Source organism: Acetivibrio ethanolgignens (assembly GCF_001461035.1).
Lineage (GTDB): Bacteria > Bacillota > Clostridia > Lachnospirales > Lachnospiraceae > Velocimicrobium > Velocimicrobium ethanolgignens.
In genome coordinates, this window is the sequence record NZ_LNAM01000147.1 from 2,344 (window position 1) to 47,428 (window position 45,085).

The window sequence follows — 45,085 nt, forward strand, 5'->3', positions numbered from 1 at the left end:
GCCTTTTTTCATTAGTGTATAAGCATAGCATCTCCAAAGCTAAAGAATCGATATTTTTCCTTTACCGCCTCGTCATAGGCTGCCAGAATGTTTTCTCTGCCTGCCAGAGCGGATACCAGCATTAAAAGCGTGGACTCGGGCAGATGAAAGTTCGTAATCAAAGCATCCAGTATCTTAAACGAATATCCCGGATAAATAAAGATTTCTGTGTTTCCGTTTCCTGCCCTTACAATACCATTCTCATCTGCGGCAGATTCAATGGTGCGGCAGCTGGTGGTTCCCACACAGATGACCCGATGCCCTGAAGCCTTTGCTGCATTGATTTTTTCAGCCTCTGCTTTTTCTACCTGATAAAACTCTGAGTGCATGTGGTGCTTTGTTACATCCTCAACCTTAACCGGCCGGAAGGTTCCAAGGCCTACATGCAGAGTTACATTGGCAATCACAATTCCTTTTTCCTCAATTTTCTGAAGCAGCTCCTTTGTAAAATGAAGTCCGGCTGTCGGTGCCGCTGCAGAACCCTCATATTTGGCATATACGGTCTGATAACGGTTCTTATCCTGAAGCTGGTGTGTGATATATGGAGGTAGCGGCATCTGACCCAGCTGGTCTAAAATCTCTTCAAAAATGCCCTCGTAGGTAAACTGAACCAGTCGGTTTCCTTCCTCTACTACATCTATAATCTCACCAGTCAAAAGGCCACCACCAAAGGAAATCCTTGTTCCTGGTTTTGCCTTTTTCCCTGGCTTTACTAAGGTTTCCCAGATATCCTTTTCTTTTCTTTTCAGCAAAAGAAGCTCTATATGAGCTCCCGTTCCTTCCTTCTCGCCGATTAATCTAGCTGGAATTACCTTTGTATTATTAATCACCAGACAGTCTCCCGGTTCAAGATACTCTACAATATCACGGAAAATCCGATGTGTTCTTTCTCCTGTTTTCTTATCTAATACCAAAAGCCGTGAGCTGGAACGATCCTCTAAGGGATCCTGTGCAATCAGCTCTTCCGGCAGATAAAAATCAAAATCCTTTGTCTGCATTTTAATCTCCTATCACAAATTTTTCAATGGCCGCCGCCACTCCATCCTCTTCGTTCGATAAGGTAATATAATCAGCGGCTTTTTTAACCTCAGGCATCGCATTTCCCATGGCCACTCCAAGCCCTGCTGCCTTTATCATTTCCATATCATTCTGGCTATCGCCACAAACCATGATTTCCTCTCGGGAAATTCCCAAAAGTTCTCCCAGTTTAAGGATAGCATTACCTTTTGTGGCCTGCTCATCTGTAATTTCTAAGTTTGTCGGTACTCCCTTTACCACAGCACAATCTGGAAATTCTTTTGAAAGCCGCTCACGAATCTCCTTTTCCCACAAAAGAGTACCATCCTTTTCCTTAAAATTCACAGTAATCTTCTCTACCATACAGTCATTTTCCCGAATGTATTCTGAAAGATTCTCCACCTGTTTTCTGGTTGCCTTGATATAAGCTCGTACAACCTCAGGCATCGCATATAAATCACTTTGCAGAAGCTTTTCCTTTTCGCCATAGCCGTGGCCATCCATAAAGCAATCCTCCATCACATCATATTCCTGAAGCATAGAAAGAATTGCTAATGCCTTTTCTCTAGGTATACCTGCCGCGTATATCCGCCTTTTTGTCGTAAGCTTATATACTGCAGCACCATTCGCTGTTAGTGCATACTTTACCGGAAGACTTAGCACCGGTGTCTGCAGTCCTACTAAAGGTCTTCCTGTCGCCGGTACAATAAAAACCCCCTGGGCAGCAGCTCTTTCAATAGCCTTCCGGTTACGCCCGGAAAGCTCCTTTTTATCATTTAATAGGGTGCCATCCAAATCAAGCCCAATTAATTTTATCTTACCCATCACAAAGCCTCTTTTCCTGCCAGGTAGTTAATAAACTGCTGGGCCGTTCTTCCTGAAATGCCACCATTGGAAAGCTCCCACTTATTGACCTCCATAGTCAGCTCCTCCTCTGACAGCGTAATATTCGGATGCTTTTTTGCCAGCTCTTTTACAATTTCAAAATACTCCTTCTGGCTTGGCTTAGAATAATGAATACTGATACCAAAACGGTTTACTAAGGAAAGCTTCTCCTGCATCGTATCTGACTGATGCATACCATCCTCATGCTTTACATCGCTTCTGTCGCTCCAGGTTTCGCGAATCAGATGTCTTCTGTTGGAGGTTGCATAAATCAGTACATTATCCGGCTTTGTCTCCAGACCGCCTTCAATAACCGCTTTCAGGTACTTATATTCAATCTCAAATTCCTCAAAGGACAAATCATCCATGTAAATAATAAACCGGTAATTTCGGTTTTTAACCTGGGCAATAACATTGGAAAGCTCCTGAAACTGGTGCTTATAAATTTCAATCATTCTAAGGCCTCTGTCATAATACTCATTTAAAATCGCCTTAATACTGGTTGATTTTCCGGTACCACTGTCACCAAACAATAGGACATTATTACAGCTTCTACCCTCTACAAAAGCCTCGGTATTCTCTATCAGCTTCCTTTTCTGAAGCTCATAGCCCACCAGGTCTGATAAATATACCTCTTCCGTATTAATAATCGGACGAATCAGCTCGCCCTCCTCTCCCGGAAACAGACGAAAGGCCTTATTCAAGCCAAATTTTCCAACACCGTAAGCCTTGTAAAAGGCTGTTACAATATCGTAAATCTCATTTTCATCCCTTGCTCCTTCAATCTGGTGGCTTAAGGTCTTTACCTTTTCACTGACATTTTTATTGTATCGTCCTTCAATCTTAGCAATAGCATGATAGTTTAATACAACAGTAAAGCAGTTGATACCCAGTGTCTTTTCCAGCTCTGAAAAATCATATTCAAATAATCTTTTAAAAATGCGGAAGTCATTTTTGGCAAATTCCATTGCCGAGCCCTCCGAAGGACCCACTTTTTCAGAAATCACACTGAATGGATTCTCATTGGTAGCCAAAATATAGGCCAGATAATTATGCCATAAATTGTTGTCAAAGGCGTACTCCGTGCTGATTTCCAGAAGCTTATGTATCTTTCGGTAAATTCGGGTAATCAGCTCCTCTTTTTCATACGCATGGCTGTAAAAATCCCGGCAGATATCCGAAAGTCCTAAAAGAATGCTGTCCTTCTCAAGCTTCCGGTACATTACCAGCTTTGACACTTCTCTATACATCACATATCCTCCAAATCCATCAGAATTACATTATCCATTCCCTTTGCTTTTACCTCCATACTGGATGCAAAGCCGTTCTGGGAAAACAGATAATAGTAGTCCGGCTCTACCTTTGCTTTTTCTGATAGATAAAGAATTTTCATAAAATCCTCCTCAGAAAAAGGCTCCGGACTCCACTTGCAGCCACCGGCAAAGAAGGAACCATTGGAAAACTGTCCTAAAAGGTCCAGCCTGCCTTCCTTTCCAAACCAGCTGCCCTGCTGCTCAATAGCAGAATCAAGCTTTTTATAATCACTTAGAAGCTGCATATATTCCTGACACACTTTTATAAAAGAAAGCTCCAGGTATTTTTCCAGCTCCTGCCTTATTTTCCTATCATAAACCTCCTCTATCTGCCGAAACTCAAGCTCAGACAGATTGGGGAACACAAAGCGGTACCAGAATAACAGAAAGGTATCCTTAATCCGGTACAAGCCCTTTTGGGTATTTTCCTTTCCCTTTGTATCATAAGAAAATACCTTTTCCACAATATCCATTTCAATTAGATTTTTGATATATACACTAATCTTGGCTCTGGAAAAACCAGTTTCCTCAAACAGCTCATTCAGCTGGTTTTTCCCAGCTGCCAGATAAGCAAGAATCGTATTATACAATGGAAGCTCCCGAAGCTCTGTTTTTAAAAAGTCTTCTGCTTCTCTATATAAACGGCCATCCTTATGTAGGAACAATGCCATAATATTTTCTTTTACACTTCGGTTTTTGTTCCAGTAATTTAAATACGCCGGAACACCACCCAGAATACCATAAGCTGTCACGCATTCCTTTACGGAATACTCTGGGAAACGTGTCATAATATCCATAAAATTCAGCTCTTTCAGCTTAAGAAGGGCAGAAATTGACAAGGCCGCCCTTCCAAGAGAGCGTACCATATCATTTTCTACCCAGCTGACCGAAGAAGACACGAGAATAACCAGGGTCCTGCCCCAGTCATTCTCTAAAGCCATGGCTGACAAAATACCTGTCATAAACTCCTGGCTCTGTCTCACTCCATTATTAAATTCATCAATAATAAGAACCGGTGCAGACTTTACCGCTACATAAAACAGCTCCTCATAAGAGTCCTCTTCCACTCCAAGGCAGTCTGCCAGTCTCTTTTTCTGCTCCTTCTCAGAGCATTCTGCTACACAATAATAGATGCACTGCTTATTTTTTGCAAACAACCGCAAAAGCTCCGTTTTTCCGATTCCCTGGCGGCCATAGAGCACAACCATGGAGCTTCCCTTTCTATTATAATAATTTTCCAGAAATTTCAGTTCATTTGCCCTTCCAACAAACAATGCTTTTCTCCTCCATTACATTCTATCCGGTGCTTCGATTGCCAACAGTTCAATGCACTGATTCAACATATCTAAGGTATAGCTGATTAATGCAATCCAGGATGCCTGTTTCTTTTCATCCTCTTCTGCAATAATTTTGTTTTCGTGATAGAAACGGTTAAATGCGTTTGCAAGATCATATACAAACTGGCACAGCTTATTTGGTGCATTTTCCTTAAAGGCTACATCAATCATATCACTGAACTTGGTAAGCTCAAGCATAAGTCCTGTTTCACTATCGCTGGATGCTGGCAGAAGCTCAAGCTCTTCCGGCCTAACATCACTGTGAAGCTCTTTATATTTATTCAGGATAGACTTGATACGAACGATAGTATATAAAATATATGGTCCTGTATTTCCTTCAAAGGCTGTGAAACGGTCTAAATCAAAGATATAGTCCTTAGAAGGCTGGTTAGAAAGGTCACCATACTTAATAGCAGCTACAGCTACCTTCTCAGCAGTATCTCTAGCTTCCTCCTCAGGAATCTCACGATTTGCCATAATCTTCTCGTATACGCTCTGGGTTACATCATTAATCATATATTCCAGACGCATAACTCCGCCATCTCTGGTTTTAAATGGCTTGCCATCCTTACCGTTCATGGTACCAAAGCCAAGGAATGTAAGCTCTACATCATCTCCTACAAGCTTAGCCTTTCTTGCACAGCGGAATACCTGCTGGAAATATAAATCCTGACGCTTATCGATAACATATTTCATTGCACCTGGATTATAAAGCTTCACACGCTCAATAATCGTACCAAGGTCTGTTGTATTATAAAGTGCAGAACCATCTGACTTAAGAATCATACAAGGAGGGATTTCCTTTGTATCGGTAGGCTCCTTAACATCTACAACCAGGGCACCATCGCTATAATGTGCATAACCGCCCTCCTTCAGATGCTCAACAAGTCCCGGAATATAGCTTTCTGCATCGCTTTCACCCTTCCAGAGTTCAAAGTGAACATTCAATCTGTCATAGTTCTTTTTCAAATCAGCAATAGAAACATTGCAGATATGCTTCCACAGTGCGGCATAGCCTCTCTCGCCCTTCTGCAGACGGAAGGTAGCATTACGAGCCTCCTCCAGATAATCCGGATGCTTCTTGGAATAAGCACTGGCATAAGGATAAATCTCCTCCAGCTCTGAAATAGTGAAAGGTGCTTCCTCTGGATATTCTCCGGTAAAGCTTTCGTCAAAATACGGAAGATCCGGCTGACGCTTTTTTAACTCAGTAATGATAAGCCCCATCTGAAGACCCCAGTCTCCTAAATGGATATCACCAATCATGTTGTAACCCACAAATTTACCAATACGCTTTACACTCTCACCAATAACTGCAGCCCTTAAATGGCCTACATGAAGAGGCTTTGCTACGTTTGGTCCGCCATAATCAACAACGATGGTATATGGATTCTTTGTCTTTTCATAACCAAAGTCACCAGCTTTTCTCATATCACTTACATAGCCAGAAATAAAGTTGTCACTCAAAACGATATTGATAAATCCTGGATTTACCGCTTCTATCTTCTTAAATGTCTCACTCTTCTCCAAAATAGCAACTACGTCATTCGCAATCATAATAGGAGCTTTTTTATACTCCTTTGCAGCCGCCATTGCACCGTTACATTGATACTGGCATAGGTCCGGTCGGTTTGATAAAGTAACCATTCCATATTTTTCATCGTAACCAGCTTGTACGAATGCATCGGTTACTTCCTGTTTCAGTACTTCAAGTATCTTTTTCATATTACTCCCTTCCGCCTGTGCCTTATTCACAGGGCTCCTTTAATATTTTTCATATATCCTTCATTATAATTATAAATCAAAGTAAATGCAACTAAAATTTCCTTAATAGCACTTAAAAAGGGAGCAGGCTAGTGCTCCTGTTCCCTTTTCATCTCTTTTACTATAAATTCAATTAAAATTACTTCTTGGCCAGATACTTTCTTAAGTCAAGAGCTACTGCGATGATAATAACCGCACCCTGTACAATGTACTGCCATGAAGTGTCAATCTTTAAGAACTGCATGGAAGACTTCAAAATCTCGAATACAAGTACACCGACTAAAATTCCGGATACCTTACCAACACCACCGTTTGTAGATACACCACCGATGGTACACTCTGCGATTGCTTCCAGCTCGTAGCTAAGACCGGTATTAACAGTAGCTCCACCAGCCTTTGCTCCTAAAAGGAAGCCGGCAATTGCAAATAATGCAGATGCTAAAACATAAATCTTAATCTTTGTCTTTGCAACGTTGATACCTGCAACCTCTGCTGCTGCCTCATTACCACCGATTGCATACATATATTTTCCATGACGGGTCTTATTGTAAAGGAACCACATAAAAATACCAATTACAGTTGCAATAATAAACAGGAAAGGAATTACTCCAAATAATTTACCCTTTGCAATATACAGATAGTCCTCACGATAACCACCCAGAGGAATGTTCTTGGTGTAAACCATACAGATACCATAAACGATGGTCTGCATACCTAAGGTTGCGATAAAAGGTGGTACCTGCCAGAAGGAAACCACGCAGCCGTTAATAAAACCAAAGATACAGCAGATAGCAATACAGATTAACAGTACTACCAGGATATTCATCTCTGGAAGATTTGGATAAAACTTTCCACTGTAATTAGCTTCCTGAAGCAGAGTACCTGCGATACAGGCACCTAAGCCTACGGTACGTCCTGCAGACAGGTCATTACCTTTAGTAATCAGACAGCCGGAAATACCGAGTGCGATAATAAAACGGCAGGCTGTGTTGATTGCAACGTTCTGGATATTACGGATACCCAGGAAGTTTGGACGGTAGATACCTACGCCAATAGCCATTACCAATACAATGATAATCAAAATATTTTCTGAAATTAATTTCTTAATGTCAATATTCTTTGTTGTGCTCATCTTAGCTCCTCCTTAATTAAACTGGGTTGCAAAGTGCATAATCTTTTCCTGAGTAGCCTCTTCACCACTTAATTCACCGGTCAGACGTCCATTACACATAACTAAAATTCTATCTGACATACCAAGCAGCTCAGACATTTCAGAAGAAATCATAATAATTGCCTTGCCCTGTTTTGCCAATTCGATCATAATCTGGTAAATCTCGTATTTTGCACCTACGTCAATACCACGAGTCGGCTCATCCATAATCAGGATATCCGGATTGTTTGCCAGCCAGCGGGAAATAATAACCTTCTGCTGATTACCGCCGGAGAGAGACTGAATCAGTGTCTTTGAGCTTGGCGTCTTAATACTCAGCTTCGCTACATTTTCCTGAACCAGTTCTTCTATTTTCTTGTCATTTAAAACAATTCCCATATCCACATATTGGTCAAGAGAAGCCACTGATACATTATCTGCAATAGATAACACACCAAAAATACCGGTTCCACGACGATCCTCTGTAATCAGACCAATACCATTTTTAATGGCGTCCTTCGGACTGCGAATCTTGATTGGCTTACCATCCAGAAGAATCTCTCCTGCTGCCAGATGACGAACACCAAAAAGTGCTTCCATAAGCTCAGAACGCTGGGCTCCTACCAGACCACCAAGTCCGAGAATTTCACCACGGCGAAGCTTAAAGCTTACATCCTTAAAGGACTTCGGTTGAATACTTGTAAGCCCCTTAACCTCCAAAAGCACCTCGCCAGGCACATTGTCCCTTGGTGGATACATATTGGAAAGCTCACGGCCTACCATCTTCGCAATAATAGTATCAATCGTTAAATCCTTTGCTTCCCAGGTTCCGATGTACTGGCCATCTCGCATGATAGAAACATCATCGGAAATCCGCAGGATTTCATCCATTTTATGAGAAATATAGATAATACCTACTCCTCTTTCTCTTAAATCATTTACAATTCTAAACAAAGCCTCTACCTCATTATCAGTTAGAGAAGAGGTTGGCTCATCCAGAATTACAACCTTTGCATTCATGGATACAGCCTTTGCTATTTCAACCGACTGCATCTGGGAAATTGATAAGGTTCCCAGCTTTGCCTTCGGATCGTATTCCATTCTAACATCCTTAAGAAGCTGATCTGCTTCCTCATACATTCTTTTATGGTCTACTACAGTAAGTGGACCAACCTTTTTCGTTGGATATCTTCCACAGAAGATATTTTCTGCAATACTTCGTTCCGGAATCGGCTGCAGCTCCTGATGAACCATTGCGATTCCTTTGTGCAGTGCATCATCGGCGTTTGCAATATGTACCTTTTCGCCTTCCAGATAAACTTCGCCTTCATCCATCTTATAAATACCAAAGAGGCATTTCATTAACGTAGATTTACCTGCACCATTCTCTCCCATTAACGCATGCACTGTTCCAGGCCTTACTTTGATTGTAACATTGTCAAGTGCTTTAACACCAGGAAAGCTTTTGGATATTCCACGCATCTCCAATAAATAGTCGCTCATGTCTTAACCTTCCTTTCATACAAACTTGGGTGTGCTTTGCACACCCAAGTCAATTCATCATTGCACAATTAATTATTTCAGAAGATCTAAGATTTCCTGTGCATTATCCTGTGTAACTTTGATGTAATCTACACCGATTAAGGTATCAAGAGTTTCGCCAGCTGCAAACTTAGATGCTGCTTCTGCTGCTGCATGAGACTGTCCAATGTGGTCATTGAATACAGTACCTGTAATAGTTCCGTCGATAACGCCTTCAAGAGCATCTGTTAAAGCGTCAACACCTAATAAGTAAATGTCTTTTCCAACTACTCTTCCAGCAGCCTCAATAGCCTGCTTAGCGCCAAGTGCCATAGCATCGTTGTTACAGAATACAACCTCTACAGCTTCGCCATAGTTTGTTAAAGCGTTAGCTACGATTTCCTGACCTCTTGCCTGATCCCAGTCACCACGCTGCTCATCGAGCTTTTCAACTTCCATATTAGCGTCGGTTAAAGCCTTGATAGAGAACTCTGTTCTATACTGAGCATCAATATTTTCCGGATCACCCATTACCATAACGTAGGAAATCTTTCCATCACCATTGATATCACCCTTGTTCTCGGTATTTAAAACGATTTCCCCCTGATAAGTTCCGGACTGTCTAGCATCTGCACCTACATAAGTAGCTTTAATACCATTTGCTGTCCATCTGTCTTTTTCAGCATCATCTGGCTCACGGTTGATATAAACAACTGGAATACCAGCTTCATTACAGATATCTGTGATGTTAGCTGCTGCTGTAGACTGTACCAGATTTACAATAAGAACATCAACACCTTCTGTGATGAAGTTCTGAATCTGGTTTGTCTGCTCTGCCTGGTCATTCTTACCATCCATTACAGTAACGGTAGCTCCGCCTGCCTCTAAGTACTTCTGAAGCTCTGTTCTGTAGAGTGTCATGAAGTTATCATCGAACTTGTAAATACATACACCGATGTTAAGTCCATCAACACCTGGGCATCCATCTGCTGGAGCCTCAGCCTGTGGCTCACCAGTCTCAGCTGGTGCTTCAGTTTCAACACTAGGTGTCTCAGCTGGAGCATCTGCTTCCTTGCTTCCGCATCCGGTCAGCATAGTAGCTGCCATAGCACCACAAAGTAATAATGCTAATACTTTCTTTTTCATATTTCTCATATCCTCCCTTGGTTATAAGTTTTTGTTACAGTTAAAATTATATCAGAGGATTTTTAAAATTAACATATAAAATATTTCTGAGAACCATGAAATTCTTTTTCTTTTTTATCTATTATTGTTATTTTTTCTCAATATTTTCTTCTTCATCTTGGTGCATTTCACGATAGTCCTTTTTCCAGAGTCCATATCCACCTGAAATAATGCACAACAGACAAAAGATACCTAAGACTATCATTGCAGCAAGAATTAAAGGCACATTAGACACATCCGGCTCTGAAAGTCCCTTACCAATATTTCCTATTATATAGATTAAATATAAGCCTACAAAGGCTCTTAATATATAGTTGCTTTTTGGCAGGCGTCTGTCAATCAGAAGCCATTTTTTCCATCCTGTATTTTTCATAACTTCTTCCTTTCTACTATCTTACCTTTCCTGCTCCTCAAGCCAGTTAAAATATTCCTCATCTAAATTAAAATCTGCAGCAGAATATTCTCCTTCCGGCTCTTCCTCCTCCGGCTGCTGCGGCAGTAGCTCTTCCAACGGCCTGTTTGCTCCCTCTAACATACCTTCCACTCGCTCCTTCCATTCATCTGCAATTTTAATTTCATACTGCCCCTTCTTAATAGGCTGTCGCCCTTCCTCCGTATGCTCTCGCAAAAGCTCCAAAAGCTCCTCCTTATGCCCTGATAAAAGATCTATTTTAGCATCAAATTCCTCCAGCATACTCTCCATCTGAAGACGCATCAGTTCCTTGCTCCGCAATACAATCAGGTTCACCTCTGAAAGCATGTCATCCACATATTCCAAGGAAGAGCCATAAATCTGTCTTGCCGTATCCTCAGCTTCCTTTACAATTCTAGCAGCTTCTTCCCTGGCTTCTTTTATGAGCTTTTCCTCTTCAGCTTCCCGTTTCTCCCTTTCATCCATGCTGATTCTCCTCGTATATTACTTTTGAAAAAGCAAAGCTTTTTGATATTATATCATATTTTTTCCTTCTTTTAAACTTTTTCAAAATTATTTTCATTTTTGAAGACATTTTTCATTCCAGTTCGTTATAATGGAAGAAGAACGTGATAAAGGTGGTGAGATAATTATATGGAAGAAACATTTTCCCGTCTGGTGGAGCAATACCAGAATTTGGTCTGGTCCCTCTGCTATAAAATGACAAACGATTATTTTGAAGCACAGGATTTAGCCCAGGAAACTTTTCTTTCCGTCTATAAAAATCTCACCAGCTTTGATGGCCAAAATGAGCGGGCCTGGATTTGTAAAATTGCCACCAACAAATGTCTTGACCACCTAAAGCGGGCTGCTTCCCGTTCCCAGCCTGCAGAAGAGTCCTTTTTCAATGAAATGGAAGGTTCTTTTCCATCACCAGAAGACTCCTGTATGGAGGTCTCCGAGCAGGAAAAACTGCTTTCCCTGTGCAAAAGTCTGAAGCAACCCTATGACCAGATTGCAATTGACTATTTCTATCACGAAATGACTGCAAAGGATATGGCGGAACACTACAATAAAAACCTCAAAACAGTCCAGACCCAGATTTACAGGGCTAAAAACATGTTAAAGAAATTATGGAGAAGGGAGTAAGACTATGGACACATTAAAATTACATATCTCCGAAGAAGAAATCAAAAAATTTCATGCCAGTCAGTTGTCGTCAGAGGATTTGATACAGCTGTTAAGCCATACCTCCCATTGCACCTGGTGTGCAGACCGTCTGGCAAGGGAAACAGACGAAGCGGGCCTTTACCGTGCTCCTAAGAATTTCAAGGAGGCTGTCCTTCAAAAAACAGATACCTTTTCCAAGGATTCTTTACTCTCTTTTGCAGCCCGCAAAAGGCAATGGCTTTTTTACAGCACCAAAATCTGTGCTGCAGCCTTTCTTGCTCTTTTACTTTTATTTTCTTTACCAACAGGAGATTTCTCAGCAGAGGTGTCACCTGTCGATATAGAATATCAAGAGCCTCCAAAGCTGGATTTTACAGAAAAATTAAATAATACCTTAAATTCAGCAGCAAGCAATCTAAATAAAAAAATGAACCAAATCTTTTTGAATCAACCAATAAAGGAGGAAACTTATTATGATTAAACGAAAAGGAAAATTCCTTACCCTCTGCTTTTCTTTAGTGCCGGGAGCCGGACACATGTACCTTGGCTTTATGAAACAGGGGATTTCTCTAATGTTTTGCTTCTGGGGAACTTTGTTCTTAGCCACCTACTTAAATATAGGAGCTCTTGCCTTTTTATTTCCGATTATGCTTTGCTACAGCCTTTTTGATGCGATTAATAAAAATTCTCTCTCCGATGAAGATTTTTATGCACTGGAGGATACCTATTTATTCAACCTTGACCTGGATGAATTAAAGGGAATCCTGCATGGGAAATTCCACCCTCTTATTGCTCTGATTTTTATTATTATCGGAGTTCAGCTGCTGTTAAGCAACTGTTATAGCCTGATTTTACCTGTTCTTCCACAGGCCCTTTCTTCTCTTCTTTTAAACACTCTGCGGCCATTCCTGATCCGGTTGCCACAGATATTAATAGCCATCGCAATTATTGCCGTAGGCCTTCATCTGATTCGTGGAAAGAAAACAGCACTCGGACTGGAAGAAAAGGAGGCTGATACTTATGAAAACCCGTAGAGTTGGGACTTTTACTCTGGGCCTTAGCCTGATTACCTTTGGCTGTATCTTTTTACTGCATATTTTTAATGCTGCTATTTCTTATGAGCTGATTCTTCGGCTCTGGCCGGTTATCTTTATTTTTCTGGGAATTGAAATTCTGGTAAGCCATTTTACTGAAAAAGGCAACCAATTCAAATACGATATCGGTGCCTTTTTCATCCTTGCCATGCTGACGTTGTTTGCCATGGGAATGGCCTGTATAGAAATGGCTATGAAATATGCCTATTATCATATGTAGCTTTAATTAAAAAAACTTTGGAAAAGGGATTGCGATAGCAGTCCCTTTTATGCTAAAATCAAAAATTAACAAAATATATTTATACAGGAGGAAGAATCTATGGGAATGACGATGACGCAAAAAATCCTTGCTGCCCATGCTAATCTTGCATCTGTAAAAGCGGGACAGCTGATTGAGGCCGACTTGGATTTGGTACTTGCCAATGATATTACCGGCCCGGTAGCCATACATGAGGTCGAAAAGCTAAATAAAAAAACTGTTTTTGATAAAGATAAAATAGCTCTGGTTCCGGATCATTTTGCCCCAAATAAAGATATCAAATCTGCAGAGCACTGTAAATGTGTCCGCGAATACGCTAAAAAGCATAATATTACTAATTACTTTGAAATTGGCGAAATGGGAATTGAGCATGCTCTTCTGCCGGAAAAAGGTCTGATTGTTGCCGGCGAAACCTGCATCGGTGCAGACTCCCACACCTGTACCTACGGTGCCCTTGGAGCCTTTTCTACAGGTGTAGGAAGTACAGATATGGGTGCTGGCATGATTACCGGAAAAGCCTGGTTTAAGGTTCCGTCCGCTATCCGCTTTGTCCTGACCGGAAAGCCTTCCAAATGGGTCAGCGGCAAGGATGTCATTCTTCACATCATTGGTACGATTGGTGTGGATGGTGCTCTTTATAAATCTATGGAATTTACTGGTGATGGTATCTCCCATCTTTCCATGGATGACCGTTTTACTATCGCCAATATGGCAATCGAAGCCGGTGCTAAAAATGGCATTTTCCCAGTAGATGAAAAAACCATTTCCTATATGAAGGAACATTCTCAAAAGGAATATACTATATACGAACCGGATGAGGATGCCGAATATGACGAAACCTATACTATTGATTTGTCTGCATTAAAGCCAACGGTAGCCTTTCCTCATCTTCCGGAAAATACAAAGACCGTAGCGGAAGCCGGTGATGTAAAAATTGATCAGGTTGTGATTGGTTCCTGCACCAATGGAAGAATTAGTGATTTAAGGACTGCTGCTGCTGTCCTCGAAGGCCGTCATATTGCTGAGGGTATCCGTGTTATTATCATTCCTGCTACCCAGGCTATTTACCTTAAGGCTATAGAGGAGGGACTTATTAAGACCTTTATTCAGGCCGGTGCTATTGTCAGCACTCCGACCTGCGGTCCTTGCCTTGGCGGATATATGGGTGTTCTGGCTGCCGGTGAACGTGCTATTTCTACCACGAACCGTAACTTTGTAGGACGCATGGGGCATATAGACTCTGAGGTCTATCTGGCAAGTCCTGCAGTAGCTGCTGCCAGTGCTGTTACGGGAAAAATCAGCCAGCCTTCAGATTTAGGCTTATAAAAAGGAGGAAACATACATGAAAGCACATGGAATTGTACATAAATACGGAGATAATGTAGATACCGATGTTATCATCCCGGCAAGATATTTAAATTCCTCTGACGGTGCAGAGCTTGCACGGCACTGCATGGAGGATATTGATAAGGATTTTGTTAATAAGGTAAATCCTGGCGATATTATCGTTGCAAACAAAAACTTCGGCTGTGGCTCCTCCAGAGAGCATGCACCACTGGCAATCAGGTGTGCCGGTGTCAGCTGTGTCATCGCAGAAACCTTTGCCCGCATCTTCTACCGCAATGCCATTAATATCGGCCTGCCAATTATTGAATGTCCTGAAGCAGCTAAAAGCATTGATGCAGGCGATGAGGTGGAAATCGACTTTGACAGTGGCATGATTTATAATAAAACTAAGGGAACTCAGTTCCAGGGCCAGGCCTTTCCTGCATTTATGCAGAAAATTATAGAAGCAGGCGGACTGATTCCGTATATCAATGAGAAGTAAATTTTGATTTATCGCATTGAATAATTTACTAATGCAACTTTTTATACCACAGACAGGTTTTGCAAAGTTTTCCTTACGATAGCTCGCTCCTTCTCAACTTCTCCTAAGATGTTCTATATAAAATCTCAGGAATGCCTTCGATTTTAAGAACATCTAAGGAGCGATTTTCAAACTCGCTTCCGCAATATCAAACATAAAATCTTTATAGAAATCTCTCTATTATTTACTATCTGCTTTATTTTTTTATTCAAAACATATTCTTTTAATAAGTCAAAATCTCCAATATGGCCTCATAATTCCCCGGCTTATGGGGAAAAGTACAATTTGTACAAACTTTAAGGCATTTTCCGTGCTTTTCTACAAATTCAGGATTTCCCGGGCAATCTTCACGGTTGTATAATGGGCAGTAGCAGAACAGACAGTTAAACTCCTCTAAGCCCTTATGACAAGGAAAATATTTACATTCCCGGTTTTCAAAAAAACGATATGAATTTTCCATATTCCCTATTTATCCTTTCTTTCATAATTTATGGCTTTTTCTACGAAGCTTCTGGCAAAGGCCGGATTTGAGGGATAATAAAGGTGAGGAAAGCCAAGCCAGTAAGTTTCGCCGGAGAACACGCAGGCATAATTTTTTTGCGTAGCAGGCTTTATTGCCAGGCAGTCGTTTCCATTATCTGTACTATCAAAATAATGAAATTCATGTCCTCGTATCCGTTCACCCTCCGGTAAAAAATGACTCTTTTTTTCCTCTAATTCAATATATCCAAAGCGTACCAGTCTCCCTGTATTCTGACAGGAGCCAGGAAGCACGCCTGCCAGAGCATATCTGCCATCCTTATTATCTATAATAGTAGAATGCAGATACATAAAACCACCACATTCTGCCACAACTGGCATACCTCCTGCTATTGCAGCCTTTATTTCTATTAAAAGCTCTGTATTCTCACTAAGCTGTTGTGCATACAGCTCCGGATAGCCGCCTCCCAACAAAATACCCCTTAACCCGTCTGGTAATTTTTTGTCATGAAGGGGAGAAAAATATTTTATTTTTGCTCCATTTTCCTCAAGCATTAAGAGATTTTCTTCATAGTAAAAGCAAAAGGCCTCATCTTTGGCTACTCCGATGACCGGGCATTTCTGGTTGAAAGCTTTTTCTCTACTTATGCCTGTATCTTTGTACTCCAGCTCCTCCGACTCTTCAGCAATTCGGATAATCTCTTTCAATGAAACTGTTCTTTGAAGCTCCTTTGCAGCTTCCTTAAGCTGTTCCTTGATATCCTCCAGCTCATCCGGCAGCAAAAGCCCCAGATGTCTGCTTTCGATAGTTCTTTTTTTACAGTCCGGGAAATATCCTGCTACACAAAGCTTTAGCTCCTCTTCTATCAGAGGCTTTATAATTTCATAATATGACTTTGACATCCGATTTAATATAACTCCCTTGATAAGTTTCTCCTTATCATAGCTTAGAAATCCGGCAAGCAGGGGGAGTATGGAACGCCCCATCCCTTTTGCATCTACCACCAGAATAATCGGCGTTCTGGTTAGCTTTGCCAGGTCATAGGATGAGCCTTCCTCCCGGATACCGCCAAGACCATCAAAAAGTCCCATAGCTCCTTCCAAAACAGCAAAATCTTCCTCTGTTCTGTTTTTTAGAAAAAGAGCCTTTGTTGTTTCCCTTCCTGTAAAAAAAGTATCCAGATTTTTGGATGGAATGTCAATTACTTTTTTGTGAAACATAGGGTCAATATAGTCTGGCCCGCATTTATAGGCAGCTACCCGTTGTCCTGTATCCTTCAATGCCCAAAGCAGAGCACAGGTAATTGTTGTTTTTCCGCTTCCGCTTTTTGGCGCAGCGAGCATAACTCGTTTTAGCTTCATTTTTCCCCCATTTCTGACATAAAAGTAAAGGCACATATCCAGACAGGATTTTCTGCCTGTAAAAGATGATGTTGCCCTGCCTTCCTTGTCCTGCTGACCTGTATTTGTACAAGCTCTTCCTCTTTGATGGAATACAATTCCAATATTTCCCTGATTTCACAAATTGTTTCCATACTGACTGCATTAATAACTACACGCATATTCGGATTGACCTGATATAGAGCTGATAATATTTCCTTTAGTCTGCCGCTGCTCCCTCCAATAAAGGCATGGGTTGGAGCCGGAAGCCTCAAAAAGCCTTCCGGTGCCATGGTGGCAACCACTGATATATTTTCAAGCAGAAGCTTCTTCCTATTCTTTTCGATTAGTGTAACCGCTTCTTTTTTCTGTTCAATCGCATATACCTGTATCTCGTCAGAGAGACCTGCTATCTCAACGGCAATAGAGCCTGTACCACTTCCAATGTCATATACAATAGCCTCCTTATGAAGCTGCAGCTTACAGATACTAACCTCCCGTACCTCTTCCTTAGTCATCGGAACCTTATCCCGAATAAGCTCTGCATCCTTTATTCCATGAGTTGCCATGCCGGATTCTGCATTCGGATTTTTAATACAGCAAATATAAAGACCTTCTTCTTTTATCTCACAGCATTCCTTTGGCGTCAATACTTTTATCTGCTGCTCTGGATAAGACAGCTGATAGCCCACCAGAATTTCGCACTCGTTCATCCCTGCTTCCAGCAATTGCTTTCCAAGCCTGTTTATATCCTCTGTACCAGACAATAATATAAAGCTTTTCTTTTCTCTTTTAATTTTACGGACCAAATTAGGCAGTTTTTTTCCATGTATACTGTATATAGAAGCATCCTGATAGCTTTCACCAATACAGGCTGCCAGATATGCAACTGAGGAAATTCCTGGTAGAATACGGATAGAAGCTTCTAAATCCCCTGTATCAATTTCAGCCTGCAATGCCTGGTGCAGAGACTGGCAGCCGCTATAGAATCCACTATCTCCAGAAAAAAGAACAACTACCCTTCCGGTTTCCAATGTAAATTCCTTCTGTTTTTCCTTTAAATACGGGATAATCTGCTCCGCTTTATAATAGGGCTTTTTTTCAAGTCTTGGCTGATATGGAACAAGCAGCCGTCTGGCACCCAATAAAATATCTGCATTTTCTATTGTCTGGCACACTCCCTTTGTCAGAGTGTTCTGGTCCCCCATTCCCACTCCAGCCAGTATGATTTCCAGCTTATCTGGCCGGTCAAGCCTTTTTCCACAAATCTCCTCCAGAATATGACAAATCTCTCCAAAGGAATAGCCCTCATCCTTCTGGAAATGTCCTATCACATAGACTGGAATTCCCACTCTCCTTGCCGCTTCTATTTTTTCGTAGTAGCCTCCGGCTCTGCCGCTTGCCTTAGTTACCAGACATTTTATCTGATACTGATAAAGCATAGCTTCATTCATCTGCATTGTAAAGGGTCCCTGCAGGGCAAGAATCTGCCTTCCTTTAACTCCCTGCTCCCTACAAGCTTCCAGACTCTCCATTCCAGGCAAAATCCTTACATAAAGCCTTTGTTTTAATGTTTCTGATATGCAATAGGCTGGCAGTTCCTTACTTCCAATTGTTAGTAAAATATTCCCCTCTACCGCCTCCAGTGCCTCTGCACAGGCCTTATGGCTTTCAAAGCAGCGAATTTTTCCATAGCCCGCTTCGACTCCATTTTCTCTCTTGAGACGGATATAGAGGACCTCCAGCTCCTTCACTGCCCCTTTTATGTTTTCTGTAATTCTATCTGCATAGGGGTGGGTAGCGTCTACTACTACTGCAAACCTTTGTTTCTCAATAAATTCCCGAATCTCCTCCTGATTCATTCTGCCACTGTGCACTCTTACCAGCGGATGCTCCTTTAGAACAATTTCTCCGTATTCTGTTGCTACACATACTGTGTGTCCTATCCCGGATGCCCCCAGGCACTCAGATAGTCTTCTTCCCTCTGTAGTTCCTGCAAATATTAGTATTTCCTTCAATTTGATAACCTCGCTTTGTAATCAGCCTTCCATTTATGATTTCCGAGCCGGAATTGCCTATAAATACAGTTGTAAACATATTTACCTCAGCCTTACTCAGCTCCTCCAGAGTACAGGTCACAGCCTTTGTTCCTTCTCTTCCTATATTTTCCACATAGCCACATGGCCTTTCCTTCTCTATTTTACGAAGCAGGATATCACAGGCCCTTTTCAAATAATCCTTTCTTTTATGACTGGATGGATTATAAATGGCAATGGAAAAATCTCCTTCTGCCGCTGCCTTCAGCCTTTTTTCAATGGTTTCCCAGGGTGTTAAAAGGTCACTCAGGCTAATCACACAAAAATCATGATTTAAGGGTGCTCCTAAGATTGCTGCACCACTGCTTGCTGCTGTAATCCCCGGAATCACAATAAGCTCCGTCTCCGGGTAATCCTTCCCTATTTCATACATCAGGGATGCCAGTCCATAGATTCCTGCATCACCACTGCATATCAAAGCGACCTGCTTTCCCTTGGCAGCTTCTTCAAAGCAAAGCCGACATCGTCCCTCCTCCTGCCGCATCGGTGTAGAGAACAGTTCTTTTTCTACGAACCGTTCTCCTAACAGCTTAATATACACCGTATAACCAACAATCACTGCTGACTGCTCTAAAGCCTCTATGGCTTCCCCTGTCATCATGTCTTCTCTTCCCGGTCCCATTCCTATGATATAAATCCTATTTCTCATCAAATTTAATTCTCCATTCTCTTCTGGCCGCTGCTATCGTCATTCCATCCTGTGCATACTTTTCATATATAAGCCTTCCTAAAGGCTCACAGGCCTTCAATGCCGCACGCTCACATACATTGTCAACACCTACTTTTTTCTTTACAAAGGCAGAGGAATGAAAGTCTCCGGTAAGCTCCATAAGCTCCTGCGAAGAATAAGTAAGAAAGGGTATGTTGTTTTTTCTGCTCCAGTCAAGGAATCCCTTCTCCTCTTTCTTTTGCTCAATAGAAGCCAGAGCCAGAAGCTGACAGACAGAAATCCCCAGCTTATCCATTGTTTGAAAAATCAAAGTTTCTATTTTATCTGCTTCCTTTCCCTTTCTACAGCCCATTCCTATCACATATTCCCTCGGCTTTAGTAAAAGAACTGCAGCAAAGGACCTCTCTTCTGCTGTTATCACAACATCCACAGGCTGCCGGGGTGGATACTCTAAAATCCTTATCTCCCCCGGTATTTTTTCCTCTGTCCTTCTATGTCCCGTCTCTATAGACATGGTAATTTGTTCTCCGGCAAGTACCTTTGCAGATACCCTCGCAATTCCTTCTCTATTCACAATATACAAGCCATTCTTTTTTGCGAACAAATCTACTGCAAACTTTTTATTGATATCTGTAGCCGTTGTAATTACTGGCACTGCACCTGTTTTTTGTGAAATCCGTTCAGCCAGCTCATTAGCTCCTCCCATATGTCCTGACAGAATGGGAATGACATAGCTTCCTTTCTCATCCATCACAAGCACCGGACTATCGCATAGCTTGTTCCTAATAACTGGTGCTATCGCTCTGACCGCAATCCCACAGGCTCCAATAAAAAGCAACCCGTTTTTTTCTTCCATCTGCCCCCTTACAAAGCTTTCAAGTTCTGGATCTACAAAGCAAACGGAACAGTCAGTTTTTTTCTCCAGACTAGCTCTGCATTTTGTAAACAGCGAAATATCCTCGTCCTCCCAGATCTCTTTTAGCTTTTCCGAAAGAGTGATTCCTTTTTCCGTAAAGCTAATCACAGTTAAACTCATTTTACGTCTTCCCTTGCCCTTCTGAATTCTGTTGAAAAATCAGCCGCATACAGCCTTGATTTTTTATAGTTCCGATGAGCAACAGCCTCTCCTACCAATATCAGAGCGGTCTTTGTAATCCCATGCTTTTTGGCTGTTCTGGCTAAATCTTCTATCGTACCTACAAAAGCCTTTTCCTCCGGCCAGGTTGCCTTATAGATAATCGCTGCCGGTGTTTCTTTAGGATATCCCCCTAAAATTAATTTTTTGCTTAATTCCTCAAGCATTCCTGTACTTAAATAAATCGCCATAGATGCCTGGTGTAGCGCAAGACTTTCAATGCTTTCCTTTGGCGGTACACTGGTTCTTCCTGCCATTCTTGTAATAATGAGTGTCTGGGAAACTCCCGGCAGAGTATACTCCAGATTTAAAGAGGAAGCTGCCCCAAAGCAGGCACTGACCCCCGGACAGCTTTCGTAGGAAATCCCCCTCTTCTCCAGCTCATCCATCTGCTCCCGCACAGCCCCATAGATACTCGGGTCTCCTGTATGAAGACGAATGACCATTTTTCCCTCTTTATCTGCCTGCTCCATAATTGCAATTATTTCCTCAAGCACCAGGCTGGCACTGTTATAAATTTTACATTCTGCCCCTGCGTAATCCAAAAGCTCCGGGTTTACCAGGGAACCGGCATAAATAATTACATCTGCCTGGCAAAGCAGACGCATTCCACGAACTGTTATTAAATCTGCTGCCCCTGTTCCTGCTCCAACAAAATAAACCATTTTTCTGCCTCCTTGCTTTTTGCTAATTCGCCAAACTCATTTGCATACATAATGCAGTCTATCTTAAGCTTTCCCAAAGCCCGTCTGTCCAGATAATAACAGATACGCTCCATAGCGTAATCCATAACCTTCCTGCGTTTTCCCTCTTTCTCTAAAAGCCTGACTGCTTCCTCTGTAGTTACACAAAAAAAAATCTCTCGGCTGCAGGCAGGATTTACCCCCGCTTTCATGGCAAAGGCTGCCAGCAGCTCCATTCTGCAATCACTCTCCCTAGAATGGGTATTCATAATCCCACCGGCCAGCTTAATTAGCTTTCCAATATGTCCTGTGAGGAGCAGCCTCTGAAAGCCCAGTTCCACTGCCATATCTATGGTAGCTCCAATAAAGTTACTGCACTTCACGCTTTTATCCAAATCATAACCATAGGTTCTTTTCATAAAATCAAGACCATAATTTCCCGGAGAAACTGCTACATAATCAAAGCCTTCTGCCCTTCTCTGCTTTAATTCTACCCGAATGGTATCCAAAATCGCCTGATTGCTCATAGGCTCTACAATCCCACTGGTTCCCAGAATAGATATCCCGCCGACAATTCCAAGCCTTGGATTAAAAGTCTGTGCCGCCAGTTGCCCACCCTCTGGCACAGATATTTCAACCCTTAGGCATCCTCTGTAATCTGCAAGCTCACATACCTCTAAGACCTCTTTTTTTATCATTTCCCTTGGCACATGATTGATGGCCGCACTCCCCACCGGCTGGTCAAGACCAGGCTTTGTAACCCGTCCTACACCGACTCCGCCATCAATATAGATTTCCTGGCCAATCTCTTTTTCAAAAGAAACCCTTGCATAAATTAAAGCCCCTGTTGTAATATCCGGGTCATCACCACCGTCCTTTTTTACTGCACAGCTAACCTCACTCTCGCTGCGGGTAATGTCCTCAAGCCCAGCCGTGTACAAAAGCCCTTTCGGCGTCTCTATTGTAATTTCCGTCTTTTGTTTTCCTGTCAGAAGCATGTAAGCGGCTGCCTTTGCAGCTGCAGCCGCACAGCTCCCTGTAGTAAAGCCATAGCGCATTTTCTACTTCCTTTCCATCTCATATAAAAGGGCATTACAGATAGCTGCTGCCACATTACTGCCGCCCTTCCTTCCACGATTTACAATGTAAGGAATATCGGTTTCCATAATCAGCTCCTTCGCCGCCTCTACATTGACAAAGCCCACCGGAACTCCAATAATAAATGCTGGTCTCCAGCTTCCCTTCTGTATCATCTCATATAGCTGTAACAAAGCGGTAGGAGCATTGCCAATTGCAAAAATAACCGGTCCTGTAAGCTCTGCGGCCATCTCCATGCTGACAGCTGCCCGGGTTGTTCCCCTTTCTTTTGCCAGAGCTGCCACTCTTTCTTGTGCCATAAAACAATGGGCCTCTCCACCAAAGCCCGCCAGGAGTCTTTTATTAATCCCAGCAAGAGCCATATTCGTATCCGTCACAATGCCGGCTCCTTTTCCTATCAACTCCTTTGCAATAGCAACAGCATCCTTAGAATAACAAAGGGTTCTCGTATAATCAAAATCTGCACTGGTATGTATCACCCGTTTCGTAATCATCTCCTGTTCCCTGGGAAGCCTTATGCCTCTAAAAGAAAGCTCCTGTGAAATAATCTCAAAGCTTCTTTTTTCGATTTCCTCTGGTAATAAGTGCTCTATCATCTTCAAAGTATTTCTCCTATCGTCCTTAGTAAAATGTCATTATCCTCCCTCTTCCTTACGGAAATCCTATAATACCCACTGGACAGGCCTCTGAAATTTTGGCAGTCCCGAAGCAGTATTCCCCGCTCTAAAAGCTTCTCATATAGCAAAGCCTTACTGTACACAAGAATAAAATCAGCTGCTCCCGGAAATACCAAAAGTCCCAGCTGCTCCAGCCCTTCTGACAGATAGTTTCTTTCTTTTTTCACATAGGCTTTTGTTTCCTGTACAAAGACTGTCTGCTCTGCACAGATACAGCCTGCCGCCTGGGCAAAGGTTGATAAATTCCACTCTGGAAGCTGTCTTTCTATCCTTTTTAAAAGCTGTCGATTACAAGAAACCAGATATCCCAGTCGCACACCGGGGATTCCATATATTTTAGTAAAGGCCCGCACAAGCAAAAGCCTGTCATATTTCTCAAGCTCCGGCAGTACAGATGCCTTTTCTTCACAAAATTCAATAAAGCATTCATCCAGCACTACCCAGATGCCCTTATCCTGACAATGGTTTAAAAGACATTCCAAATATGCTTTGCCAATTAACCTCCCCGTCGGATTATTCGGATTGGCAAGGAAAACAATATCTACCTCCTCTGTCAGAAGCTTAAAAAGCTCTTCCCCAGGTAAAAAATCATTTTCCTTCTTCATCGTATAATACAGGATTTCTCCCGGTACTGCCTCTGCTGCATACTCATAACCATAAAAGGATGGTACAGGAATAACCGTTTTTCTCGGAGCAATTGTATGAACAAGCCCCATAAAAAGCTCAGAGGCTCCATTTCCAAAGAGCAGATAATCCTCCGGTACAGACAAAGCCCTGCTGACCACTTTCTTTAGCTTCTCTGCCTGGATATCAGGGTAGCTGCTGCAAAGTTCTACGGCTTCCTTTAGACTAGTCCTTACTGCTTCTGGCATTCCAAGAGGATTTACATTGACTGAAAAATCCAGGCTGACCTGATTTCTGTAAATATCACCACCATGTATGTCCTTCATCCCTTACCTCCTTTAAATCAAAGATATGGCTGCCATCAAAAAAAGGCTCAAAACCTCACACATCCATGCTGTCATATACATCAGCTGATTAGTCCGCCAGATATCTTCATATTCCACTCCTCTTATCCGGTCTCCTATGTAAGGCTTCCTTACTATTTTGCCAAAATAAGTGGCATCTCCAGCCAGCTGTATTCCAAGAGCTCCGGCACATACTGCCTCTGTCTGTGCTGAATTAGGACTGGCATGATTTCTTTTATCCCTTCTATATATATAACAGGCTCTCCTTCCTGAAAAGCTCTTTCCACCACAAAAGGCTGCAAAAATCATAAAGTATGCACTTATCCTTGCAGGAATAAAATTTACAGCATCATCCAATTTTGCAGCAGCTCTTCCAAAATACAGATATTTGTCATTTTTATAGCCAATCATAGAATCCATGGTATTTACTGCTTTATAAAAGAAGCCCAGCACAGGCCCTCCAAGAGCTGTATACAGCATTGGTGCAATTACACCATCCGAGGTATTCTCTGCCACAGTTTCTATCGCTGCCTTTGCTACTCCCTCTTCATTTAAAACAGCGGTATCCCTGCCTACAATCATGGAAACTGCCTTTCTTGCCTTTTCCAGATTTCCCTCCTTCAGCTCCTTATATACCTTCATACTTTCCACCCGCAGACATTTCACAGCCAACAGCTGATAGGTCATTATTGCTTCTATTATAACTCCCATACAGGGATGAAGCTTATAGGCTCCTACTAAAATTAGTGCTGCTAAGGTAACACTCGCCACCAGTACTACAGCTGTAAGAAAAACTCCTTTTTTTAGTTCACCTTTTTCATCTCTGCTGCAAGTTCTGCCTAACAGGCGTTTTTCCAGTCCCGCTATCAAGGCTCCTATCGCCCGTACCGGATGAGGAAGCCAGTACGGGTCCCCCAGCAGCAGGTCCAAAAGAAAGCCTGCAAAAAAAGCTTGCATATGATAAATCATAATCTCATTCTCCTTAGTTCCACAATAGCAGGCTCCTCTAAGCAGCCTGCCAGTGTAGCTGTATAGCCGCCACCATTAGAAACCTGATAATCAAAATACTGGCCGCCGCAATACTTGTTCAGTACAGCCATAATCGTGCCACCATGCACTACCATTCCTACAGTCTTTGAACTATTCTGGTTCTCTTTTGTAAGCGTAGATAGCTCCTTTAGCATTCTTTGAAAGCCACAGCCAGAACGCAGTTTAAAAGCCTCCTGACTCTCTCCCTCCGGAAAAGGAAGGGTGCCATTACTCTCAAGCCATGTCTGATACCGCATATCACCCTTAAGCTCCCGGTAATTCTTTCCTTCAAAGACACCGAAATCTATCTCTTTCCATTCTGGAATAATAACAGCCTCTTTGTCCGGATAAAGCAGCCTGGCAGACTCCAGGCACCGCTTCATGGGACTTGTAAACAAATAATCTATCTGTTGGTAACAGCCTTTTTCCTTAAGCCTTAACAGCTCTTTTTTTCCTTCCCGGCTAAGGGGCTCATCCTCTCTTCCAAGATAGCGTTGCTCCTTATTCGACTCCGTAGCTCCGTGACGGATAAATACCAGCTTTATTTGATTTTCCGGCTGATTCCACATAGGCTGCCCATGACCTCCTTTAGCCTAAAATATCTACGATTGCCGCTGCTGCCAGCATACAGCCTTCGCTGATTACTACAAAATATCCTGCCGTATCTCCGGTAATTCCTCCAAGTTCCCTTTTGCAGCGGACATAGTAATAAGCTAAGGCCGCCAGAGCCGAAGCTGCTATAAGGGCTCCCGCATAAGGATTCGTAAGTAGCATGAAGGCAATCACTATACCAGTCTGCACATATAAAGCTATTCTTACAATCCTTTTGTGGGCATTATCTGCAAAAAGAAAAAGAAGCCCCTCCCTTTTTGCGGAAGGAAAAGATATCACTCCTATTCCACTAAGACAACGGGATAAGCAAAAGCCTGCACACACGATTTTTAGCAGAGCCCTATCCCGGATTTCCGAAAAAGCCCCCAGATAAATAAGTCCGTAGGCCGCCAGCATAATGACCGCAAAGGCCCCAATATGAGAATCCTTTAAAATTTCCAGCTTTTTCTCTCTAGGCTGATAGGACTGAAATGCATCCATAGTATCCATAAAACCATCTACATGAAAGCCTCCTGTCAGAAGCAATGGAATCACTGCACCAATCAGCGTATAACAAAGCCTCTCTATTCCACAGCCTTCGCATAACATTCCCCACAGGTAAAGCAAAAAACCTATTACAGCTCCGACCCAGGGAAAAAAGCAGAGTACATATTTCATATCCTCTTCCTTCCATGCAAGCTGCGGTACAGGAATTTTAGAATATATGGAAAATGCAATAAAAAAAGCCTTTATTATCTGCATTGCTATCTCTCCTTTATAACATTAGGAATTCCTTCCACTACCTCGATTACCTGATCTGCTAAATCAGCAAGTCTTTCATTGATATCTGCCACAGTCTGAATATATTCCATCGTAGCCTCATCATACTCTGTCCCAGCTTCAAATGCACTATTACTGACAATTACAAGATGCCTAAGACTTAATCCCAGCTTCTCGACCTCGTTTACCACCTTATCTGCTGCCAGCGGACCAGGAAGCATGGTTTCCCCATGAAACATTTCATTGGCAGTCAGATTGGAAATACATTCTAAAAGGGCCGTTTCCATCCTAACATTCTCTATTTTGTCCATTACCCTGTAGATATCTACAGGCTGCTCTATGGTAACAAAACCTTTACCCCTTCTCTGCTTTCGATGTCTTTCTGCCCTTATCCTCCCTTCCTCATCAAAAACCTCCATTGTCGCGAGGTAATATTTTCTATTCTTTTGAGAAAGCTGAGCCGTATATTCCTCTGCATAGGCAGATTTTCCACTGCCGCTTTTTCCCATAATCAATGTAATCATTTTTCAATGCCTCTTATACTGTTCTATCTCTATATCTGAAAAGGTGGTTCTGTCATTGTAAACACTCAGTGCCATATCTAACAGGGCAAGCATCATGACAGCTCCTGTCCCTTCTCCCAAAGCCATTTTTCCATCTATCACCGGCTCCAGCTTAAGCTCCTTCATAAGCATTTCTACTGCAGGCTCTTTTCCCTTATGAGAAGGGATAAGATAAGCCCTTGTACCAGGAACCATCCGTTCTGCCAGAAGAGCCGCCACCATACTGATTACGCCATCCAGCACTACTGGCACATGATAAAGTGCTCCACCGATACAAACCCCTGCAAGGCCTGCAATATCAAGCCCGCCAACAGATGTCAATATGTCAACCACATCTGCCTTTTCCAAATCGTATTTTTCTATTGCCTCTTTTATCATCTGCTGTTTACAAAAAAGTCCTTCATCGCTTAGTCCAGCTCCCCGGCCTGTGACCCTTTCTGCCTCACAATGCAAAAGAGCTGCTGCTACCGCACTGCTTGTAGTGGTATTCCCGATTCCCATCTCTCCTGCTGCTACTATCTGGTAGCCTGCCATCTTGCAGCTAAACACCATGTCAATCCCTACTGCAACTGCCTGAATTGCCTCTGTCTCTGTCATAGCCTTTTCCTTCTTAAAATTTCTGGTTCCGCAGCTTATTTTCCGATCCACTACCCCTGGTATTGGGCTTTTTTGATTTATTCCAATATCAACAGGTATCGTATCAGCTCTGATTTTTTCGGCCATTCTCCCTACACTGGACTGCTTCTTTGTCATTGCCTGGACAACTGCCAGTGTAACCTCCTGTCCACACTGACTGACACCCTCTTCTACAATCCCGTTGTCAGCACACATGATAATAACAGCCTTTTTAGAAATATCAATTTTATCCGTACCTGTAATTGCTCCGATTTGAGCTGTTAAAGCTTCAAAGCTTCCCATTCCGTCGATAGGCTTGGCAATCAGATCCCAGTTCCTTAACACCCTTTTTCTTATCTTACTATCTGGTGTCTCTATTCTCAGCTGATTAAGTTCCTTTCTTCTAAAGCTGCTCCAAACGGGCCTCCCTAAGCATTCCATAGATTTCCTCCATATTCAGATACTCTCTTAGTGTATCTGCTAATTTATCATACTGTGTTTCCTTATAGATCTGATAGTCCATAAGCCCTTCCTTTTCTATTTCAATTCCCTTTTTCCCTGCCAGGGCCCTTATGATAGCTTCAGTTGCCTCCTTCTGATCAAATAGACCATGAATATAAGAACCATACACATTTTTCCCATCAGATACCACATTTCCCGGCTCCTTCTTTTCCCCACAAAAAAAGGTCTGTCCCATGTGAATTTCATAGCCCTCAAAGTCTAAGCCCGAAAGCTCCTTAAATAAACCCTCCAGCCTACTTACCATACCCTTTGTCTGGCACCGCTTTTTTTCCTTCTTTAATACCGTCTGAAGCGGCAAAAGTTCCATCCCCCGGATACTGCCTCCTTCCTCCACCCTTTCCGGATCAGCTATCAGCCTTCCAAGCATCTGATAGCCGCCACAGATACCAAACACTGGTGTTTTTTCTGCCTGTTGCTTTATTGCTGCCTCTAAACCATTCTGTCTCATCCATTTCAAATCACCAATTGTATTTTTACTTCCTGGAAGAAAAATCAAATCCGGGTGCCGAAGCTCCTCTACTGAGGACACATAACGTACCGATACCTCCGGCATCTGTTCAAACACATTAAAATCCGTAAAATTAGAAATCCTCGGGTATCGGATTACCGCAATATCGATAAGCCCTGTCCCCTTTTTCTCAAACCGCCCTGTCAGACTATCCTCATCCTCCAGAGACAGCTCCATGTAAGGTATAACTCCTGTCACAGGAACTCCTCCCTTCTCATAAAGCATTTCTATTCCCGGATCAAGTATGGATTTGTCTCCCCGGAATTTATTGATAATAAGCCCCTTTATCCTTTCTCTTTCCTTCTCAGTCAGAAGCACAAGTGTACCTAAAAGCTGTGCAAAGACACCGCCTCTGTCAATATCGCCTACTAAGAGCACTGGGGCATCTACCATTGCGGCCAGTCCCATATTTACAATATCATTCTGTTTTAAATTAATTTCTGCCGGACTCCCAGCTCCTTCTATTACAACAATATCTGCCAGCTCCTCCAGCCTTAAAAAGGCTGCCTTAATTTCAGGAATTAGTGTACCTTTATAGTCAAAATAATCCCTTGCACTCATGCTGCCAACCACCTCTCCATTCACGATGACCTGGGAGCCGGTGTGGCTTGTAGGCTTTAAAAGAATCGGATTCATGCAGACCATTGGTTCAATTTTCGCTGCCTCTGCCTGCATCGCCTGTGCTCTTCCTATCTCAAGTCCTTCCGTTGTAATAAAGGAGTTGAGAGCCATATTCTGCGACTTAAAGGGTGCTACACGGTATCCATCCTGCTTAAAAATCCTGCACAGCCCTGCCACCAAAAGGCTCTTGCCAGCATTGGACATGGTTCCCTGAACCATAATAACCTTTGCCATATATTTTCTACCCTTCCATCATTTTTTCATCTCAATTTCCATTCCCTGCTGTATCGCATAGGAAAGCAATTCCTTATTTGCAGCCTCCAGCGTTCCAAATATCTCCTTACAGCAAATGACCCGTTTACAGGAGTCCATTCGCTCCTTTGCTGTCTCTATCAAAATATCCGTGATTGGCTCAAAAGCCTTTGCCTTTATAACCTCTGCTGCCAGAGCCTTTGCCACCGGATAGTCCAAGTCATTTTCAAATATAATACCTGTCATAAAAGAAAGTCCCTGCCGCTGCAGACTATGGTATATCTGTCTTCCACAGCCTCCGCCAGCTATTACAAATAAAAAAGGCTCACCCCTAGCTGCATCCAGCTCCATATTTCCATTAACCTCATCAAAGCTGCCTGTTTCTATAGAAAATAACCTTGAAATATAGCCTGGCTGAAATATCTCCTCCGGTCTGCCAAGGCGTTCCACGTAGTTCCCATTAATACAGAGGATTTTATCAGAAACTCTCTCTGCCAGTTCCAGCTCATGGAGAGACATAATGACAGTCAGCCCCTTTTTCCTCCTCATTTCCTGCAAAATAGATAAAAATTCCAGCTTATACTTTACATCCAGATAAGAGGTCGGTTCATCCAGAATAATAATTTCCGGCTCCTGACAAATAGCTCTTGCAAGCATAACCCTCTGCCTTTGACCATCACTGATGCATGTAAAATCCTGTTCCTTAAGCTCTGTCACATGAACAAGCTCCATTGCCTCTTCCACCACCTGATAATCTGCCTCCGACAAAATACCCAGCTGACCGGTATAGGGATACCTTCCAGTAGCAACCACTTCTTCACAGGTCATCATTTCTGAACGCAGTTTTTCAGTCAGCAGGATTGCCATTTTCTGTGACAGCTGCGTACCGGAAAGCTGATTTAAGCTTTGTCCATCCAGATAAATAACTCCATGGATAAGTTCAAGCTGCCTTGCAATGCTTTTCAAGGCCGTAGATTTACCCACACCATTTGGCCCAATCAGTGTCAGAATTTCTCCTTTTTCCAGCCGGATTTCCATATTTTCAATCAAAGGCTTCTTATGATAGCCCACACTCATTTTCTCTGTTTGAAAATAATACTCCATTAGTCTATCTTCTCCTTATTACGGTTTACCATAATCCACAACACTACTGGTGCTCCAAAAATTGCCGTCACCGTGCTGATGCTCAGCTCTGTAGGTGTAAACAGGGTTCTTGCAAGCAAATCACAAAACAGGCAAAATACACTTCCTCCCAGGAAGCAGGCTGGTATCATTAAAATAGGCTTTGTCGTTCCTAAAAGATGTTTTACTAGATGTGGTGCCGCAATTCCTACAAAGGAAATCGGCCCTGCATATGCCACAATACAGGCAGATAAGATACTGGATAAAATAACCAGCATAACACGAAGCAACCGGATATCAACTCCCATGTTTTTCGCATATGCTTCGCCCAGCTGATATGCACTTAACGGCTTTGACATCAAAAATACAGCTATAAAAGTAACTATCGTCACAGCTGACATAACGGTTACATGCTCCCAGTTCATACCAGAAAAGCTTCCTCTAGACCAGTTATGCAGATTTACAATATCTGCATCATTAGCAAAGGTTACTACAAGCTCTGTAATTGCCGAGCAAATATAACCAATCATTACTCCGCTAACAACCAGCATAGATATGTTATTTACCCTGCGGGACATCAAAAGTACAAATCCCATAGATATCATAGAGCCCAGAAATGCAGCAATAATAAGTACTACAGAGCTTACTGTAATTGCCCTTTCCATTAAAAATACCATAACCCCTGCCACTATCATCTTTGCTCCGGAGGAAATACCAAGAACAAAAGGCCCTGCAATCGGATTATGAAAAAAGGTTTGTAAAAGATACCCTGCAAGTGCCAGAGCTCCTCCCAGTACCATAGCCGCTGATGCCCTTGGCAGCCGGATATCCCATAGTATTCTTTCCATTGTTTTATCCATTTTCTGCCCTGCAATACTTTTTCCAATATCCGATAAAGGAATTTCCACACTTCCGATACAAATATTCAAAGAAAAAAATAATACCACACCTAATACAAGGAAAAGAAAGGCCGCTATGTATCTTACCTTTTTATTCCACTGCATATGAATCCTCCTGCTTCAGGCGGAAAAGATATCTCATACCTTCTTCTCCTTTTCCCTGAAGCATCCTGTGAATGTCCTCAATTAAATAGCCAATCGACATAGACTGCTGGTACATATCATTGGAAGTACAGAAAACATTTCCTTCCTGCACCGCCTTAAAATCCTCTAAAGATGGACATTTGTCAAGAAGCTCCTCTATAGAGACAACACCACCGTCTATCGAACTATTGTAAATAATAAAATCCACATCCCTCGCACCGCTATAAAACTCTTCTATCTGCATATTTATCGTAGACCTTTTAGACTCTGGATCACCCAGCTTGTCAAAAACATATTTTCCCCCTGCAAGCTCTATCATTTTGGGTACATAATCAGAGCTTTGACGCACCTGTACCAGTCCATTTGATGTAATAAAAAAGAATGCAACTGTTTTATCCGTTTTTTCATCCGCTGTTACTGCTTCTAAAATCTCCATCTGCCTGTTAAAGACCTTTTCTGCCCTTTCTTCCTTTCCCACTAAGGCTCCAAAAAACTTAATCCACTCTACCCTGCCCAACGGATGAGACTCATAACTGGAATACTCTATCATAACCGGAATTCCAAACTCCTCAAGCATCTCTACCACCTCCGGCGAATGAGATACCATCATGTTTTCAATAGCCAGAGAACAATTTTTTGAAACAATCAGTTCATAATCCGGCTTATTATATTTCCCTGCATACAAAAGTGTTCCCTTTTCCATAGCTTCTTTTGCCGCTTCAATATACCAGCCACTCTCCTTTTGTCCAGAGAGTGTAATGGTATCTATCGCATCCAACTCACAAAACATATCCATAACTGCAGATGCAACCAGATAAAGATTTTTTATCGGACGCTGCAAAACAACAACTGCTTCTCCAAGTCCTTGGGGAATATCTTTCCCCTTTGGCACGACAAATAACTTTCTACCATCCTTTATCGTCAATAAGGTATAACCACCCTCATAATAATCTACCGAAAAATTCTCTGCAAACTTAAGCTCCATACTTCCTTCATATACAAGCTCCGTTCCTTCTGTACCAGAGGTAAAACCAGAAGCAGGACTGCCGCAGCCACTTAGCCCCAGCAGTCCCAGCAAAAGCAAACAGTATAACAGTATCAGCTTTTTTCTTCCTGTCATTATATCTTCCTCTATTTTACAGCCTTCATCGTATCCGAGTGAAAGGTAAGTGTATACTCGATTTCATGAGGCTTGCTCATGGCTACTGTGTCTCCAATTACTTCCATTTTCTCATCAAATGCGGAAACAGGAATCTCAAATACAGAATTTCCTTCTGTGTTAACGGGCAGATATTTTTCTCCATCTACCAGCATATAATCATAATTCGGGCTACTCCATTCTATTGTTGCAACTTTTGTATCTCCTGTTACCGTAATTGTTGTCGGAGAAGTAATCGTTGTCTTTCCGCTTCCCCCTTCCAAGGTCACATCAATTGTATATGTACCAGCCTTGGCTTTCACTTCAGAAGAGACTTCCGAAAGAGTTGCAGAAAGGAAGGTAAGCTGCCTGTCATACCAGGCTTCCTTCTTTTTACTGAAGGCTGCACAATCTATCGGCATATCCATGGCCTCTACTGGTATTGTATAGGTATAAGCCCCCTCTGCATCCTCCTCATAAGGAATGCAGTCTGTATCTTGTGAACTTTCTGCCTGCTGTGCTGTTCCTAAGTAAAGCTTACTATACCCCTTTCCGCTAAGGGTAAGTACTGCTGTCATATTTCCATCGGTTACGGAAAGCTCTGCTTTTACAACTTTAAACATGGAAGAGCTTGATTCGACCTCAACGCAGTATTTTCCATTTGCAATGCTATCTACCTTTGAAACTGTCTTTTTTACTCCGGTAAAGCCGTTTCCTTCTGTGATTGCCGCCCTTACATGGTCTACATAAAGCTTCTGGATTGCAGGAATCTGCCCCAGACCTTCAATTATGCATTCAACCGTATAGCCCTCTCCTTCCAGAACTGACTTCCAGGAATCCTCTTCTTCTCCTGCCATATCATTGTTCGCATGGTCTCCTGCTACTACCATCAAAGGCTCAAGAATCACCCTTTTGTAGACTCCCTTTTCCTCCAGAGCAACAACTACGTCATCCAGGGAAGGCTCTGCCTCTACAGTACCAATATAATAGTTTTCATAACCACTTTCTATTAGTTTATCCTGAAGCTTTGCATAAACACCATTCGATTCTGCTTCTGTTCCATGTCCCATAAAGCAGATGGCTGTCGTTCCATCGTCATATTCTGCTGTTTTTTCCGTAATTGCCTGGATTACTCCATCAAAATCAGCATCACTTGTAAGAAGCGGCTCACCTAGGATAATTTTTTCAAATTTATCCTGATAATCCGTCAATTCCTTTACCAGGTCATTGTATTCATAGCCATTCATTAAATGTGTAGGTTGTACTACTAATTCCTTCACACCATCTTTTGCAGCCCTGTCCAGTGCTTCTGTTACATTATCAATTTCCAGGCCATCACGCTCCTTTAGCTTGTCAATGATAATCTGGCTGGTAAATGCTCTCCTTACCTCATATTCCGGGAATTCTTCGGTAATTGCCTTCTCAATCGCCCCAATTGTAGCATCTCTGCTATCATTATAGCTTGTTCCAAAGCTTACTACTAAAATTGCAGCATTACTTTCTTTTTGTTCCTTCTGTGCCTCTGTACTTTGGCAGCCTCCCAGACAGCATACACATAAGATTACTGCCAGAAGCCTTGCAAATCGTTCTTTCATATTTTCCTCATTTCTGCAGTTGCCTGCTATTTTCTATAAATTAAATATGCTTTACTTTAAAACGATGGCTTTCCCACAAAACGCAACAAAAAGAAAAACCCTTTCCTATACAGGTAAAGGGTTTGTACACAAAAGAAATCTGCCCAGTGCATATCCTTCCAAAAGGAAAACTGACACTGTGCAAATATAACGTACAACCAGTTACTCGTGGTCTGAAACAATCGTTTCTGTACAACAATAAGGCAGGTCTCCCGGCTTATAGATCATCACATCAGCCATCTTCCCAGTTTCCCAGTGATATCTCGGCTTCTGCTCCTTAATTACGGTGACGAGTTCGCACAGGATTTGCACCTGTTTCCCTTTTCACCGGAACCAATCATTCTTAATTGTTCCGACACCTTACTGTTACATATTCAATTTTCGCCATTATATCATATTTCTGTCAGCGATTCAAGTTATTCCTTACAAATCCACTTTTAAATTCTGTTTCTTGATTCCATGCTTTTCTGCATATCCTGTCAGAATCATAGTTAAGGCACCATCACCTGTTACGTTGCAGGCTGTACCAAAGCTATCCTGCAGTGCAAAAATTGTAAGCATCAGAGCTGTTCCCGTCTCGTCAAAGCCAAGAACTCCGGTAATTAAGCCTAAAGAAGCCATAACTGTACCACCTGGTACACCAGGAGCTCCAATAGCAAAAATACCTAACAAAAGACAGAATAAAATCATATTTGGCAGGGTTGGTAAGGTTCCGTAAAGAATCTGGGATACTGTCATAACAAAGAATACCTCTGTTAATACGGATCCACACAGATGAATGTTAGCAAACAATGGAATACCAAAGTCTACCATATCATCTCTTAAGGTTGGCTCAGACTTCTTTGCACAACGCAGAGCTACTGCCAGTGTTGCTGCAGAGGACATGGTTCCTACTGCTGTAATATAGGCTGGTCCATAGTTCTTAAGAACATCCATTGGGTTTTTTCCGGAATAAGCACCGCCAATACCATATAAAAGTGCCAGCCAAATATAATGACCAATCATAACAATAACAATTACTGTCAGGAATACTGGTAACTGCTTTGTAATTGTTCCTTCATAAGACAAGCTGCAGAAGGTCAATGCAATAAATATTGGAAGAATTGGAATAACTATCTTTGTTACGATAGAAAGTACAATCTGCTGGAACTCTTCCAGAACACCGGTAATTGTTGTTGCCTTTGTCCAGGTAGCTGCCAGACCTACTAACAGTGAAAATGCCAGAGCACTCATAACCGGCATAATCTGTGGAATATCCAGCTGGAATACTACTCCCGGAAGCTCCTTTAAGCCTTCAACCTCAGATACAATTGACAGATGAGGAATCATTAAGAAACCTGCCACCATTGAAAAAAGTGCTGCACCTACAGAAGAAACATAGGCACTACTTACTGCTACACCAAGCATTCTGGAAGCATTGCCGCCAAGTCTTGTAATACTTGGTGCAATAAATCCAATGATAATCAATGGTACACAGAACATAATAACCTGATTCATGATATACTTCAGTGTTACCACAATTCCCATAATCATAGGATTAAACACCTGTCCTAAAAGAATACCTATGATTACTCCTAAAAGTAACTTAAACGGTAAACTGCTTGCAAACCTTTTCATAGCTTCTTACTCTCCAATCATTATTTTTTTATATCTTCCTTTCCCGGGCAGCCAACAATTCCCAGGAATAGCTTTTATCCGGCCTCAAACCGACTAATCTATGCTTGTAAATTCATATCCTTTCTTTTTATTATACCAGACCATAAGATAATATAGCGGAATTCCAACCACCATTGCCCCTAAACCGATTAACAGCTTCTTTCTGTCTGCATTGAACAGCAGCCAGAGGCTGACTAAAGTTGATATAATCGGGATGACCGGACCAAATGGCACCTTAAAGTTAGTTTCCATTCCACGCTTTCGAAAAATTAAAATAGAAAGACAGGTTGGTATGTATTGTGTAAATCTTGAAATAACACTGATTGCAGCTAATGTGGTAAAGCTGCCTGAAAGAGCCACTGGAAGGGCAAGCGCCACTGTTACTATAATTGCCACAACCGGAGTTCCCCATGGTGTTTTTTTCGAGATGAAGTGAGGCACCATATGGGTTTCACTTAATGCAAGCAAGCCTCTTGGTGCATAAAAGGACTGTGCTATATTGATTCCGCCGATAGAAACCAAAGTGCCTGCCGTAACGATAGCTCCGCCTGCAGAACCAAGGAATGTGTGTGCCATAGCATCCACAACCGGTGTTTCTGTTCCGCCCAGTGCTCCTCCTAATATCCCTATGCTGACAAACTGGATTAAAAAGTAGACAACGGACACTGTACAGATCGAAATAACTATTGCCAGTGGTATATTTTTTTTTGGATTTTCCATATCCTCTGATGCAGTCGCAATCGATTCAAATCCCGTAAATGCATAAAATACTAAAATTGCTGTTTCAGAAAAGGTTCCTACCGTGATTCCTTCTGCCATAACCGGGGAATAATTCCCACCTTTGATAAAGAAGATGCCCACAGCGATGAATAAAACCAGTGGAATCAGTTTGCCCACGGTCGCTATATTATTGATATATTTTGTCAAATCCACGCCGATGTAATTAACCGTTCCAAGGCCTACTAAAATCACTGTTACAATAATTGCCTTTACTGTACCACTGCCGGCGGCAGGCCAAACCGCTGAAAGTGCCGTAACAAAACCAACGGCCATAGTTGCCCAGGCTATAATCTGAACCATGTATTTCATAATTCCCACTTCAAAGCCCGGAAGATTTCCAAAGGCCTCTTTTACATAAACGTAGGCAGCACCATTGGATTTAAAGTAGCCGGCTGCCTCTGCAAAGCAAAGAGCCATAGAGCCTGCAAGCAGGGTTATAAACAGATAAACCGCCAAGCTGTTTGTTCCCATTAACGCATAGGCTTTTCCCGGCAGTAAAAAGATCCCTGAACCAATAATGGAATTAATTCCCAGCAAAACAATGCTGTACAAACCAAATTTTTTACTTTTGTTTTCTTTCATCCTCTCGTACATCCTTTCTATCTGTTATATTTTTCTTAGAAAGTTCTGGAGCAACCGGATCATATCCTTGTTTCCCTGTGCTGCCATCATCTCAGGGTGCCACTGCACTGCAGCGATAAAGCTCTCTTTTAAAGACTCTATTCCTTCAATCACTCCATCCACGGATCTGGCAGTCACTGAAAATCCCTCTGCTACCTCCTTGATTGCCTGATGATGGTAGCTGTTGACCAGTAGCTTTTCAGGTAGGCATTCTCCTAAAAAACTGTCTTTGCAAATTTCTACCTGATGGGTTCCCGCATATCTTGGGGCTGACTGGCTGTGCTTTATGCTGTCTGGAACCTGCTTTTTAATATCCTGGTACAGGGTGCCGCCAAAGGCGACATTAATGGCCTGAATGCCCTTGCATATCCCAAAAACCGGCTTCCCAAGCTCTCTTGCTGCTTTGATAACCTTAAAATAATAATCATCTACCTCCTGATAGATAAAGCCTTGCTCCCACATAGGCTCTTCGCCGTATGACTGAGGGTACAAATCATAACCACCGGAGAGAAGGATGGCATCCACCCCTTCTAACTGTGTCCTGACTATTTCCTCCTCATCCATCACAGGAAGTATTACTGCTGCACCTCCTGCCAATCCAATACTTTTTACATAATCTCGATTCACATAATCCCTTTTGATGCCGGGGAACATTCCGCCATCCATAACCAGGATATTCCCCACAATTCCAACTAAAGGCTTCTTCACTTCACCCTGACTCCTTTCTCCTATGTCTTTCCCTCCGAAATCGGATTCCTTCGTGCAAATTATTCTCCAATCATCATTTTTATGATTTCCTCGTTGGTTTCTCTCATGCCTTCTTTTCCCAGGCGACCAACGTTTTTAAGGGTAGCTTCGACTCCCTTAGTTACAATTCCGTCACCTTCATAGAACTGCTGTCCGCGGATGTACATATTATATCCCAGAATACCCGCATCCACTGCAGCAGCAATCTTTGCCGCACAGGACGCCTTTGCTCCGTCACAAACAATACCGGATACAATTGCCAGGGCATTTACAACAGTATGTATTACTTCCTCATAACCGCCACCGCACAGATAAGCAATACCAGCTCCAGCTCCGGCCCCGGCATTTACAGCTCCACAATAAGCAGACAGTCTGCCTATTGGTGTTTTCTGGTGAATTGCTGTCAGATTAGAAAGGGCTAAAGCCCGATACAGCTTTTCTGAGCTGACCTTTTTCTCCTTTGCATATACCATGACTGGTACGGAAACGGTAATTCCCTGATTACCACTTCCTGAGTTAATGATAACCGGAAGCTCACAGCCATTCATACGAGCGTCTGAGCCTGCTGCTGCCATCGCCTTTGCTCTGGTTTGTACATTATCTCCCTCCATATCCAGAAGTACCTTGCCAATATTAGCTCCATAGGTTCCCCGAAGCCCTTCCTCAGCAATCGCATAATTGTACTCCATCTGCTGATCCAGAACTTCTTTAATCTCGGCAACATCTACGCTGTTAATAAAGTCCCAGATATCCTCCATATTAAGGAGAGAACGATCCGTAAGGCCCTCTTCCTCTTCACTTGCCACTTCGGATTCCTTAAGAATTTTCCCATTGTGCTCTATCAATACGATATTCGTGTGATAGTTTTCGATTCTTACCCGGGCATAATCCTCACCCTTATACAACGTAATCAGTATATCAAAATTAATTCCATTATTCAAATGCTCCACCGAAATTTCTGTATTTTCCAGAAATTCTCGCATTTTTTCTATCTCCTCTTTTGTTACCTCAGAAATCACCTCCAGCTCCTTATCCGGATCACCTGCAACAATACCTGCGACTGCGGCTGCCGGTATTCCCTTTAAGTGATTGGTATTTGGTACAATAACAGATTTGACATTCTTAATAATGCTTCCACTGGCACCTATCACAACCCGATCCGGCAGCTCACCCAGAGTCTTTCTGGCAATCGCTGCCGCATAGGCAAGAGCAATTGGCTCTGTGCAGCCCATAGCCGGAAGCAGCTCTTCCTTCAATATCTGTATATATGCATTATATTTTGGATTTGACCTTTCCATGCTATCACTAATTCCTTTCCTCATTTTTATAAAAACTCTTTCCCGGAAATAAGCTTTCATCTTGTTTTTTGAATAACTATACTATATCATAGAAATAAATATATGTAAAATTTATTGTTTTTATAATATTATTAAATAATTTTTATACTTATGTAAAAGGGAGCAGAAATATATGGAAATACGCGAGCTTATAACCTTTCTCCAGGTTGCAAATCAACAGAGCTTCTCTAAGGCTGCCAAAATTCTTGGGTATACCCAGGCTGCAGTTACCATTCAGGTTAAACAGCTGGAGACCGAATTAGACACCCGGCTTTTCGACCGTATCGGTAAGCAAATTACCCTAACCCACCAGGGAGAAATATTCTATCAGTATGCCACCAGCATTTTGAAGAGTATTGAAGAGGCCCGAGATGCTGTTACAGATTCTCCTGAACTAAACGGACGGCTGGCTATCGGCGGAATTGAATCTATATGTGTTTCCTTTCTTCCCAAGCTCATATATGAATACCACCGGCTGCACCCAAAAGTAGAAATCAGTATTGTTACAGATTCTCCAAGTGTACTTCTGGATCAGATGAATAAAAATGTTCTGGATATTGTCTACTTTATGGACAAGCGAATGTATGACTCTAAATGGGTTAAGGTTCTGGAATTACCGGAGGACATTATTTTCGTTGCTTCCTCTAATCATCCTTACACAAAAAAAGATGACCTGACACTCAGCCAGGTCATCAAAGAACCCTTTATTCTCACGGAAAAAAATGCCAGCTATCGCCATATCCTGGATCAGTATCTGGGTGCCTATGATATGGAAATCCATCCTTTTTTGGAAAGTGGAAACACGGATTTTCTAATCAAGCTTCTCCGTACAGATACGGGCATTTCCTTTCTTCCAAAATTCACTGTCCAAAGCCGTATTGATGCAGGAACTCTGGCTGAAGTAAAGGTAACAGATTTCAATATGCGTATCTGGCGTCAAATTGTATATCATAAGGATAAATGGGTCACCAGAGAAATGATGGCCTTTTTAGAGCTGGCAAAAGCCATGTCCTAAGCCGTCCTTTCAAACTGGCTATTGTACAGCTGTGCATAAAAGCCTCCGGCCGCCAAAAGCTCCTTATGATTTCCCTGCTCAATAATATCTCCATCCTTCATAACTAAAATCAGGTCAGCATCCCGGATGGTAGATAAACGATGGGCAATAATAAAACTGGTTCTTCCCTTCATCAGATTATCCATAGCCTTTTGAATCTGTACCTCCGTTCTCGTATCGACGGAGCTTGTCGCCTCATCCAGAATCAGAATCTTCGGGTCTGCCAAAATAGCCCGTGCTATTGTTAAAAGCTGCTTCTGTCCCTGAGAGATATTACTGCTTTCTTCGTTTAGAATCATATCATAGCCGTCCGGCTGTGTTTTAATAAAATGATGGGCATGGGCTGCCTTTGCAGCCTCAATTACCTGTTCCTTTGTGGCATCCAGCCGTCCATAGCGGATATTGTCCATAATGCTTCCCTTAAAAAGCCAGGTATCCTGAAGCACCATACCGAACATTTCTCTTAATTCACTTCGGTTAAATTCTCTTAAATCATGGCCATCTACCTTAATCGAACCCTGATTGACATCATAAAACCGCATTAAAAGCTTAATCATTGTCGTTTTGCCGGCACCGGTAGGTCCCACAATTGCTATTTTCTGTCCCTGCTTTACCTTAGCACTGAAGTCATGAATAATTGTCTGCCCCTCCACATAGCCAAAATTAACATGCTCAAAGCTTACATTTCCTTCCAGATTTTCCACAGAAACCGGATATTCTACCGTCTGATCCTCTTCCTTTTCTTCCATAAATTCAAAAACACGCTCTGCCGCTGCAGCAGAAGACTGCAGCATATTTGTTACCTGGGCAATCTGCTGGATTGGCTGGGTAAAGTTACGGATATACTGGAAAAATGCCTGGATATCACCAACTGCAATTTTTCCCCGCATCGTCAGATAACCACCTAATAGGGCTACCATAACATATCCAAGATTTCCAACAAACTGCATCAAGGGCATCATCATACCAGAAAAGAACTGAGATTTCCAGCCGGATTCACAAAGTCTTTCATTGGTTTTATTAAACTCCTCAATAACAGCCTCCTCTTTGTTAAAGGCTTTTACAATCCTATGTCCGGAATAAACCTCTTCTACCTGTCCATTTACTTCTCCCAGGTATTTTTGCTGACTGCGGAAATACTTCTGGGAATTCTTCATTACCGTTCCGATAATTCCAAAGGAAACCGGAAGAATACAACAGGCCGCCAGTGTCATCAACGGACTGATACGAAGCATCATAATAAATACACCGATTAAGGTGGTGACAGACGTAATTAGCTGGGTAATACTCTGATTCAGACTCTGTTGCAGGGTATCTACATCATTTGTTACCCTGGAAAGCACCTCTCCATGAGTTCTGCTTTCGAAATAACTCATCGGCATACGATTGATCTTTTTAGAAATATCCCGACGCATACTGTAAGATACATCATTGGAAATTCCTGTCATAATAAAGCCCTGAATAAAGGAAAAGCAGGCACTCATGGCATATAAGCCAAGTACAGATAAAAGAATCTGTCCAATTTTATCAAAGTTCATGCCTCCGGTTCCATTAACCCTTCGCATCAGACCTTCAAATATCTCCGTTGTCGCATTACCGAGGATATCTGGTCCGATGATATTAAATACTGTACCTGCAATTGCAAAAATAATCATCAAAAGCAGGCGAAGCTTGTATTTTCCCATATATACTACCAGCTTGCCAATGGTCCCTTTAAAGTTTTTTGCTTTTTCTCCCGACATGCCCTTCCCATGTCCCGGGCCATGTATTATGCCTCTAGGTGCACCCATATTATTCATCCTCCTTTCCCTTTAATTCCTCTTCAGAAAGCTGTGACAGAGCAATCTGCTCATAAATCTCACAGTTTTTCAAAAGCTCCTCATGGGTTCCTATACCAGCAATTCTGCCTTCATCCAGTACAATAATCTGATCTGCATGAAGAATTGTACTGATACGCTGTGCTACAATAATCTTTGTTGCACCATGAGTTTCCTCCTCCAGTGCCTTCCGGAGTACTACATCGGTCTTATAATCCAGTGCAGAAAAGCTGTCATCAAAAATATAAATTTCCGGATCCTTTGCTATCGCTCTGGCGATGGAAAGTCTCTGCTTCTGCCCTCCGGAAACATTGTTTCCGCCCTGGGCAATCGGTGAATCAAACTTATCTTCCTTTTCTTCAATAAAGTCCAAAGCCTGAGCTATCTTAGCAGCCTTTCTTATTTCTTCATTTGAAGCCTCTTCCCGGCCGTAACGCAGGTTGCTTGCAATCGTTCCAGAGAACAGGACGCCCTTTTGCGGTACATAGCCAATCCTCTCCCGAAGCTCCTTTTGCGGAAGTTGTCTTACATCTACACCATCTACCAGAAGCTCACCCTCACATACATCAAAGAACCGCGGTATCAGATTTACCAGTGTAGACTTTCCACTTCCTGTGCTTCCAATAATTGCCGTTGTTTTTCCCTGTTCTGCTGTAAAGGTAATACCTGAAAGGACTTTTTCTTCTGCATCCGGATAAGCAAAGGATACCTTTCTAAACTCCACAGTTCCTGCCTTATCCTTTACAGGCTGCTTTGTATTTTCTGCATCTCTAATCGCTATTTCTGTATCCAGAATCTCACTGATACGCCTACCGGATACACTGGCTCTCGGTATCATAATAGACATCATCGTAATCATTAAGAAGGACATGATAATCTGCATGGTATACTGGATAAATGCCATCAAATCTCCGACCTGCATAGCACCATCATTGATGCTGTAGGCACCCTTATAAATAATCAGCACGGAAACACCATTCATAATCAGCAGCATGGTCGGCATCATAAAGGTCATACAGCGATTTACAAAGAGGTTCGTTTTCATAAGCCGTCTGTTTGCCTCTTCAAACCGCTCCTCCTCGTATTTTTCCGTACTAAAAGCCCGGATAACCGGAAGTCCTGTCAGTATCTCACGAGTTACCAGATTCAGGTTATCAATCAGCACCTGCAGCTTCTTAAACCGTGGCATAGCAACAGAAAAAAGAATCATAACTACCAGCATAATAGCTGCTACTGCAACTCCAATAATCCATGCCATTGACGTATTGGTATTTAATACCTTTAAGACACCTCCGACACCCATAATCGGTGCATACAAAACAATACGGAATACCATTGTCATCAGCATTTGTACCTGCTGTACATCATTAGTACTTCTTGTAATCAGGGATGCTGTAGAAAAGCTGTCAAACTCCTGACTGGAAAAGGATATTACCTTTTCATAAATTAATTTTCTAACATCTCGTCCAAAAGCAGCTGCCACGCGGCTGGATAAATAAACGCCACTGACAGCTGCCAGCATAATAACCAGTGCCATTCCAATCATCTGTAAGCCAGTATGCACAAGGTAACTGTTTTGCAGGCTTTCCATATCTACCCCCTGTGCCTCATACTCTGCCTTTACAAAGGCTATTGCCGACTGGCTTGTCATAGTCTCCGGCATAGATTTCATCTTTTCTGACATGCCATCTAAAAGCATAGCAAGCTGCTCCTTTGGCATGGCAGCCAGCACCTCTAAAATATCTGCCTCCTCATCAAGCTGCATCCTTTGCCGAATCTGAACTGTCTCCTCACTTTCCGTAGAAAGAAATAGTGCTATTGTCATTGGCATAGAAAGAATATCGTTTAACTCTTCATGTTCTTCTTTTGAAAGGTGCTCTGATAGTTTCCAAAGATCACCTTCCTGTGTATAATGGGACTTTACGGTCTCAATTTCCTCCTCGGACATAAAAAGCATCAGCTTTTCCAGCGTAGAATTCTGAAGCTTACCTGCTACTGCATCCTCAATACCGCCCTGCTGGATACCTACATTAATAATATCCGAGGTATATCCCGGCAGTGCCAAATCGCAGTAGGCCTGTAAAAACAACAGTGCAATAATCAATACAATATAGCCTGCTGATTTTTTCAAATATTTCAATAGTTTTACCATATTTTTGCTTTTTCTCCTTCCATGTCATTCTTACCACATAGGTCTTCTTCCTTACAAATGGAATGAAAATCCATACTTTTTGCTTCCTGTGGCATCGTTTCCTTCACATTTTGTATCATATGCTGAAAAAAACGCTTTAAAAGACAGATTTCCCTTTCTTCAAAGTCTTTAAAAAGCTCCCTATTAGTTAATCGACTAACAAATATTCTATGCATATCTCTAGGAGAATGCAAATATTTTAACGGTTAATTAGTGTCTGCTGATTAAGCAGACATTTGCAACTTCCAACTCTTACATCTGCTC

The 45,085-nt window shown here is 42.2% G+C and carries 42 protein-coding genes, 1 pseudogene and 1 riboswitch; of the genes and pseudogenes, 7 read left to right on the plus strand and 36 right to left on the minus strand.

The window, feature by feature from the left end; genetic code table 11:
• Positions 1-11: 11 nt before the first annotated feature.
• The 10 genes from queA to ASU35_RS07500 form a co-directional block, all read right to left on the minus strand.
• Positions 12-1,037: a tRNA preQ1(34) S-adenosylmethionine ribosyltransferase-isomerase QueA gene (gene queA, locus ASU35_RS07455; protein WP_058352400.1), complete on the minus strand. Its 1,026-nt coding sequence runs from the start codon at positions 1,035-1,037 to the stop codon at positions 12-14.
• Between the two features lies 1 nt (position 1,038).
• A complete protein-coding gene (locus ASU35_RS07460) occupies positions 1,039-1,881 on the minus strand; it encodes a Cof-type HAD-IIB family hydrolase (protein WP_058352401.1) in 843 nt (280 codons plus the stop codon).
• Positions 1,881-3,191: an ATP-binding protein gene (locus ASU35_RS07465; protein WP_058352402.1), complete on the minus strand. Its 1,311-nt coding sequence runs from the start codon at positions 3,189-3,191 to the stop codon at positions 1,881-1,883. Before ASU35_RS07465 ends, ASU35_RS07460 begins: the two co-directional genes overlap by 1 nt.
• The gene (locus tag ASU35_RS07470) at positions 3,191-4,528 is read right to left on the minus strand and encodes an ATP-binding protein (protein ID WP_058352403.1); all 1,338 of its coding nucleotides are present in this window, start codon (positions 4,526-4,528) and stop codon (positions 3,191-3,193) included. The genes ASU35_RS07465 and ASU35_RS07470 overlap by 1 nt, the downstream gene beginning before the upstream one ends.
• Before the next feature lie 15 nt (positions 4,529-4,543).
• Positions 4,544-6,316 (minus strand): arginine--tRNA ligase, encoded by a 1,773-nt coding sequence (argS, locus tag ASU35_RS07475; protein WP_058352439.1) that lies wholly within the window; start codon positions 6,314-6,316, stop codon positions 4,544-4,546.
• Between the two features lie 178 nt (positions 6,317-6,494).
• Positions 6,495-7,487, minus strand: a complete 993-nt coding sequence (locus tag ASU35_RS07480) for a galactose/methyl galactoside ABC transporter permease MglC (RefSeq protein WP_058352404.1) — start codon at positions 7,485-7,487, stop codon at positions 6,495-6,497.
• Positions 7,488-7,499: 12 nt separating this feature from the next.
• Positions 7,500-9,008, minus strand: a complete 1,509-nt coding sequence (locus ASU35_RS07485) for a sugar ABC transporter ATP-binding protein (RefSeq protein ID WP_058352405.1) — start codon at positions 9,006-9,008, stop codon at positions 7,500-7,502.
• A gap of 72 nt (positions 9,009-9,080) precedes the next feature.
• A complete protein-coding gene (locus ASU35_RS07490; RefSeq protein WP_341416468.1) occupies positions 9,081-10,172 on the minus strand; it encodes a galactose ABC transporter substrate-binding protein in 1,092 nt (363 codons plus the stop codon).
• A gap of 127 nt (positions 10,173-10,299) precedes the next feature.
• Entirely contained in the window at positions 10,300-10,584 is a 285-nt protein-coding gene (locus ASU35_RS07495) for a hypothetical protein (protein ID WP_058352407.1), read from the minus strand.
• A 21-nt stretch (positions 10,585-10,605) separates the two neighbouring features.
• Positions 10,606-11,109, minus strand: coding sequence for a hypothetical protein (locus ASU35_RS07500; protein WP_058352408.1), 504 nt, complete (start codon positions 11,107-11,109; stop codon positions 10,606-10,608).
• 168 nt (positions 11,110-11,277) lie between these two features.
• Between ASU35_RS07500 and ASU35_RS07505 the strand changes: the two genes are divergently transcribed.
• The 6 genes from ASU35_RS07505 (at position 11,278) to leuD (ending at position 14,974) form a co-directional block, all read left to right on the plus strand.
• Positions 11,278-11,772, plus strand: a complete 495-nt coding sequence (locus tag ASU35_RS07505) for an RNA polymerase sigma factor (RefSeq protein WP_058352409.1) — start codon at positions 11,278-11,280, stop codon at positions 11,770-11,772.
• Positions 11,773-11,776: 4 nt separating this feature from the next.
• Positions 11,777-12,274, plus strand: coding sequence for a hypothetical protein (locus tag ASU35_RS07510; protein WP_058352410.1), 498 nt, complete (start codon positions 11,777-11,779; stop codon positions 12,272-12,274).
• The gene (locus ASU35_RS07515; protein WP_058352411.1) at positions 12,267-12,827 is read left to right on the plus strand and encodes a hypothetical protein; all 561 of its coding nucleotides are present in this window, start codon (positions 12,267-12,269) and stop codon (positions 12,825-12,827) included. The genes ASU35_RS07510 and ASU35_RS07515 overlap by 8 nt, the downstream gene beginning before the upstream one ends.
• On the plus strand, positions 12,814-13,107 hold the full coding sequence (locus ASU35_RS07520; protein WP_058352412.1) for a LiaF transmembrane domain-containing protein: 294 nt from the start codon (positions 12,814-12,816) through the stop codon (positions 13,105-13,107). The genes ASU35_RS07515 and ASU35_RS07520 overlap by 14 nt, the downstream gene beginning before the upstream one ends.
• 99 nt (positions 13,108-13,206) lie before the next feature.
• Positions 13,207-14,472, plus strand: a complete 1,266-nt coding sequence (gene leuC, locus ASU35_RS07525) for a 3-isopropylmalate dehydratase large subunit (RefSeq protein WP_058352413.1) — start codon at positions 13,207-13,209, stop codon at positions 14,470-14,472.
• Between the two features lie 16 nt (positions 14,473-14,488).
• Positions 14,489-14,974 carry a 3-isopropylmalate dehydratase small subunit gene (leuD, locus tag ASU35_RS07530; RefSeq protein ID WP_058352414.1) on the plus strand — a complete coding sequence of 162 codons (486 nt, stop codon included), beginning with the start codon at positions 14,489-14,491 and terminating at the stop codon, positions 14,972-14,974.
• Positions 14,975-15,236: 262 nt separating this feature from the next.
• Here leuD and ASU35_RS07535 read toward each other — a convergent pair whose 3' ends face one another.
• The 23 genes and pseudogenes from ASU35_RS07535 to ASU35_RS07645 form a co-directional block, all read right to left on the minus strand.
• Entirely contained in the window at positions 15,237-15,473 is a 237-nt protein-coding gene (locus ASU35_RS07535) for a cysteine-rich small domain-containing protein (protein WP_058352415.1), read from the minus strand.
• A gap of 5 nt (positions 15,474-15,478) precedes the next feature.
• Complete coding sequence (locus tag ASU35_RS07540; RefSeq protein ID WP_058352416.1) at positions 15,479-16,855, minus strand: cobyrinic acid a,c-diamide synthase CobB; 1,377 nt, start codon at positions 16,853-16,855, stop codon at positions 15,479-15,481.
• Positions 16,852-18,891 (minus strand): precorrin-6A reductase, encoded by a 2,040-nt coding sequence (gene cobK, locus ASU35_RS07545; protein ID WP_058352417.1) that lies wholly within the window; start codon positions 18,889-18,891, stop codon positions 16,852-16,854. The genes ASU35_RS07540 and cobK overlap by 4 nt, the downstream gene beginning before the upstream one ends.
• Positions 18,839-19,618, minus strand: a complete 780-nt coding sequence (gene cobJ, locus ASU35_RS07550) for a precorrin-3B C(17)-methyltransferase (protein ID WP_058352418.1) — start codon at positions 19,616-19,618, stop codon at positions 18,839-18,841. Before cobJ ends, cobK begins: the two co-directional genes overlap by 53 nt.
• Complete coding sequence (locus ASU35_RS07555; RefSeq protein WP_058352419.1) at positions 19,608-20,675, minus strand: cobalt-precorrin 5A hydrolase; 1,068 nt, start codon at positions 20,673-20,675, stop codon at positions 19,608-19,610. The genes cobJ and ASU35_RS07555 overlap by 11 nt, the downstream gene beginning before the upstream one ends.
• Positions 20,672-21,439, minus strand: a complete 768-nt coding sequence (gene cobM, locus ASU35_RS07560) for a precorrin-4 C(11)-methyltransferase (RefSeq protein WP_058352420.1) — start codon at positions 21,437-21,439, stop codon at positions 20,672-20,674. The genes ASU35_RS07555 and cobM overlap by 4 nt, the downstream gene beginning before the upstream one ends.
• Positions 21,397-22,515: a cobalt-precorrin-5B (C(1))-methyltransferase CbiD gene (cbiD, locus tag ASU35_RS19200; RefSeq protein ID WP_058352421.1), complete on the minus strand. Its 1,119-nt coding sequence runs from the start codon at positions 22,513-22,515 to the stop codon at positions 21,397-21,399. The genes cobM and cbiD overlap by 43 nt, the downstream gene beginning before the upstream one ends.
• A 3-nt stretch (positions 22,516-22,518) precedes the next feature.
• Entirely contained in the window at positions 22,519-23,151 is a 633-nt protein-coding gene (locus ASU35_RS19205) for a precorrin-8X methylmutase (RefSeq protein ID WP_058352440.1), read from the minus strand.
• Between the two features lie 2 nt (positions 23,152-23,153).
• Entirely contained in the window at positions 23,154-24,182 is a 1,029-nt protein-coding gene (locus ASU35_RS07575) for a pyridoxal phosphate-dependent aminotransferase (RefSeq protein WP_058352422.1), read from the minus strand.
• A 12-nt stretch (positions 24,183-24,194) separates the two neighbouring features.
• The gene (gene cbiB / locus ASU35_RS07580) at positions 24,195-25,169 is read right to left on the minus strand and encodes an adenosylcobinamide-phosphate synthase CbiB (RefSeq protein WP_058352423.1); all 975 of its coding nucleotides are present in this window, start codon (positions 25,167-25,169) and stop codon (positions 24,195-24,197) included.
• Positions 25,166-25,798 (minus strand): histidine phosphatase family protein, encoded by a 633-nt coding sequence (locus ASU35_RS07585; RefSeq protein WP_058352424.1) that lies wholly within the window; start codon positions 25,796-25,798, stop codon positions 25,166-25,168. Before ASU35_RS07585 ends, cbiB begins: the two co-directional genes overlap by 4 nt.
• A 19-nt stretch (positions 25,799-25,817) precedes the next feature.
• Entirely contained in the window at positions 25,818-26,582 is a 765-nt protein-coding gene (locus ASU35_RS07590) for an adenosylcobinamide-GDP ribazoletransferase (protein WP_058352425.1), read from the minus strand.
• Between the two features lie 2 nt (positions 26,583-26,584).
• The gene (locus tag ASU35_RS07595; protein WP_058352426.1) at positions 26,585-27,124 is read right to left on the minus strand and encodes a bifunctional adenosylcobinamide kinase/adenosylcobinamide-phosphate guanylyltransferase; all 540 of its coding nucleotides are present in this window, start codon (positions 27,122-27,124) and stop codon (positions 26,585-26,587) included.
• 3 nt (positions 27,125-27,127) lie between these two features.
• On the minus strand, positions 27,128-28,219 hold the full coding sequence (gene cobT / locus ASU35_RS07600) for a nicotinate-nucleotide--dimethylbenzimidazole phosphoribosyltransferase (protein WP_058352427.1): 1,092 nt from the start codon (positions 28,217-28,219) through the stop codon (positions 27,128-27,130).
• On the minus strand, positions 28,182-29,663 hold the full coding sequence (locus ASU35_RS07605) for a cobyric acid synthase (RefSeq protein ID WP_058352428.1): 1,482 nt from the start codon (positions 29,661-29,663) through the stop codon (positions 28,182-28,184). The genes cobT and ASU35_RS07605 overlap by 38 nt, the downstream gene beginning before the upstream one ends.
• 18 nt (positions 29,664-29,681) lie before the next feature.
• Positions 29,682-30,785, minus strand: coding sequence for an ABC transporter ATP-binding protein (locus ASU35_RS07610; protein WP_058352429.1), 1,104 nt, complete (start codon positions 30,783-30,785; stop codon positions 29,682-29,684).
• A complete protein-coding gene (locus ASU35_RS07615) occupies positions 30,785-31,807 on the minus strand; it encodes a FecCD family ABC transporter permease (protein WP_058352430.1) in 1,023 nt (340 codons plus the stop codon). The genes ASU35_RS07610 and ASU35_RS07615 overlap by 1 nt, the downstream gene beginning before the upstream one ends.
• Positions 31,794-32,966 (minus strand): ABC transporter substrate-binding protein, encoded by a 1,173-nt coding sequence (locus tag ASU35_RS07620; RefSeq protein WP_058352431.1) that lies wholly within the window; start codon positions 32,964-32,966, stop codon positions 31,794-31,796. The genes ASU35_RS07615 and ASU35_RS07620 overlap by 14 nt, the downstream gene beginning before the upstream one ends.
• Positions 32,967-33,706: 740 nt before the next feature.
• Positions 33,707-34,579: pseudogene (locus ASU35_RS20915) on the minus strand (sirohydrochlorin cobaltochelatase); the annotation flags it as partial.
• Positions 34,580-34,803: 224 nt separating this feature from the next.
• Positions 34,804-34,996: riboswitch (cobalamin riboswitch) on the minus strand.
• Between the two features lie 45 nt (positions 34,997-35,041).
• Positions 35,042-36,235 (minus strand): dicarboxylate/amino acid:cation symporter, encoded by a 1,194-nt coding sequence (locus tag ASU35_RS07630; protein ID WP_058352432.1) that lies wholly within the window; start codon positions 36,233-36,235, stop codon positions 35,042-35,044.
• 93 nt (positions 36,236-36,328) lie between these two features.
• Positions 36,329-37,636 (minus strand): APC family permease, encoded by a 1,308-nt coding sequence (locus tag ASU35_RS07635; protein ID WP_058352433.1) that lies wholly within the window; start codon positions 37,634-37,636, stop codon positions 36,329-36,331.
• 24 nt (positions 37,637-37,660) lie between these two features.
• A complete protein-coding gene (locus ASU35_RS07640; RefSeq protein ID WP_058352434.1) occupies positions 37,661-38,383 on the minus strand; it encodes a gamma-glutamyl-gamma-aminobutyrate hydrolase family protein in 723 nt (240 codons plus the stop codon).
• A gap of 59 nt (positions 38,384-38,442) precedes the next feature.
• Complete coding sequence (locus tag ASU35_RS07645; RefSeq protein WP_058352441.1) at positions 38,443-39,720, minus strand: L-cysteine desulfidase family protein; 1,278 nt, start codon at positions 39,718-39,720, stop codon at positions 38,443-38,445.
• A 172-nt stretch (positions 39,721-39,892) separates the two neighbouring features.
• Here ASU35_RS07645 and ASU35_RS07650 point away from each other — a divergent pair, with 172 nt between their 5' ends.
• Positions 39,893-40,774 carry a LysR family transcriptional regulator gene (locus ASU35_RS07650; protein ID WP_058352435.1) on the plus strand — a complete coding sequence of 294 codons (882 nt, stop codon included), beginning with the start codon at positions 39,893-39,895 and terminating at the stop codon, positions 40,772-40,774.
• Here the strand turns inward: ASU35_RS07650 and ASU35_RS07655 are convergent.
• Genes ASU35_RS07655 through ASU35_RS07665 form a run of 3 tightly spaced genes read right to left on the minus strand, consistent with a single transcriptional unit; the run spans position 40,771 to position 44,997 of the window.
• Positions 40,771-42,603: an ABC transporter ATP-binding protein gene (locus ASU35_RS07655; RefSeq protein ID WP_058352436.1), complete on the minus strand. Its 1,833-nt coding sequence runs from the start codon at positions 42,601-42,603 to the stop codon at positions 40,771-40,773. The two genes, ASU35_RS07650 and ASU35_RS07655, sit on opposite strands and share 4 nt — an antisense overlap.
• 1 nt (position 42,604) lies before the next feature.
• Entirely contained in the window at positions 42,605-44,782 is a 2,178-nt protein-coding gene (locus ASU35_RS07660; RefSeq protein WP_058352437.1) for an ABC transporter ATP-binding protein, read from the minus strand.
• A complete protein-coding gene (locus ASU35_RS07665; RefSeq protein WP_058352438.1) occupies positions 44,776-44,997 on the minus strand; it encodes a hypothetical protein in 222 nt (73 codons plus the stop codon). Before ASU35_RS07665 ends, ASU35_RS07660 begins: the two co-directional genes overlap by 7 nt.
• Positions 44,998-45,085: the final 88 nt, after the last annotated feature.

Bases quoted from the DNA above. Each gene is read 5' to 3' on its own strand.
- queA (WP_058352400.1), bottom strand. From the start codon at position 1,037: ATGCAGACAAAGGATTTTGATTTTTATCTGCCGGAAGAGCTGATTGCA.
- ASU35_RS07460 (WP_058352401.1), bottom strand. From the start codon at position 1,881: ATGGGTAAGATAAAATTAATTGGGCTTGATTTGGATGGCACCCTATTA.
- ASU35_RS07465 (WP_058352402.1), bottom strand. From the start codon at position 3,191: ATGTATAGAGAAGTGTCAAAGCTGGTAATGTACCGGAAGCTTGAGAAG.
- argS (WP_058352439.1), bottom strand. From the start codon at position 6,316: ATGAAAAAGATACTTGAAGTACTGAAACAGGAAGTAACCGATGCATTC.
- ASU35_RS07480 (WP_058352404.1), bottom strand. From the start codon at position 7,487: ATGAGCACAACAAAGAATATTGACATTAAGAAATTAATTTCAGAAAAT.
- ASU35_RS07485 (WP_058352405.1), bottom strand. From the start codon at position 9,008: ATGAGCGACTATTTATTGGAGATGCGTGGAATATCCAAAAGCTTTCCT.
- ASU35_RS07490 (WP_341416468.1), bottom strand. From the start codon at position 10,172: ATGAAAAAGAAAGTATTAGCATTATTACTTTGTGGTGCTATGGCAGCT.
- ASU35_RS07495 (WP_058352407.1), bottom strand. From the start codon at position 10,584: ATGAAAAATACAGGATGGAAAAAATGGCTTCTGATTGACAGACGCCTG.
- ASU35_RS07500 (WP_058352408.1), bottom strand. From the start codon at position 11,109: ATGGATGAAAGGGAGAAACGGGAAGCTGAAGAGGAAAAGCTCATAAAA.
- ASU35_RS07505 (WP_058352409.1), top strand. From the start codon at position 11,278: ATGGAAGAAACATTTTCCCGTCTGGTGGAGCAATACCAGAATTTGGTC.
- ASU35_RS07510 (WP_058352410.1), top strand. From the start codon at position 11,777: ATGGACACATTAAAATTACATATCTCCGAAGAAGAAATCAAAAAATTT.
- ASU35_RS07515 (WP_058352411.1), top strand. From the start codon at position 12,267: ATGATTAAACGAAAAGGAAAATTCCTTACCCTCTGCTTTTCTTTAGTG.
- ASU35_RS07520 (WP_058352412.1), top strand. From the start codon at position 12,814: ATGAAAACCCGTAGAGTTGGGACTTTTACTCTGGGCCTTAGCCTGATT.
- leuC (WP_058352413.1), top strand. From the start codon at position 13,207: ATGGGAATGACGATGACGCAAAAAATCCTTGCTGCCCATGCTAATCTT.
- leuD (WP_058352414.1), top strand. From the start codon at position 14,489: ATGAAAGCACATGGAATTGTACATAAATACGGAGATAATGTAGATACC.
- ASU35_RS07535 (WP_058352415.1), bottom strand. From the start codon at position 15,473: ATGGAAAATTCATATCGTTTTTTTGAAAACCGGGAATGTAAATATTTT.
- ASU35_RS07540 (WP_058352416.1), bottom strand. From the start codon at position 16,855: ATGAAGCTAAAACGAGTTATGCTCGCTGCGCCAAAAAGCGGAAGCGGA.
- cobJ (WP_058352418.1), bottom strand. From the start codon at position 19,618: ATGAGAAATAGGATTTATATCATAGGAATGGGACCGGGAAGAGAAGAC.
- ASU35_RS07555 (WP_058352419.1), bottom strand. From the start codon at position 20,675: ATGAGTTTAACTGTGATTAGCTTTACGGAAAAAGGAATCACTCTTTCG.
- cobM (WP_058352420.1), bottom strand. From the start codon at position 21,439: ATGGTTTATTTTGTTGGAGCAGGAACAGGGGCAGCAGATTTAATAACA.
- cbiD (WP_058352421.1), bottom strand. From the start codon at position 22,515: ATGCGCTATGGCTTTACTACAGGGAGCTGTGCGGCTGCAGCTGCAAAG.
- ASU35_RS19205 (WP_058352440.1), bottom strand. From the start codon at position 23,151: ATGATAGAGCACTTATTACCAGAGGAAATCGAAAAAAGAAGCTTTGAG.
- ASU35_RS07575 (WP_058352422.1), bottom strand. From the start codon at position 24,182: ATGAAGGACATACATGGTGGTGATATTTACAGAAATCAGGTCAGCCTG.
- cbiB (WP_058352423.1), bottom strand. From the start codon at position 25,169: ATGATTTATCATATGCAAGCTTTTTTTGCAGGCTTTCTTTTGGACCTG.
- ASU35_RS07585 (WP_058352424.1), bottom strand. From the start codon at position 25,798: ATGTGGAATCAGCCGGAAAATCAAATAAAGCTGGTATTTATCCGTCAC.
- ASU35_RS07590 (WP_058352425.1), bottom strand. From the start codon at position 26,582: ATGCAGATAATAAAGGCTTTTTTTATTGCATTTTCCATATATTCTAAA.
- ASU35_RS07595 (WP_058352426.1), bottom strand. From the start codon at position 27,124: ATGATTACATTGATTATGGGAAAAAGCGGCAGTGGAAAATCTGCCTAT.
- cobT (WP_058352427.1), bottom strand. From the start codon at position 28,219: ATGGAATGCTTAGGGAGGCCCGTTTGGAGCAGCTTTAGAAGAAAGGAA.
- ASU35_RS07605 (WP_058352428.1), bottom strand. From the start codon at position 29,663: ATGGCAAAGGTTATTATGGTTCAGGGAACCATGTCCAATGCTGGCAAG.
- ASU35_RS07610 (WP_058352429.1), bottom strand. From the start codon at position 30,785: ATGGAGTATTATTTTCAAACAGAGAAAATGAGTGTGGGCTATCATAAG.
- ASU35_RS07615 (WP_058352430.1), bottom strand. From the start codon at position 31,807: ATGCAGTGGAATAAAAAGGTAAGATACATAGCGGCCTTTCTTTTCCTT.
- ASU35_RS07620 (WP_058352431.1), bottom strand. From the start codon at position 32,966: ATGACAGGAAGAAAAAAGCTGATACTGTTATACTGTTTGCTTTTGCTG.
- ASU35_RS07630 (WP_058352432.1), bottom strand. From the start codon at position 36,235: ATGAAAAGGTTTGCAAGCAGTTTACCGTTTAAGTTACTTTTAGGAGTA.
- ASU35_RS07635 (WP_058352433.1), bottom strand. From the start codon at position 37,636: ATGAAAGAAAACAAAAGTAAAAAATTTGGTTTGTACAGCATTGTTTTG.
- ASU35_RS07645 (WP_058352441.1), bottom strand. From the start codon at position 39,720: ATGGAAAGGTCAAATCCAAAATATAATGCATATATACAGATATTGAAG.
- ASU35_RS07650 (WP_058352435.1), top strand. From the start codon at position 39,893: ATGGAAATACGCGAGCTTATAACCTTTCTCCAGGTTGCAAATCAACAG.
- ASU35_RS07655 (WP_058352436.1), bottom strand. From the start codon at position 42,603: ATGGGTGCACCTAGAGGCATAATACATGGCCCGGGACATGGGAAGGGC.
- ASU35_RS07660 (WP_058352437.1), bottom strand. From the start codon at position 44,782: ATGGTAAAACTATTGAAATATTTGAAAAAATCAGCAGGCTATATTGTA.
- ASU35_RS07665 (WP_058352438.1), bottom strand. From the start codon at position 44,997: ATGCATAGAATATTTGTTAGTCGATTAACTAATAGGGAGCTTTTTAAA.